Source organism: Pseudomonas sp. FW300-N2F2, from assembly GCF_017351655.1.
In the GTDB taxonomy this organism is placed as follows: domain Bacteria; phylum Pseudomonadota; class Gammaproteobacteria; order Pseudomonadales; family Pseudomonadaceae; genus Aquipseudomonas; species Aquipseudomonas fluorescens_AA.
In genome coordinates this window covers 691,590-749,260 of sequence record NZ_JACNDQ010000003.1, presented here as the reverse complement: position 1 = coordinate 749,260, position 57,671 = coordinate 691,590, and the positions used below count along the sequence as shown (strand labels likewise).

At 60.3% G+C, this 57,671-nt stretch carries 37 protein-coding genes, 2 rRNA genes and 1 pseudogene (2 of these 40 cut by a window edge); 12 read left to right on the top strand and 28 right to left on the bottom strand.

The features are described 5' to 3' along the window. Positions 1-1,755, top strand: the 3' portion of a protein-coding gene (gene katG / locus J4E63_RS23990; RefSeq protein WP_207283550.1) for a catalase/peroxidase HPI. 510 nt of this gene lie to the left of the window's left edge; the window shows 1,755 of its 2,265 coding nt (coding positions 511-2,265); its start codon lies beyond the left edge, outside the window; it ends in the stop codon at positions 1,753-1,755. 97 nt (positions 1,756-1,852) lie between these two features. On the opposite strand, the gene J4E63_RS23985 is transcribed toward katG, so the two are convergent. Further along, positions 1,853-2,713, bottom strand: a complete 861-nt coding sequence (locus tag J4E63_RS23985; RefSeq protein ID WP_207283549.1) for a phosphatase PAP2 family protein — start codon at positions 2,711-2,713, stop codon at positions 1,853-1,855. A 24-nt stretch (positions 2,714-2,737) separates the two neighbouring features. Further along, positions 2,738-3,409 carry a histidine phosphatase family protein gene (locus tag J4E63_RS23980; protein ID WP_404943343.1) on the bottom strand — a complete coding sequence of 224 codons (672 nt, stop codon included), beginning with the start codon at positions 3,407-3,409 and terminating at the stop codon, positions 2,738-2,740. Between the two features lie 212 nt (positions 3,410-3,621). Here J4E63_RS23980 and J4E63_RS31395 point away from each other — a divergent pair. Beyond that, a pseudogene (locus J4E63_RS31395) lies at positions 3,622-4,635 on the top strand (methyl-accepting chemotaxis protein); the annotation flags it as partial. 42 nt (positions 4,636-4,677) lie between these two features. Beyond that, a complete protein-coding gene (locus J4E63_RS31390; protein ID WP_371857826.1) occupies positions 4,678-5,541 on the top strand; it encodes a methyl-accepting chemotaxis protein in 864 nt (287 codons plus the stop codon). A gap of 54 nt (positions 5,542-5,595) precedes the next feature. Here J4E63_RS31390 and J4E63_RS23970 read toward each other — a convergent pair whose 3' ends face one another. Next, positions 5,596-6,015, bottom strand: coding sequence for a type II toxin-antitoxin system VapC family toxin (locus J4E63_RS23970; protein WP_060739268.1), 420 nt, complete (start codon positions 6,013-6,015; stop codon positions 5,596-5,598). Further along, a complete protein-coding gene (locus J4E63_RS23965; protein WP_060739269.1) occupies positions 6,012-6,257 on the bottom strand; it encodes a FitA-like ribbon-helix-helix domain-containing protein in 246 nt (81 codons plus the stop codon). The genes J4E63_RS23970 and J4E63_RS23965 overlap by 4 nt, the downstream gene beginning before the upstream one ends. Positions 6,258-6,487: 230 nt before the next feature. On the opposite strand from J4E63_RS23965, the gene J4E63_RS23960 reads away from it, so the two are divergent. From J4E63_RS23960 to J4E63_RS23945, 4 genes are read left to right on the top strand one after another with little or no spacing between them, the layout of a single operon-like run. Then, complete coding sequence (locus J4E63_RS23960; RefSeq protein WP_207283547.1) at positions 6,488-9,037, top strand: Tc toxin subunit A; 2,550 nt, start codon at positions 6,488-6,490, stop codon at positions 9,035-9,037. Between the two features lie 30 nt (positions 9,038-9,067). Beyond that, positions 9,068-13,633 (top strand): neuraminidase-like domain-containing protein, encoded by a 4,566-nt coding sequence (locus tag J4E63_RS23955; protein WP_207283546.1) that lies wholly within the window; start codon positions 9,068-9,070, stop codon positions 13,631-13,633. Beyond that, positions 13,630-18,114 (top strand): SpvB/TcaC N-terminal domain-containing protein, encoded by a 4,485-nt coding sequence (locus J4E63_RS23950; RefSeq protein ID WP_207283545.1) that lies wholly within the window; start codon positions 13,630-13,632, stop codon positions 18,112-18,114. Before J4E63_RS23955 ends, J4E63_RS23950 begins: the two co-directional genes overlap by 4 nt. Continuing rightward, entirely contained in the window at positions 18,111-20,942 is a 2,832-nt protein-coding gene (locus J4E63_RS23945; protein WP_207283544.1) for an RHS repeat domain-containing protein, read from the top strand. Before J4E63_RS23950 ends, J4E63_RS23945 begins: the two co-directional genes overlap by 4 nt. A gap of 143 nt (positions 20,943-21,085) precedes the next feature. On the opposite strand, the gene J4E63_RS23940 is transcribed toward J4E63_RS23945, so the two are convergent. The 4 genes from J4E63_RS23940 to J4E63_RS23925 all read right to left on the bottom strand — a co-directional run bounded on the left by J4E63_RS23940 (position 21,086) and on the right by J4E63_RS23925 (position 25,289). Beyond that, a complete protein-coding gene (locus tag J4E63_RS23940) occupies positions 21,086-21,454 on the bottom strand; it encodes a glyoxalase superfamily protein (protein WP_207283543.1) in 369 nt (122 codons plus the stop codon). 124 nt (positions 21,455-21,578) lie between these two features. Further along, on the bottom strand, positions 21,579-23,051 hold the full coding sequence (locus J4E63_RS23935; RefSeq protein WP_207283542.1) for an amidohydrolase family protein: 1,473 nt from the start codon (positions 23,049-23,051) through the stop codon (positions 21,579-21,581). Position 23,052: 1 nt separating this feature from the next. Further along, a complete protein-coding gene (locus tag J4E63_RS23930) occupies positions 23,053-23,913 on the bottom strand; it encodes a MurR/RpiR family transcriptional regulator (protein ID WP_072411014.1) in 861 nt (286 codons plus the stop codon). Positions 23,914-23,939: 26 nt separating this feature from the next. Continuing rightward, positions 23,940-25,289, bottom strand: a complete 1,350-nt coding sequence (locus J4E63_RS23925; protein WP_207283541.1) for a gluconate:H+ symporter — start codon at positions 25,287-25,289, stop codon at positions 23,940-23,942. 334 nt (positions 25,290-25,623) lie between these two features. Here J4E63_RS23925 and J4E63_RS23920 point away from each other — a divergent pair, with 334 nt between their 5' ends. After that, complete coding sequence (locus J4E63_RS23920) at positions 25,624-27,069, top strand: SulP family inorganic anion transporter (RefSeq protein ID WP_207283540.1); 1,446 nt, start codon at positions 25,624-25,626, stop codon at positions 27,067-27,069. Between the two features lie 142 nt (positions 27,070-27,211). Here the strand turns inward: J4E63_RS23920 and J4E63_RS23915 are convergent, their stop codons facing one another. The 3 genes from J4E63_RS23915 to J4E63_RS23905 all read right to left on the bottom strand — a co-directional run bounded on the left by J4E63_RS23915 (position 27,212) and on the right by J4E63_RS23905 (position 29,798). Continuing rightward, on the bottom strand, positions 27,212-28,105 hold the full coding sequence (locus tag J4E63_RS23915; RefSeq protein ID WP_207283539.1) for an NAD-dependent epimerase/dehydratase family protein: 894 nt from the start codon (positions 28,103-28,105) through the stop codon (positions 27,212-27,214). 102 nt (positions 28,106-28,207) lie between these two features. Continuing rightward, entirely contained in the window at positions 28,208-29,119 is a 912-nt protein-coding gene (locus J4E63_RS23910; RefSeq protein WP_060739280.1) for a LysR family transcriptional regulator, read from the bottom strand. 88 nt (positions 29,120-29,207) lie between these two features. Beyond that, positions 29,208-29,798: an NAD(P)H-dependent oxidoreductase gene (locus tag J4E63_RS23905; RefSeq protein WP_092328719.1), complete on the bottom strand. Its 591-nt coding sequence runs from the start codon at positions 29,796-29,798 to the stop codon at positions 29,208-29,210. 201 nt (positions 29,799-29,999) lie between these two features. Here J4E63_RS23905 and J4E63_RS23900 point away from each other — a divergent pair, with 201 nt between their 5' ends. Further along, positions 30,000-30,314 (top strand): putative quinol monooxygenase, encoded by a 315-nt coding sequence (locus J4E63_RS23900; RefSeq protein WP_060739282.1) that lies wholly within the window; start codon positions 30,000-30,002, stop codon positions 30,312-30,314. Here the strand turns inward: J4E63_RS23900 and J4E63_RS23895 are convergent. Further along, positions 30,304-31,068, bottom strand: a complete 765-nt coding sequence (locus J4E63_RS23895; protein WP_207283538.1) for a sulfite exporter TauE/SafE family protein — start codon at positions 31,066-31,068, stop codon at positions 30,304-30,306. The two genes, J4E63_RS23900 and J4E63_RS23895, sit on opposite strands and share 11 nt — an antisense overlap. 215 nt (positions 31,069-31,283) lie before the next feature. On the opposite strand from J4E63_RS23895, the gene J4E63_RS23890 reads away from it, so the two are divergent. Both J4E63_RS23890 and J4E63_RS23885 read left to right on the top strand, forming a co-directional pair. Continuing rightward, positions 31,284-32,165, top strand: a complete 882-nt coding sequence (locus J4E63_RS23890; protein WP_207283537.1) for a LysR substrate-binding domain-containing protein — start codon at positions 31,284-31,286, stop codon at positions 32,163-32,165. A 97-nt stretch (positions 32,166-32,262) separates the two neighbouring features. Next, positions 32,263-32,607, top strand: coding sequence for a cupin domain-containing protein (locus tag J4E63_RS23885; RefSeq protein WP_060739285.1), 345 nt, complete (start codon positions 32,263-32,265; stop codon positions 32,605-32,607). 66 nt (positions 32,608-32,673) lie between these two features. Here J4E63_RS23885 and gntB read toward each other — a convergent pair whose 3' ends face one another. The 8 genes from gntB to J4E63_RS23845 all read right to left on the bottom strand — a co-directional run bounded on the left by gntB (position 32,674) and on the right by J4E63_RS23845 (position 42,222). Next, on the bottom strand, positions 32,674-33,816 hold the full coding sequence (gene gntB, locus J4E63_RS23880) for a guanitoxin biosynthesis L-arginine gamma (S) hydroxylase (protein WP_310650717.1): 1,143 nt from the start codon (positions 33,814-33,816) through the stop codon (positions 32,674-32,676). A gap of 46 nt (positions 33,817-33,862) precedes the next feature. Further along, positions 33,863-34,978: an aminotransferase class V-fold PLP-dependent enzyme gene (locus tag J4E63_RS23875; protein ID WP_259334257.1), complete on the bottom strand. Its 1,116-nt coding sequence runs from the start codon at positions 34,976-34,978 to the stop codon at positions 33,863-33,865. A 3-nt stretch (positions 34,979-34,981) separates the two neighbouring features. Then, a complete protein-coding gene (locus J4E63_RS23870; RefSeq protein WP_371919215.1) occupies positions 34,982-36,163 on the bottom strand; it encodes an MFS transporter in 1,182 nt (393 codons plus the stop codon). A 23-nt stretch (positions 36,164-36,186) separates the two neighbouring features. After that, on the bottom strand, positions 36,187-37,491 hold the full coding sequence (locus tag J4E63_RS23865; protein ID WP_207283535.1) for a hypothetical protein: 1,305 nt from the start codon (positions 37,489-37,491) through the stop codon (positions 36,187-36,189). Continuing rightward, entirely contained in the window at positions 37,488-38,549 is a 1,062-nt protein-coding gene (locus tag J4E63_RS23860; protein WP_207283534.1) for a low specificity L-threonine aldolase, read from the bottom strand. Before J4E63_RS23860 ends, J4E63_RS23865 begins: the two co-directional genes overlap by 4 nt. 11 nt (positions 38,550-38,560) lie before the next feature. Continuing rightward, positions 38,561-39,523 (bottom strand): proline dehydrogenase family protein, encoded by a 963-nt coding sequence (locus tag J4E63_RS23855; protein WP_207283533.1) that lies wholly within the window; start codon positions 39,521-39,523, stop codon positions 38,561-38,563. Positions 39,524-39,797: 274 nt separating this feature from the next. Further along, positions 39,798-40,685 (bottom strand): 3-hydroxyisobutyrate dehydrogenase, encoded by an 888-nt coding sequence (gene mmsB / locus J4E63_RS23850; RefSeq protein ID WP_103308762.1) that lies wholly within the window; start codon positions 40,683-40,685, stop codon positions 39,798-39,800. A gap of 10 nt (positions 40,686-40,695) precedes the next feature. Continuing rightward, a complete protein-coding gene (locus J4E63_RS23845; RefSeq protein WP_207283532.1) occupies positions 40,696-42,222 on the bottom strand; it encodes a CoA-acylating methylmalonate-semialdehyde dehydrogenase in 1,527 nt (508 codons plus the stop codon). Between the two features lie 139 nt (positions 42,223-42,361). Between J4E63_RS23845 and J4E63_RS23840 the strand changes: the two genes are divergently transcribed. Further along, entirely contained in the window at positions 42,362-43,309 is a 948-nt protein-coding gene (locus tag J4E63_RS23840) for a LysR family transcriptional regulator (protein ID WP_060739294.1), read from the top strand. Here J4E63_RS23840 and J4E63_RS23835 read toward each other — a convergent pair. The 8 genes from J4E63_RS23835 to J4E63_RS23800 form a co-directional block, all read right to left on the bottom strand. Next, the gene (locus tag J4E63_RS23835) at positions 43,306-43,809 is read right to left on the bottom strand and encodes an OmpA family protein (RefSeq protein ID WP_207283531.1); all 504 of its coding nucleotides are present in this window, start codon (positions 43,807-43,809) and stop codon (positions 43,306-43,308) included. The two genes, J4E63_RS23840 and J4E63_RS23835, sit on opposite strands and share 4 nt — an antisense overlap. A 3-nt stretch (positions 43,810-43,812) precedes the next feature. Then, complete coding sequence (locus J4E63_RS23830) at positions 43,813-45,081, bottom strand: diguanylate cyclase domain-containing protein (protein WP_060739299.1); 1,269 nt, start codon at positions 45,079-45,081, stop codon at positions 43,813-43,815. Then, positions 45,078-45,653: a YfiR family protein gene (locus J4E63_RS23825; RefSeq protein WP_092476378.1), complete on the bottom strand. Its 576-nt coding sequence runs from the start codon at positions 45,651-45,653 to the stop codon at positions 45,078-45,080. Before J4E63_RS23825 ends, J4E63_RS23830 begins: the two co-directional genes overlap by 4 nt. Positions 45,654-45,791: 138 nt before the next feature. Beyond that, positions 45,792-47,888, bottom strand: a complete 2,097-nt coding sequence (gene recD / locus J4E63_RS23820; RefSeq protein WP_207283530.1) for an exodeoxyribonuclease V subunit alpha — start codon at positions 47,886-47,888, stop codon at positions 45,792-45,794. Next, on the bottom strand, positions 47,885-51,574 hold the full coding sequence (gene recB / locus J4E63_RS23815) for an exodeoxyribonuclease V subunit beta (RefSeq protein WP_207283529.1): 3,690 nt from the start codon (positions 51,572-51,574) through the stop codon (positions 47,885-47,887). Before recB ends, recD begins: the two co-directional genes overlap by 4 nt. Further along, positions 51,571-55,023 carry an exodeoxyribonuclease V subunit gamma gene (gene recC, locus J4E63_RS23810; RefSeq protein ID WP_207283528.1) on the bottom strand — a complete coding sequence of 1,151 codons (3,453 nt, stop codon included), beginning with the start codon at positions 55,021-55,023 and terminating at the stop codon, positions 51,571-51,573. Before recC ends, recB begins: the two co-directional genes overlap by 4 nt. Positions 55,024-55,178: 155 nt before the next feature. Further along, a 5S ribosomal RNA gene (gene rrf, locus J4E63_RS23805) occupies positions 55,179-55,294 on the bottom strand. 170 nt (positions 55,295-55,464) lie between these two features. Then, a 23S ribosomal RNA gene (locus J4E63_RS23800) occupies positions 55,465-57,671 on the bottom strand; it runs 685 nt beyond the window's last position.

Genomic DNA, 57,671 nt, shown 5'->3' with positions numbered 1-57,671 from the left:
CGCGCCGATGTCTGGGAGCCGGATGAAGACGTCTACTGGGGTTCCGAAAACAAATGGCTGGGGGGCGATGTCCGCTATGGCAAGCCCGACAAAGCCGCCATGCAGGATCCCGGCGAGGGCCAATTGGTGGCCGAACCTGGCAACGAAGAAAGCCGAACTGACGAAGGACGCAACCTGGAGAACCCGCTGGCCGCCGTGCAGATGGGGCTGATCTACGTCAACCCGGAAGGCCCCGAGGGCCAGCCGGACCCGGTCGCCGCCGGGCTGGATATTCGCGAAACCTTCGCCCGCATGGCGATGGACGACGAAGAAACCGTGGCACTGATTGCCGGCGGCCACGCCTTCGGCAAGACCCACGGCGCCGGGCCTGCGGACAATGTCGGTGCCGAGCCCGAAGCCGCTGGCCTGGAGCTGCAAGGCCTGGGCTGGAAGAGCACCTTCGGCACCGGCAAGGGGCCCGATACCATCACCAGTGGCCTGGAAGTCACCTGGACCACCACGCCCACCCGCTGGAGCAACAATTACCTGGAGAACCTGTTCGGCTTCGAATGGGAACTGACCAAGAGCCCGGCAGGCGCGCATCAATGGACACCGAAAAACGGCGCAGGCGCGGGCATTATCCCCGATGCCCATGACCCGGCCAAACGGCGGAATCCAACGATGCTGACCACCGACCTGGCCCTGCGCTTCGACCCGATCTACGAAAAAATCTCCCGGCGTTTCCTGGAAAACCCGGAGCAGTTGTCCGACGCCTTTGCCCGCGCCTGGTTCAAGCTGATCCACCGCGACATGGGCCCGCTCTCACGCTACCTCGGCCCGGAACTGCCCAACGAAGAACTGCTGTGGCAAGACCCTATCCCGGCGGTCGACCATCCGCTGGTCAACGACAGCGACATCGCCGCCCTCAAAGGCAAGCTGCTGGCCGCGGGCCTCACGGTTTCACAGCTGGTGTCTACGGCGTGGGCCGCGGCTTCCACCTTCCGTGGTTCCGACAAACGCGGCGGTGCCAACGGTGGCCGCCTGCGCCTGGCCCCGCAGAAGGATTGGCCAGCCAACCAGCCAGAACAACTGGCCCAAGTGCTGGCGACCCTGGAAAAGGTTCGGAGCGAGTTCAATACGGCCCAAGCCGACGGCAAGAAAATCTCCCTGGCGGACCTGATCGTGCTGGCGGGCAGCGCCGGTGTTGAACAGGCGGCGAAAAATGCCGGGCTCAGCGTGACGGTACCCTTCACGCCAGGACGCATGGACGCGAGCCAGGAACAGACGGACATCGAGTCGTTCGGTTTTCTCGAGCCCATTGCCGATGGTTTTCGCAACTACCTCAAGGGCCGGTACCGCGTGTCCGCCGAGGCGCTGCTGATCGACAAGGCACAACTGCTGACCCTCAGTGCCCCGCAAATGACGGCACTGATTGGCGGCCTGCGGGTACTGGATACCAACGTCGGCCACACTGCGCACGGTGTCTTTACCCAAAGGCCAGGGACGTTGAGCAACGACTTTTTCGTCAACCTGCTCGACATGGGCGTGGAATGGAAAGCCCTTTCCGACACCCAGGAAACCTTCGAAGCTCGCGACCGCAAGACCGGCCAGGTCAAATGGACCGGCACTCGCGTTGACCTGGTCTTCGGCTCCAACGCGCAGCTGCGGGCCCTGGCCGAAGTCTATGCCAGCCCGGATGCCCAGGAGCAGTTCGTCAAGGACTTCATCGCGGCGTGGGTCAAGGTGATGAACCTGGATCGGTTCGATCTGCGGTGAGAAGCGTCCAAGCCCATGAGGTCGTGCGAGGAAGCGGCCTCATGAACTTTTCTTCACCCCACACCTGCGTGTGATTGGGTAAAGTCCCCTCGCTCATTCAAGAAACTAAGGTTTTAGCCCGCACTCCCAGCGGGCTTTTTTTTGCCTGGTGTTCAGGCTGACGAAGTGCGTTGCCCAACGCAGGCTGCTCCAAGGCCGCCCGTCCATAAAACAGCAGCGCCATCAGCCAACAACTCAACCAGACGAAAATCCCCGCCCAGAACGTGTGGGACATGTAGTGCCAACCCTGCAGGACCCGGGTCGTGCCGTAGACAAACCCCAAGGCCAGCGCCCCATACATCAAGGCTTTCGAATGACGCCAGCGGTAGCGGCGGGCGACGAAATACAGCGCCAGCATGGTGAAGCCGCCGGACGCATGGCCGCCGGGCCAGCAACGACCGTCACCGGCGACGTTCAGCAGGTCGAAATTCTGGAACCATTCCCTGTGCTCGATCTTGCCGGCGTACTGGGTGGTTTCCACCGGGCAGTACACGCTGGTGTGGCCCTTGAGGTAATGGATCACCCCGGTGCTGAGGGAAAAGGCGAAGACCACGTAGAGAAAGTCGCGACGGTGCTTGTGGGCAAAACGTAGTGGTTTGCTCAGTCGGGTCTTATCCAGCAGGCGGAGCAGCCCAGGGTGTTTTTCCGGTTTGAAGATCGGCCAGAAAAACGCCAACAGCGCCCCCACTATGGCCGCCTCGCCGGTCCAGTTCGGGATGACCCTCGCCCACTTGTGGGTGATTTGCTCGAACAGCCGCACATGCTCTAGCGGAAAGACCTGGTGCAGCGGATCGTAGAAAAGATCGCTGATGGCGATGTCGATGCGGGTCAGGTCGAACAGCAGGAACACCGCGGCGGCACAGACCAAGGGAATTCCGAGGTTGAGTCCGTAGAAACGGGCGCGAGCAGACGTCAGCATGAGCGGTCCTAATCGTGGGGAAAGTTACTGAAACGCCACCGAGTGCCAGTCAGAGGCCTCGATAAACCCAAGCAAGCGTGGCGCTTGGGGCTGGGCGGCGGAAACGAACAACGAAGCGCCATAGCCGAACGCCGAAGTCGGGCGCTGGAGCGCGGTTTCCATGGCCTGCATGCATTCGCTATGGGTCACCAGAATCAGGTTGCGCCCTGCCACCTTGTGGGCCAGGGCATTACGCAGCAGGTCATGCCGGCAATTGATCAGCCAATCGTCACCGGTGCTCACCTTGTTAAACATGTACCCCGCCGTCTGGGTCGCACGCACCAGCGGGCTGTTGTAGAGGTCGACGTTGTCCAGGCCCAGTTGCTCGAACCGGGCACCGAGGCCCACCGCAACGGCACGGGCGCGGTCCGTGATGCCCTCGCGATCATTCAGGCACGCGGCCTTGGAGTGGTCGCAGCGCTCGACATGGCGCACCAGCACGATCATCTCGCCCTTGGCCCAGCCATCGGCCAAGGCCCGGGCACCGGCGATGTTGCCATGGGCCAGGTCCGGCACCGCTGCCGGGCTCAGCAGCCAGAAGGTCAACGGGATCACCAGCAGCGCCGAAGCCAGCACGACCAGCGTGTTTTGGTAACGGGCAAACCAGCGCGTATCGATCGAGCGCGTCAGGCCGAAAAGGCTCAGTCTCAGTTCCACATCAAGCCGCCCCGACGGCATCCACCTAGTCATTCGATGGCGCGACAGTAAAGAGGCCAACGTAGGCAGGCAGTGAAACCAATGTGAAAAAAAGCTTCAGATCCAGGCCCCCCCGCCGATAAAGCCCTGCTACATGCTCTTGCTGGCTCTTAACAACAACAATCTTCCAGCCAATCGATGATCAAGCAGCACAACGTTCCTGGAGGAATTTGATGAATAGCTGGTTTGGCAACATTAGCGTCAACATGAAATTGGGCCTGGGCTTCGGCCTGGTGCTGGTCCTGACCTGCCTGCTGGCCCTGACCAGTTGGACCAGCCTGGGCGGTCTTATCCAGCGCAGCAACTGGATGAGCGACATCACTCAGCTCAACGCCGGCCTGACCAAACTTCGCGTCACCCGCCTGCAATACATGCTGACCGATGGCGACGAAACCGCCGCACAAAATGTGCAGACCACCCTCAACGGTTTCGTGGCGCAACAGAACACCCTGCTCAGCAGCTTCAAGAGCCCGGAAAACGTCAAGCTGCTCAAGGAGCAGAGCGCGGTCATCAGTGCCTATCAGGTTTCCCTGAACAAAATGCGCAGCGCCTACCGCACCGGCAACAGCGCCCGCGACGCCATGGGCGCGAACGCCGAGGTCGCCTACAAGCTGATCGAGGCCATCGACGCCGACGTGCGGCACATGGCCCTCAGCGATGAACGTTTCGCCCAGTTCCAGGCCATCACCGAGGCCAAGCAGGCCTTCATGCTGGCCCGCTATGAAGTACGCGGCTATACCGCCAACAGCAACGCCGACACCGAACGCAAGGCCATCGCTCAGCTGGACGCCGCCATCGCTTCGCTCAAGCCCTTGAATGAACATTTCTCCAGCAGCCGCCAGGATGAACTGCGCCAGCTGGAAAACGCCCTGACCCAGTACCGCAGCGCCGTGCAGGCCTTCAAGCTGGCCACCGCCGATGTGGTCCAGGCCCGCAAGGAAATGACCGACCAGGGCACGACCATCGTGACCTTGAGCGAGCAGCTGTACCAGATCCAACTCGACCGCCGCGACGCTGAAAGCGCCCAGGCCCGCACCCTGCAACTGATCAGCACCTTGCTGGCGTTGCTGATGGGCGTCATTGCCGCCGTGATCATCACGCGCCAGATCACCGGCCCGCTGCGCGAAACCCTGGCCGTGGTCGAACGCATTGCCAGCGGCGACCTGTCGCAGAACGTCATCGTCACCCGCCGTGACGAACTGGGCGTGCTGCAACAAGGCATCGCACGCATGGGCGTGACCCTGCGTGACCTGATCAGCGGCATCCGCGATGGCGTGACCCAGATCGCCAGCGCCGCCGAAGAGTTGTCCGCCGTGACCGAGCAGACCAGCGCCGGGGTCAACAGCCAGAAAGTCGAGACCGACCAGGTCGCGACCGCCATGCACGAGATGACCGCCACGGTCCAGGAAGTCGCGCGCAACGCCGAAGAAGCCTCCCAGGCCGCCGCCGCCGCGGATGGCGAAGCCCGCGCCGGCGACAAGGTGGTCAGCGAAGCCATCGCCCAGATCGAACGCTTGGCCAGCGAAGTGGTGCGTTCCACCGACGCCATGACCGTGCTGCAACAGGAAAGCGACAAGATCGGCAGCGTCATGGACGTGATCAAGGCCGTGGCCGAGCAGACCAACCTGTTGGCGCTCAACGCCGCCATCGAAGCAGCCCGCGCCGGTGAAGCCGGGCGTGGTTTCGCCGTGGTGGCCGACGAAGTCCGTGGCCTGGCCCAGCGCACCCAGAAATCCACCGAGGAAATCGAAGGCCTGGTGGCCGGCCTGCAGAACGGTACCCAGCAAGTGGCCGCCGTGATGAACAACAGCCGCAGCCTCACCGACAGCAGCGTGGCCCTGACGCGCAAGGCTGGGGAATCCCTGGGAAACATCACCCGCACGGTGTCGAACATCCAGTCGATGAACCAGCAGATCGCCGCCGCTGCCGAGCAGCAAAGCGCCGTGGCCGAGGAGATCAGCCGCAGCATCATCAACGTGCGCGACGTGTCAGAACAGACCGCCGCCGCCAGCGAAGAAACCGCCGCTTCCAGCGTGGAACTGGCGCGGCTGGGCAATCAATTGCAGATGATGGTCAGCCACTTCAGGGTTTGATCATGGACAACGCCCGGTTCCGATGGAATACGGGCGTTATGTATGAAGCCCCCTTCAAGCGTTCCAGGGGTTGATGACGTCAACGCCTGGAAACTCGAAATCCCTGGTATTGCGGGTTGCAATCAGCGCCCCGTGAGTACGGCAAATAGCGGCAATCTGTGCATCAGCCATGCCTGCCGTCCTCCCCTTCGCCTCGCATGACGCAACGAGGGTCGCGTACTCAACCGCCGCATGGGCATCGAAAGGCAGGATCCGGCCAGCAAAATCCTCTTCGAACATTGCCATTGCATGGGCTTCAAGCCTTTGCTTGCGCTTGCCGGAAGGCAGCCGGGCGACACCATGAAGAATTTCCGCCACGGTAACAGCGCAAATGACCAGTTCCATTGCAGGCTGCAAATCAACCCAGGCCAGGACACTGGCGTTCGGCTCTGCACGCATGAACTCTGAAATCACGTTGGTATCGAGCACTATCATTCAGATAAATCCGCCGCATTGGCCTTTTCGTCACGCGCAGGCAGATCCAGTTCCACACCGCCCAGGGCACTGAATCTGTTTCGAATGCGACTCCCCAATCCACCTTCAGGACTCACTCTTGCCAAGGCACGCCCTAAAATCAGCCGGGCCTCTTCCTCCATGGAGTGGCCGTTATGGGCTGCCGCGATACGCAGTTGTTCCTTTATCTGATCGTCCAGGTTTCGAATAGTGAGGCTGGCCATAAAACACCTGCAATCAATGAAATCATTGATTGCAAGCTAGTTTAAAGCGCTCAACTTGTCTAGCGGCCACTCACCCGTCAGCCCCCAGGGACCACCGGGAATCAAAAACCGCCCCACGCATCGCCCTTTCGTACACATCTTCCCCTGACGTCCTACCGTTTTTTTCTGCGTGCTCCTGTACGGTTTTCTCCCGAAACGCACATTCCGTTCGAACAGGAGATAGACCCCACATGGACGTTAGCAACGACTCGCTGTTGCACCGGCTCGTCGCCTTCCCTGCCGGCAAGAAAACTTCAGAAACCAAATTCAGAACAGCCCTACAGCACATGGGTGTGACGTCGGTGTTCGACATCGTGCGCATGGACAAAGCGCAGTTCGCCCTCGAACTCGCCAAGCACAGCGACGCGGATGCCGGGCGGGTGTATGACAGCGCTGTGAGCTATGCCGGACAAATCAGCCGCCTGTACCAGGAACACCGCGTATCACCCAGGAAGGACACCCAGCCAAGTTTCCGGTACAGCCTGGATTCGGATACAACGCCAGCGTCCGCCGGCTATCAGGCACTCTTCGAAGAAAACTGGGATCACTTCTGCGACGAAGGCGACATCGCCGCCATCGACTCACCCGTGGCGTATCTGCGAGCCCTGTATCTGTTCGCCCGGCAATTGGAGCAGCTACCGGCCCCTGTACAAGCGGCCAGGATCACCCTGGAGGAACGGCGCCCGGACCTCGGCAAGCTGATGCTCGATCGACAGAGCGCCTTCGCCACACGCCCGATGCTCGACATCGTCAACGACACCCTGCGCAGCAACATCGCGGCGCACCTGGCCAGTACCGGCAGGAACGAGACCGTCCAGCAGGTGCTGGCCAGCGAGCACTATCCCTTCTCGCTGCCCTACGACCTGCACCATCACCAGTGTCTGCTCGGGCTGGGCGCAGGCAAACCCGTGCTCGGCGAACTGAACTATCGGGTCAGCCTGCAACTGCCATTTTCACGAGGCCCCTCGACGTACGGGCGCGTCACGACCTCTCATCTCGATGCCCAAAAGCTGTTGTCCGGACTCAGCCCGGAACAACAGAACCTGCTGCTCGCGCCAAGCGCTTCAAGCGCCAGGCCTGACGCGCTGAAGAAAAGCTATGGCACCCAGGACATCACACGCCTGGATCAGCTCGATTTTTTCCAGGAACGCACCGGGCTGACGACGGACCAGGTGGAACAATTCCTGGCGCAAGGCCGCTACAGCCCTCGCAGCTCGATCAACAGCCCGGACGCCACGCAGAGCGTTTATGGCGCCAGCTACATCAACGGGTCGGAAAGTACTCCCCCCCTGCGCATCGAAACCCAAGGGGCGTCGCGCGTCTTCCTGCACTATTCCGATGAACGTTTCGACCGTCTCCAGCGCATGATCCGCCTGCATCGCTGGACCGATATCCCCGTGGCCGAACTGGACACACTGATCATCAATGCCCTGCGATCCGAGGGAAGCGACACGCTCAGCGCCAACACGTTGCGCACCCTTGGCGTCTACCGGTACCTGAACCAACGTCATGGCATCGCGCCTGAAGAGTTTGCTTCTTTGCTGCACGACATGCCGGTTGAAGCCTGCGGGGAACGAGTCCCGTTGTTCGATCAGGTGTTCAATCGCACCCGCTTGCTTGAAAACCCCGTGTGGCAATACCCCAAGAAGCCACTGGCCGTCACCGACCTGCAAACCTTCAGCTACTTGAGTGCCGGCCTCGGATTGCCCATGACCCAGGACGCGTTGCTGCTGCTTGCGCAACGAAGCGAGCAATACCTGCTGGGACTGGAACACGACCTGCCTACGGTTTCATCCCTCTACCGCCAGGCCCGCATCGCCCGGATGCTGGGCCTATCGCCGCTGGCGTGCACCGAGCTGGCCCGGCTACTGGGAGGGGACGATTACGGCAAGGCGCTGGTGACCGGGCGACTGTCTCCCCCGGCATCCTCGGCACCCGACATTCTCGACGTGCTGATGGCCTTGGATTGGGCCGTCGACTGGCTCAGGCAAAACGGGCTCGATGTGCTGCAGTGGTGTCGTCTGTTCGCTGAACCAGAAGCGGGCTTGCCACTGAACCAGAACCAGGAACAACGCCTGGCGAGACTTCGAGAGGACACCGAGCACGTCCCTCAGCACCTGGTTGAAACCCTCCTGCATGACATGGCCGACCTTTCCAGCGAGCTCGTTCCCCACGTGATGCAAATGGCCGGTACCGATGCCGAGGCGCTTGTCGCGGCCATCAAGGCTGCCCCGGGCATCATGCCGCAGGCGCTGGCAAAGGTACTGCGCACCGCCGAGGCTTGCCAACACCTGCACCTGAGCAGCAGCACGCTGAACGCCTTGATGGCAAACCCGACATGGCTGGCCCCGAACACTTCCAGAGCCCTCACCCCGCAAACGCTGTATCTGCTCGAGCGTTTCAGCCATTGCGCCCGTCACCAGGCGCAGTCGGAAGAAAACCTGCTGCACTACCTGCATGTCGCCAACCAGGACGGCCAACAGGCGGAAAAAGAAGCCAACAGCCTGCTGGCCAGCCTCCTGAACTGGAACAGCGAAGAAGTGCAACGCCTCACGGCGCAATTGGAACCGCGACGCGCAACGTCAATGGAAGCGCTGGACTGGGTCATGCGCTGCCAGGCGTGCTGCGTCAGCACAGGGCTGTCGGCAGAGCTGCTGCTCAAGGCAACCGCACTGAACCCCCAAAGCCCTGCTTCGGATTGGAAAACCGTCGGCGAAGCGCTGATCGCGGCGAGCCATTGACCACCCCACTTCAATATTCAAGGATCGAATATGACCGTTGCCCTGAACAAGCAGCTCGATGAAAGCCTGCGCGATGCCCTGCTGGCGCTTTACCTGAACAAGGTTGCACCCGAGCAGGCCCCGACGAAAACCCGCCAGCTCAAGACAGCCCGTGACCTCTACGAATACTGGCTGCTCGACGTACTGGTCAGCCAGGATGTGCCCACCACGCCAGTGGCATGTGCCATTGCCAGCCTGCAGCAGTATATCAATCGCATCCTGATGAACCTGGAGCCGGGTTACGACTCGGCGAACATTCCCGCCGAGTACCTACAAACCTGGCGCAACGAGATGCATCGGTACCCGACCTGGGCCGCTCACCAGAAGTTGCTCTATTTCCCCGCCACCTATCTGGACCCGGCGCTGAGGACCACCAAGAGCGAGAACTTCAGGCAACTGGAAAACGCCCTCAGCCAGAACCAGATTCAATCCGATGCGGTTCAATCGGCGATCATGGCTTACCTGAGTCGATTCGAAGAAATTGCCAATCTGAATATCCTCAGCGGTTACATCGACGGCGAGGACTTTGCCAACAGTACCTGGTACTTCATTGCAAAATCCCGCTCGGAAAACACCTATTTCTGGCGCTCACTGAACATGGCGCAACGGCCATTCGATGGCACGCCTGCAAAACCGCTCGCCACCGCGCCGAAACTGGACCAACCAGATCCGCTCGCCTGGTCGGACTGGGAAAAAGCCGATGTACCCATTCCCGAGAGTGCTGCCGAACAGACGATCCGACCCGTCTGGTTCAACAATCGCCTGTTCGTGATCTGGGCAGAATGCATACATCAGGATCCGTCAGCTTCAAGCAGTGCCTTTCAGAATGCCAATATCGCGCCGCAAGGCACGAACCATCCGCTATTGCGTTTGAGCTATTGCTTCAAGAAACACGATGGCATCTGGAGTACGCCGCGGGTTGGTTTGCAAGGTTATTGTGAGGACAAAGTGCTTGGCAGCATGGACGTGGATGCGATCAAGGCGTTGCTCGGAACTGTTGCGGTACAACAGAGCAAAGGCCCGCGAGATTCACTCTATCTGGCCTTATATGCACGCCAGCCCAACACCGGCTCGACACCTGGGCCCGCCGGTACTTTTAGCTTTATTAAAAAAATTCTCATCGGTAAAAATCTCGTGGAAGAGCCTCACCGCTCGACCGCAAAAAAAACCGAAGAACAAAGCTCACTTCCCGTGGAGCAACATTCAACGGATTATTCGCAGGCTGACATCAATGATCAGCGTGTTCAGACAAAATTGCAGTTCTCAAACATCTCCAGCTCTTCAGCGTCGTTACCTGCAAACATTTCGAGCACCCTATCGAATGTCGACGAAAAGTTGAATGGAACACTCTTCAAACCGATCGATTCAATGTACAGGCTGTCACTCAGCGCCGAAGATTCGAACATCCCTGCCCCGCCCGGCAGCATCGGCTTTTCTTTCTCTGGTCGCCTCCAATTCAAGCTGGCACCTCCCGACGACAACTTACCGCCCACCGCCTATGTAAGACTCAACGATGACTCGTACCTCAATGAGTTCTATCAAAGTGATGACTCCGACAGTGAGTACCGGTTATCGATAAATCACTTGAGCGATGTCATCAGAGACACTGAAGGCTTGCCTGGCTTCACCCTCCCTTACCACAACAGCCTTAGCGGAAAATTCATTTCCGTCGCAGCGGTAAGGTATCTGCTCACGACAAAAGACAATCGCTCCACTGATGCCTCTATCAGCAGAATGCGGATACTGCTTCAGACCTCAGGACAGCCCTTTACCTTTTGGAGTGATTTCACTTACGAAGAAAAACTGGCATACAAAAGATATGTCGTTTTCCGCCAACCCGACACATTGGACGGTGGCTCGCTAACCTACGAAGACCTGAAATCCTTGGCGGCGTCCCCCCTGGCGAAGCAACTGCCAGCGCTCTATGAATATCCATTGCGTATCGAAGACCTCGGTGAAGCCGGGGAAACCTTGCTTTATGGGGTTGCGCTAGCTCGCCCCGATGAACCGGATAAAACTATTTCCTTCGCCCTTAAAGCTATCAAACTGACCCTGGCTCCTGCATTCCGCCAACCTCCAGACATCACCTCGGTAACGACACCCGGCCTGGGCACCACCCAGCTCATCGACTTCACTTATTCCGCTATCAAAAACAGCGACGCCAAAAGCCAACTGCGCCAACCGATCCGGTTGAACACGGTGTTCGCCGCCGAACTGATTCGTCGCACCGAAAACAGCCTGGATGAGCTGTTCGACTGGACGACACAGCAACTGCCAGAACCCCCGATACCCGGTGATTCAACCAACACGCTGGATTTCCACGGACCTTACGGCCGTTACTTCACCGAGCTGTTCCTCTACGTGCCATGGCTGGTGGCCCAGCGATTGAACACCGAGCATCGATATGAAGAAGCTGAACGCTGGTTGCGCTACTCCTTCGATCCAAGTCGCACGGGCGATGAACGCTGGAGAAGCGTGCCGTTGACCGATAACAGCATGCCGTCATACTCCAATCAGTCGCCCGACGATCCGCACCAAATCGCCCTCAGTCATCCCGTGCACTTTTGCAAGGCGCTGTACTTTCTGTACCTCGACATACTGATCAACCGAGGCGACGCCGCCTACCGCGAACTGACATCCGATAGCCTCAGCGAGGCAAAGCTCTGGTACGTGCGGGTGCTGGACCTGCTGGGGCCACGCCCCATCGTGCAACCGGTCGACCATTGGACGCCCGTCAGTCTGCAAGCATTGGGCGAAACACCCAGTGCCCACCTGCGCACCTTCGAAAATGCAGTGACCCGCTTGGCCGGTGCTCAGGTATCGCCCCCCCGCGAAGACAGCTCGCGGTCGTCCTTACCGGCTCTCGATAGCCCCTACTTTCATTTGCCATTCAGCCCGCAACTGCTCAAATGCTGGGACATCGCCGAAAGCCGCCTGTATAACCTGCGGCATAACCTCGACATCGCCGGAAAGCCGTTGCATCTGCCGGTCTTCGCGGCCCCGCTGGACCCTCGCGCCATCTCCATTGCCAATGCCCTGAGCCTCTCAGGCAGCCCGGTGACAAGCCTGCCGACCGTCGCCATTCCCCACTATCGCTTCACGACCCTGCACAACCAGGCCCAAGGTGCGGTGGAAAGCCTCAGCCAATTCGGCGCCCTGCTGCTGTCACTGATCGAGCGCAAGGAACAGGCTCAGTTGCAGGAACTGCAGCAACAGCAAGCCTGGGATCTGGCAAAGGTCTCCGTCGACCTGCAGCGCCAGGCCTTGAACATTGACCGTCAGAACCGCCAGGCGCTGTTAGCCGGCAAAGCGATCGTCCAAGGCCGCGGCAACCATTACAAAAAATTGTTGGAGGACAACCTGAGTGAGCCCGAGAAAAATGCCGGTTACTTATACCTGGCCACCGGCTCGTCAGAGTTCGCGGCTCTAACCTACCAAGTCGCGGCGGGTGGAATGATGATGGCGCCGAACGTCTTTGGCTTCGCCAATGGTGGCAGCCGTTGGGAGGGGCCGATGCTAGCGGCCTCCGCAGCGGCCCATAGTGCCGCAGTCATCAGCCGCACGGCAGCGGACCAACTCGACCGTCAGGCATCGTTCAATCGTCGTTGGGACGAGTGGTACCAGGCATACGAACAGTCACAACTTGAACTGGCGCAGATCGACGCGCAACTGGCGCACTTCGCCGAGCAGGAAACCGCCACCCGCCTGCAATTGCGCCTGGCCGAATTGACCCTGAACCAAGCCAGGGCCAACTACGACTTTCTCAGTAAGCGCTTTACCAAAACGCAACTGTACCAGTGGCTGAACAGCCAGTTCGCCGCGTTTTATCGCCAGGCCTACGACGCGACCCTGGGCCTGTGCCTGGCTGCCGAGGCCTGTTGGCAATATGAAATTGCTGACTTCAACACCCGCTTTGTCCAACCCGGAGCATGGCATACGACCTATCGAGGGCTCGGGGCGGGCGAGCTGTTGAAACTGAACCTGCTGAAGATGCACACCGAATATCTGCGCCGTCATGAGCGCGAGCTGGAGATCCGCAAAACGGTATCGCTGCGTCAACTGAAGCGCAAAACCAAAACCGGTTCCATCAATAAAGAATGGTCAGGGATCCAGGCCGATTTGAAGAACGGCAAGTACGAGTTCGAGCTGACCCACGAACTGTTCGAGAACGATTACAGAGACCAGCAGCATTATCTGCGGCGTATCAAAACCATCAGCGTCTCCCTGCCGGCCATTGTCGGCCCTTATGAAAACATCCGGGCCACGCTGACCCAGACCGCCAGCAAGGTGTTCATGTCTCCCGGCGATCAGGGAAGCGCCATGGAGAGCCGACGCGCCCACCAACAGATTGCCCTTTCAACGGGTGTCGACGACAACGGTTTGTTCACCCTGAATTTCAACGATGAGCGCTACCTGCCTTTCGAATACACCGGTGCAATCTCCCAATGGCAACTGACCTTCCCGAACCCCGAAGCACAAAAGGACCTGCTTGAATCACTGACCGACATCATCGTGCATGTGAGCTATACGGCCCGGGTCGGCGGAGGTTCTCAATGAATGAACAACACTCACTGCCAGTCACCGCGCCGTCACTGCCCAAGGGCGGCGGTGCCATTCAAAGCATAGGCAAAGGCTGGGGTCCCGTCGGCGCCCACGGTACCGCCACCTATGAACTTGCGTTGCCTGTTTCGCCGGGGAGGGGCTTTGCGCCGCCCTTGTCCCTGAGTTATGCCAGCTCGGCCGGCAATAGCGTGTTCGGCATAGGCTGGGGATTATCCCTGCCCAGCGTGACGCGACACACCAGCAAGGGCGTACCGGCCTATACCGAAGACGATGAAATCGTCGGGCCCGGCGGGGTGACATGGCTGCCCGAGCGAGATTTGCAAGGCGCCATCGCCTCGGCCCGCATCGATCGTTACAACGACCTGGAGCTGGGCACGACCTACAGCGTTACACGCTACTTTCCCAGAATCGAGAGCAGCTTCGATCGCATCGAGCATTGGTCGTCGCAAAGCGACAGACCGGGATTCTGGCTGGTGCACGGTGCTGATGGCAGCCTGCACCTGTTCGGAAAGAACCTCGCCTCGCGTCGGGCCGATCCCCAGGATATGAGCCGTGTCGGCGAATGGTTGCTGGAGGAAAGCCTGAACGCCCGTGGTGAACACATTCTTTATCGATACAAGGCCGACGCAACGGCCCAGCGCTATCTGAGCCAGGTGAGCTATGGCAACTTCGAAGCCGATGAACACCTCTACTCATGGAAAACCGAGCGGCTTGAACCGGTGCAATGGCACTTCGAGCTGGTGTTGGACTATGGCGAACGGACCACCGGCTACGGACACAAACCGCTGTATGAAGGCAAGCAATGGCAAACCCGCAGCGATGGCTTTTCCAACTTCGCCTACGGCTTTGAATTACGCACCGAACGCCTGTGTCGCCAGGTCCTGATGTTTCATCGTTTTCCCGATGAATTGGGAGCCGATCCCGTGCTGGTGCGGCGTCTGCTACTGGAGTATCGCCAGACCTCCCTGGGCTATCAGCTCCTGAGCGCCGCCCATGAGCAGGGGTTCGGCGAATCGGCCACCGTCGAGAGCCGCCCGCCCATCGAGTTCAGCTACAGCGAATTCCAGTTGCGCCCCGACACCCTCGCCTGGCAGCGCTTTGAGAACCTGCCGGGGCTCGACGACCACGGGTATCAACTGGTGGATTTGTACGGCGAAGGCCTGCCGGGCGTGCTCCATCGAACCGACAGCGGCTGGCATTACCGCGAGCCCGTGCGGGCCAAGGCCAAAAGCAAAGACGTGGCCTACGGACCGTGGCGAACGCTACCCAACATCCCCACTACCGACACTGCGGCACCGGTGCATCAGGCACTGAGTGACCTCACGGGTGACGGTCGTCTGGACTGGATCGTCGCCCAACCTCAACTGAGCGGCTTTTTCTCCCTCGATACCGATCGAAGCTGGTCGGACTTCGCAACGTTCAATGCATTTGCGCCAGAGTTCTTCAGTTCACAAGGACAGTTGGCCGACCTGATGGGCGACGGGCTCAGCGATCTGGCGTTGATTGGCCCGCGCAGCATTCGCCTTTATGCCAACCAGCGCGAACAGGGTTTTTCGTCCCCTTTGGAAGTCCCTCGCGAAGCGAATGAAGACTCCCTGCCCGTATCCGGAGGCTTACCCGGTGAGCTGGTGGCGTTCAGCGACGTCCTGGGCACCGGCCAGCAGCATCTGGTGCGCATACGCCACAACGAAGTGAAGTGCTGGCCAAACCTGGGTCGTGGGCGCTTCGGCAATGGCAGGCTGCTGGACTTCGCCGGGCTTGCCTACGAAGCCTTCGACGCCTCGCGTATTCGCCTGGCGGATCTGGATGGCTCCGGCGCCGCCGACCTGATCTATCTGCAGACGAACCAGGCATTGATTTTCATGAATCGCTGCGGCAATGGCTTCGACGCGCCGCAGGCCCTGCCCTGGCCACCGGGCGTGCGCTACGACCCCTTATGCCAGGTGCGCATCGCCGACCTGCAAGGACTCGGCTGTTCCAGCCTGATCCTGAGCGTACCGCACATGACGCCCCGCCATTGGCGCTACGACTTCGTCCGAGCGAAACCGTACCTGCTCACCGGCACCAATAACAATATGGGGGCCGCCGACACCCTCGACTATCGCAGCTCAGCGCAGGAATGGCTGGATGAAAAGATGGAGCGAGTCCAGGCCGGCAAACCCGTCACCTGTCGCCTGCCGTTGGCCCTGCACCTGATCTCGAGCCAGACCCAACTGGATGAGATAACCGGCAACCGATTGACCCAGACGTACGCCTATCGCCAGGGCTATTACGATGGCCATGAACGGGAATTTCGTGGCTTTGGCCTGTTGCTGCAAACCGACAATGAAACCAGTCCTGGCGATGCTGACTCCGAGGACTTCACGGCACCATGCCTGAAGAAGACCTGGTTTCACACCGGGCGCAAGGTGAACCTGCCACGTTTGGGCTACAGCCGCGCCGACAAAAAAGCCGTGGGCCTGGGCAAGGCACTGCTGTGCCAATACCAACCCGAATTGCAGAACGACTCGCTCATGACCCCGCCAGACGCGACCACCGAACTTGAAATGGCCCACGCCTTGAGTGGCCGTCTGTTGCGAAGCGAGATATTCGGTGTCGATGAGCGCTTGAAAACCAGAACCTTGTACTCGGTCCAGGAATATCGCTACGGCGTACGTTTGCTACAAGTTCCCGGCACCAATCGACGCTACGCCCGGATGTTGCCGCTGCTGCTGGAGTCGATCACCTATCAGTATGAAGGCGTTCCCCAAGACCCGCGATGCCGACACACCCTGAACCTGCAACATGACCAGTACGGTGCGCTGACCCACAGCGTGGATATCCATTACGCCCGACGAAAAACCCCCGATGATCCCCCACCGTTCAGTGACCCTGACCAACAGCAATGGTGGCGTGATGCTCATGACCCGGCGCAGCAGTTCTACTACCTGAACGAAACCCGCGCTGAATTCATCCACTTGCCTGTGCCCCAGGCATGGCGCCTGGGCCTGCCTTATCGCCAGCGCACCAACGCCTCGCAACGTCCCAAGGCCCCCGAGGCCGGAGGGCTGGCTACACAGGACCTGACATTCGAAACGCTTTCGGGACTGGTGATGCAAGCAACCTGGACCACTGCAAGCGTAATGACCAGCCTGTCGGTGCAACGCTACAAACACGCCGCGAGTGCCGCAACCCTGCCGGACGGTGTCGCCGGCTTCCGGGCCCTGGCCGACCATATGGAAACCGCCGAGCTGGACGAAACCGCACTTGAAGCCTTCCAACTGTTGCCACAAGAAAAGCGCCCGAAGGGCCGGATGCTCGAACGAAACCACTATCACTCCATGGTCGATTTTTTGCCCGCAAGCCACCTGCCCAAGCGCCTCTGGTCAGTCAAAAGCGGCTTCACGACTTATGCCCAGCGAGAGGGTTTCTACAGAATTCGGACCCTGCAACCAAGCGAAAGCCACGGCCTGATCGAGATCAGCCACGACGATCACCACTGTTTCCTCAAGCGTTTTCAACTGCCTGATGGCTGCGCCGTCGAAGCCACCTACGACTACCGCTCGCTCCAGCCCCAGCGTATCACCGACCCCAACGCCAATTTCCAGGAAGGCCTGTTCGATGCATTCGGCCAGGTCGTTGCCACCACGCTGTACGGCGACGAGGACGACAAGCGGGTCGGTTTCAGTCCCCTGGCACAGTTCGAACGGCCACTGTTCAGCGGTCCGGTGGACGCAATCGAACAGGCCAAGGAGGCTCTGCGAGGGGCCGCCACGGCCGTCTATCCTGCGCCTTTCAGTTGGATGGGTTGCGTATCCAGGGCGGCATTGGCAGACGCCGACTGGCTGGCGCGTTGCGTCACCAAGGGTGACCTGCTTCCTGACGGCCATATCCTAGCGTCGGCCCGCGCACGGCTGTCGAACCTTGAAACGCTCTCCACCGATGACCTGAAGCTGAAACTCGAACTCGACGCCTCGACACGTGAGCCCGTCCACATCGCCACGCTGGTCGCCGACCGATATCCCGATGACCCCCAGCAACAAATCCGCATCGCCGTCACCTGCTTCGATGGCTTCGGTCGAACGCTACAAAGCAAGCAACGGGTCGAGTCGGGCCAAGCCTACGTCGTCGATGCCAAAGGCGATCTGACGCTGCTGGATGCAAAGCCCAAGGAGCAGATCGCCGAACTGCGCTGGCGAGTCAGCGAACGGGTGGAATACAACAGCAAGGGATTGGCGATCCGCATCTACCGGCCTTACTTTGCCGATCAGCATCGCTACATCAACGATGCGGCCTTGCGTCCGTTCGGCCATTGCGACCAGCAGTTCTACGATGCGCTGGGACGCCCCACCCGCACGCGCCTGGCCAAGCGAGACGGCCTCTCCTACATGCGCCGGCACACCCGCCATCCCTGGTACAGCGTGGACGAAGACGAGAACGATACATTGCACGAAGTCATGTCCGAGCAACCCGCCACTGCCGGAGGTGCGGCATGAGTGCACGCCTTTATCACAAGACCCCCACGATCAAGGCCTTCGATAGCCGAGGCCTGCCTGTGCGACAGGTCGCGTACTACCGGCACGACGCCGAGCAAATCCCTCAATCGCGCATCGTCCGGCAAGACTACGACACCGCCGGACGGCTGGTTGCGCAGCGCGACCCCCGGCTATCTGACAACGCATCGAATGCCAACCAGCGGACGATTTACAGCTTGTCCGGCAAGACGCTGCTGGTGAACAGCGCCGACGCCGGGTGGCGCCTGAACCTGCTGGGCGATGCCGGGCAAATCCTGCACTGTTGGGATGAACGAGGAACCTGGTGGCGAACCACCTATGACAATCAACTGCGCATGACCGCCATCCACGAGCAAGTGGCGGGCAAAAATCCGCGCAGAGTCGAATGCCTGCGCTACGGCGATCATTCGCCGGCGTCGGCGGCGCATAACCGGTGCGGCGCACTGATCCGTCACGATGACAACGCAGGCACCCTGCTCACCCCCGCTTATGCGCTCTGTGGTAAACCGCTGCGCCAGACAAGGCATCTGTTGGCCGACCTCAGACAACCGGACTGGCCAAAAGAAGAGCAAGAGCGCGATCGATTGCTTGAGCAGGGGAACGGCTACACGACGAATTGGCGCTACGACGCACTTGCGGAACTCATCGAGCTGTCCGATGCCGCACAACACCAACAGCGCTACTCCCTGGATGTTGCCGGCCAGCTCAGTTCCATGAGCCTGAAGATAAGGGATGCGGCGAACGAAAAAACCATTCTCACGAATCTTGTCTACAACGCATTCGGCCAGGTCGAATCCCAAACGGCCGGCAACGGGGTCATCAGTCGCGCGGTGTTCGATCCGGCCAGCGGTCGACTGACCGCACTGCGCGCATCGGGGCCGACTGGCACCCTGCAGGATCTGCATTACACCTACGACCCGGTGGGCAACGTGACGCACATCGAGGACAAAGCCCAACCGGTGCGGTTCGGCAGCAACCAGCGGATCGAAGCCCTCAGCACGTTCACCTACGACAGCCTTTACCAACTGACCAGCGCGACCGGTCGTGAAGCGGCGGGCCTGAGCGCCCCCCCGGACTTTCAAGCCCCGGGCAAAGCGCCTATCGACGCCAGCCAGTTATTCGGTTTTACCGAGTACTACACATACGACGCCGGCGGTAACCTGACCGGATTGCGCCATGTCCGCGACCGCAACAATTACACCCGGACCCTGAACGTGGCAGCCACGAGCAATCGCCTTCAATCCTGGAACAAGGGTCACTCGACATCGGACGTGGCAGTGGACTTCGACGGCAATGGCAACCAGCAAGCGCTATCGCCGGGCCAGGCCCTGGCCTGGAACGCCCGCAACCAACTCGCGAGCGTGACGCTGGTCCAGCGCGATGACGCTGCTGACGACGTCGAGCGCTATCACTACGACAGTGGCGGTCAACGGGTGCGCAAAATCCAGACTACCCATACCGCAACGATGACACACACCCGGGAAGTCCGTTACCTGCCGGACCTTGAAATCCGCACCCGACATAACGAGCGCCTGGAAGTCATCACCCTGCAGGCGGGTCGTTGCAGCGTGCGGTATCTGCACTGGACGCAAGGGCGGCCGTCCGGTATCGCAACCAACCCCATGCGCTACAGTCTCGGCGACCACCTGGGCTCCAGCATAGTGGAACTCGACGACCAGGGCGGCCTGATCAGCCAGGAAAGCTATCTGCCCTATGGCGGCACCGCCTGGGCAGCATCCCGTTCCGCCGTGGAAGCCGATTACCGGACCATTCGTTACTCGGGCAAGGAACGCGACGCCAGCGGCCTGTATTACTACGGACAGCGCTACTACGCACCGTGGCTGCAACGTTGGATCAATCCCGATCCTGCGGGGGCGGTCGATGGGTTGAACCTGTATTGCATGGTGGGGAACAACCCACTGCGCTATGCCGATCGATCCGGCAACAACAAAGAAGAAACCACCATCAAGCAGGAGATAGCGGCCTACCCGGGTATCCTGTCCACGGTAAACAACCGGGTCGGTGTGTTGAATTACCAGATCTACAACAGTTTCAGTACGAAAGACGTCACCAAACGAGTCTTCCAGGCCTACGCCTACAACGCATCAAAGAACCTGATCTCGTTGGGAGCTGGCATTCTGGCGGCGCCCGCCGGGCTGATTGCCTCATGGACGGCCATGACTGGCACGACCCTGACGACCGACGCCATCGCCAACAAAATGGACTCAACGCGACATCTGCCCGCTTCGATCTATCCACAGGCCAGCCGACTGGATCCCAACGACATCGAGCATGAAGGCCGGACCGCCTTCTATGACTTGCATGCAAAATCCCGAAAAGCGCTAAAAGACCTGGACCCACGCCACTCCACGGGGCAAAAGAAAATATCGCTGATGGTGACTAACTTCATCCTGACCAAGGTGCTCAAGGTTCCAGGTGCATGGATCGCCAACTTCGAAGCGTCCACCCAGGCCACGAAGACTTCCAATGGAATACCTTCACAGAAAATCAAGCGTCTGGACGCTGCCCTGCTTGAACTCGATACCCATCTGGAACACGACTCTGCCGCCATCGACGCCGCGTTCGATACGCTTGGGGTAGAAGAGTTCTATGCCAAGGGGGTTAAAGGATTGTTCAATCGATCCCTCGATCGGTTGGCTAACCCGGCAGGGACGGCAGAGGCCCGCACGTTAAGCCGCGCAGCCATGCAACGGGACATATCTGTCACCCGGGCGACGATACAACGCGGGCGAGAACTGCTATTCCGACTCAACGAATACAACAAATCCCTGGGCCGACTCTCGCCATGATTCGACCGCTGGGCCGACCGAAGTGATCAGTCCGCCCACGGATTGATCACTTCAATGCCGGGAAACTCAGAGTCCCGGATATTGCGAGTCGCAAACGGGGCCCCATGAACTCGGCAGATAGACTCGCGGAACGGCCCAATGGCTCATACCTCGATCCCCTGGGTAAACACCAACCGATTCCCAAACGGATCGACCACCGTCATGTCCTGGCTCCCCCAGGGCATGGCCTGAATCTGGGGGTGGGCGTAGCGATACGCCTTGTCCTGCAATTGCTGTTGGAACGCTTCCAGCTCATCGGTCTCGATCCGCAGGGCCGAGCCCGGCGTGCAATCGCCATGGTGCTCGCTCAGGTGCAACACGCAGTCGCCACGGGAGACCTGCAAGTACAACGGGAAGTTGTCACCGAAGCGATGTTGCCAGTCGACGGTAAAGCCCAAGAAGTCGACATAAAACGCCAACGCCTTGGTTTCATCGAAGATCCGCAGGATCGGGGTGGTTTTACCGAAGCTCATGGGTTGCTCCCTGGCTGAAAAGACCCAGTTTAGATGGGTTGACCCCAATGCTTCGGCCTTGGGTCCGGCTTCTTTAGTGTCGCAGTGCCATTATTGTGACGCCAATTTACACAATATCAGCCGCTTACACGCCATTCGCCGGACCAAACCCCCGGCGCAAGTCGCCTTCCCGCGCCAGGAATCGCCCTTCCCGGCGCCCGTTTGCCTGCCCATCGCGGTAGCTCAAGACACCATTGACCCACACGCCATCAATCCCTTCGGCAGCCCGTTGCGGCTGGTTGAAATCGGCCACGTCGCGAATGGTGTGTGGGTTGAACAGCACCAGGTCCGCCCAATGGCCTTCACGGATTTCACCACGGCCTTTCAAGCCGAAGCGCGCCGCCGACAGACCGGTCATCTTGTGCACGGCTGTGTGCAACGCAAACAGCCCGACGTCACGACTGAAATGGCCCAGCACTCGTGGGAATGCGCCCCACAAGCGCGGATGAGGAAACGGGTCTTCGGGCAATCCGTCAGAGCCGACCATGGACAACGGATGGGCGAGGATTCGGCGGACGTCGCCTTCGTCCATGCCGTAGTACACCGCACCGGCCGGTTGCAGGCGCCGCGCCGCTTCCAACAGCGACACCTCCCATTCGCGGGCGATGTCGGTCAGATCGCGCCCGCCCATTGACGGGTGCGGTGTCGACCAGGTGATGGTGATGCGATGGGTATCGGTCACTTGCTTGAGATCCAGGGTCGAGGAGCTGGCCGCGTAGGGATAGCAGTCGCAACCGACCGGATGGGTTTTCGCCGCGTGCTCCAACGCCGCGAGCACCTGCGGGCTGCGTCCCCAATTACCGGCCCCGGCACACTTGAGGTGGGAAATGATCACCGGGCTCTGCGCATGACGCCCGATCTGGAACGCCTCGTCCATGGCCTCGAGCACCGGCTCGAATTCGCTGCGCAGGTGGGTGGTGTAGACCGCGCCGAATGCACTCAACTCTTCGGTCAATTGCATGACTTCGTCGGTGGACGCCGAAAATGCGTTGGCATAGGCCAGGCCGGTGGACAAACCCAGTGCACCGGCCTCCAGGCTTTCGCGCAATTGCCGACGCATGGCAGCGATTTCTCCCACCGAGGCAGTGCGCAACAAATCGTCCATGTGATTACTGCGCAACGCCGTGTGCCCGACCAACGCGGCCACGTTGACCGCCGGCTTCGCCGCCTCTACCGCCCCCCGATAATCCCCGAAGCATGGGTAGGCGAAGGCCTGGGCCGTGCCGAGCAGGTTCATCGGGTCCGGCGGATCGCCCCGCAGGCTCACCGGCGAAGCGCTGATGCCGCAGTTGCCGACGATCACCGTGGTCACGCCCTGGCTGAGCTTGGGCAGCATCTGCGGTTGGCGAATCACCACGGTGTCGTCGTGGGTGTGCACATCGATGAACCCCGGCGCCAGCACGCGGCCGGCGGCGTCGATGTCTTCCAGGGCCCGAGCATCACGCAGGTCGCCGATGCGTTCGATGCGCCCGGCGCGAATGCCGACGTCGGCGTGGTAACCGGGGCTGTCGCTGCCATCGATGACCAGCGCATTGCGGATAAGCGTGTCGTACAGCATGTCAGTCTCCCAGCGGCAAGTGATCGTCGCCGCCGCGGTAATCGTCCAGGGCGAGTTTGACCCGCCGCAGGCGCTCTTGATTGTCTTCGGGATGGGCCAGCGCCAGCTCGGTGGCGAGCACGTCGATGGCCAGCAGCATGCCGTAGCGCGCCGCCGTGGGTTTGTAGATGAACGAGGTTTCGGCGCCTTGTAGGGGCAGCACGCAGTCGGCCAGTTGGGCCAGCGGCGAGTCGGCGCGGGTGACGGCCAGGATCGCCGCGCCGTAGCTGCGGGCCAATTCAACGGCACTCAACAGCTCCGGCGTGATACCGGTCAGTGAACAGGCGATGACCAGATGCTGGTCACTCAGCGAAGTGGCGGTGATGCGCATCATCACCGGGTCGCGACAGGCGGCAATCGGGTAGCCGAAACGCACCAGCCGCACCTGCAACTCCTCGCCGCACAGCGCCGACCAGCCACCGAGACCGAACGCATGAATCATCCGTGCCTTGCCGATCATCCGCACGGCATCGCCGAACCGCGACTCTTCGAATGCTGACAGATGCTGGCGCAGAGTCGCTTCGATATCGCCGACGATCTGTCCATAAAACGCCGATTGCTCCGGCGCGCCGGCGGGGTCGAGGAAACGGCTGCCGACACCGCTGGCCTGGGCCAGTTGCAGGCGCAAGTCCCGCAGGTCGCGGCAACCGACAGTACGGGCGAAGCGCGACAGGGTAGCGCTGCTGACTTCCGCCCGTTGGGCCAGTTCATCGAGGCTGGCGGAGGCGGCGAAGCCGACGTCTTCGAGCATCAGCCGGGCGATTCTTCCTTCGCCGGCGCTGAAGGAATCCTGGCGGGAACGGATCTGGTAGAGGATGTCCATGGCGGCTCCTGTTGGGGGCGTTACGCTCAAAGCAAGCGCGAAAGCCCGAGGGTCAAGGCGAACGCGACCACGGAAATCAGTGTTTCGAGCACCGTCCAGGTCTTGAAGGTTTGCGTGACGGTCATATTGAAGTATTCCTTGATCAGCCAGAAACCGCCGTCGTTGACGTGGGAAAAGATAACCGACCCGGCGCCAGTCGCCAGCACCAGCAGCTCGGGATGGGGATAACCCAGGCCAACCGCCACGGGCGCGACGATGCCCGAGGCCGTGGTCATCGCCACCGTGGCCGATCCGGTGGCAACCCGCATCAATGCGGCGAACAACCAACCCATGACCAGCGGCGATAACTGGAACTCCTGGGCCAGGCCGACAATCTGTTGCGTGACCCCGGCGTCCACCAGGATCCGGTTCAAACCACCGCCGGCGCCCACCAGCAAGGTGATGCTGGCGGTCGGTGCCAGGCATTCGTTGGTGAACTTGAGGATCGATTCGCGGTTGAAGCCCTGGGCCAGGCCGAGGGTCCAGAAGCTGAGAACGGTCGCCAGCAACAAGGCGATCACCGAGTTGCCGATGAACAGCAGGAACTGGTTGAAACCGCTGCCCGGGGTGGAGATCAGGTTGGCCCAGCCGCCGATCAACATCAGGATCACCGGCAGCAGAATGGTCCCCAGGGTCACGCCGAAACCTGGCAGCCTGGCACGCGGCTCACGGTCGAGGAATTGTCGCTCCAGCGGGTTCTCAGCCGGTAGCTGGATGCGCGGCACGATGAATTTGGCGTACAGCGGGCCGGCAATGATCGCGGTGGGAATGCCGATCAGGATCGCGTACAGCAAGGTCTGGCCCACCGAGGCCTGGAACGCCTGCACCGCCAGCATCGCCGCCGGATGGGGCGGCACCAGCGCATGGACCACCGATAACCCGGCGACCATCGGCAGCCCCACCATCAGGATCGACACACCCACCCGCCGGGCGATGGTGAAGGCGATGGGCACCAGCAGCACAAAGCCGACTTCGAAGAACAACGGCAAGCCCACCAGGAAGGCAATGCACACCATCGCCCAGTGGGCGTTACGCTCGCCGAAGCGTGCGATCAGCGTCTGCGCCATCCGCTCCGCCCCACCGGACTCAGCCATCATCTTGCCAAGCATCGTGCCCAAGGCCACCACCAGCGCAATGTGCCCCAGCGTCTTGCCGACACCTGCCTCGTACGCCCCCACCACACCCGACGGCGGCATCCCGGCCAGCAACGCCAGGCCAATGGAGACCAGGGTAATCACGATGAACGGATTGAGCCGATAACGGGCGATCAGAACGATCAGCGCAATGATGGCGATGGCCGCGTAGACCAGTAGCCAATAACCGAAAGCAGGTGCCATGCGTTACTCCTCGAATGGGGTCACGTCGATGTGTTGTGAAACTCATAAATCATTTCGACGATGAATCTTCAAACCCACTGAAAGTAATTTTCGCCCACAGGCAAGAAATGTCGCTGACGGACATCGCGATGCAGCCGCTATGAAAATCCAGCGCCGGACTTTCATTGCCTTGTGGCGAGGGAGCTTGCTCCCGCTGGGCTGCGAAACGGCCCCAGATTCATCAACACAATCAATCAACGGCTGGCCGCCCCGCACTCAATTCCGTACCATCCGCACCTGTTTTTGCACCACTCCCCGGCAGCCGACGCTCCACCGGCGCCCAGTCAGGTAAATCATGAAATCAGCCCGTCTTCGCGCCGACACCCTCGCCGGCCTCACCACCTCTTTCGCCTTGCTCCCCGAGTGCATCGCCTTCGCCCTGGTGGCCCACCTCAACCCGCTGATGGGGTTGTACGGTGCCTTCATCCTCTGCACGCTGACCGCGTTATTCGGCGGTCGCCCCGGGATGGTGTCAGGGGCGGCGGGGTCGATGGCCGTGGTGATCGTCGCGCTGGTGGTGCAGCACGGCGTGCAGTACCTGTTGGCGACCGTGCTGCTGGGCGGGCTGATCATGATGGCGTTCGGGTTGTTGCGCCTGGGCAAGCTGGTGCGCATGGTGCCGCACCCGGTGATGCTCGGCTTCGTCAACGGCCTGGCGATCGTCATTGCCCTGGCCCAGCTGGAACACTTCAAGAATGGCGAGGCCTGGCTGAGCGGCCCGCCGCTGTACCTGATGGCCGGCCTGGTGGCGCTGACCATGGCCATCGTCTACCTGCTGCCGCGTCTGACTCGCAGTGTGCCGCCGGCGCTGGTGGCCATCCTCGGTGTTGGCCTGGCGGTCGACCTGCTCGGCCTGCCGACCCGAACGCTGGGCGACATGGCCCACATCGCCGGCGGCTTGCCGACCTTTGCCCTGCCGGACATTCCCTGGAACCTGGAGACCCTGCAAATCGTCGCACCCTATGCGGTCATCATGGCGATGGTCGGTTTGCTGGAAACCTTGCTGACCTTGAACCTGACCGATGACATCACCGAGAGCCGCGGCTATCCGGACCGTGAGTGCGTGGCGTTGGGCGCGGCCAACATGGCCTCCGGCTTGCTCGGCGGCATGGGCGGTTGCGCCATGATCGGCCAGACGATGATCAACCTCAGCTCGGGCGGACGCGGACGGTTGTCGGGCGTGGTGGCCGGGGTGATGGTGTTGCTGTTCGTGTTGTTCCTGTCGCCGCTGATCGAGCGCATCCCGCTGGCGGCACTGGTGGGCGTGATGTTCGTGGTGTCCCAGCAGACATTCGCCTGGGCCTCGTTGCGGGTGGTCAACAAAGTGCCGGCCAACGATGTGCTGGTCATCATCGCGGTGACGGTGATCACGGTGTTCACCGACCTGGCTGTCGCCGTGCTCTGCGGGATTGTCATCGCGGCGCTCAACTTCGCCTGGCAACAAGCCCGGGAGCTGTACGCCGACACCCACGAGGAAGCCGACGGCAGCAAGCTTTATCGCTTGCACGGCACGCTGTTCTTCGCCTCGTCGACGCCGTTCCTCAACCAGTTCGACCCGGCCAACGACCCGGCCCTGGTGACCCTCGATTGCCGTCACTTGCGCTTCGTCGACTACTCGGCCGTCGCCGCACTCAAGACCCTGCGCGAGCGCTACAGCAAAGCGGGCAAGCACCTGCGGGTGTTTCACCTGTCCGAGCGTTGCAAACAAATGCTCAAGCGTGCGGGCGTGCAGCACGACTGAAGCAACACCCAACAAAACCTGTGGGAGCGAGCTTGCTCGCGATAGCGGTGGGTCAGCCAACTTCAGTACTGACTGACCCGGCGCCATCGCGAGCAAGCTCGCTCCCACAAGGTGCTTACTCTGCTGGCACTACCGATGTCACTCACACCATCTCATCAAGAATCCACTCCACCACCGACGTCCGCTTCGGCGTCCAGCCCAGCAGTTCACGGGCGTTCGTGCCTCGCACACGGCTGTTGGAACCCAGGCCATAGTTGGCCATTTCGTAGCCCCATTCGGCCTCGGCTTCGGCCAGCGGCCAATCTTGCGGCTCGCCCAGCTTCAGCGCTCGGGCCATGGCTGTGGTCATGTCGATGAACGAGGCCTCGCCGCTTTCAACGAAATAGAACGTGCCGGGTACGTTACGGGTCAGGGCCAGTTTGTACAGCTCGACCACGTCTTCGATGTGCACGTTGGACCAGATGTTCTGCCCCGGTCCCACATGCCGCACCACCCCACTCTTACGCGCCTGCTTGAGCAGCCGTGGCAACTGCACACTGTCACGCTTGACCCCCAGGCTGTGGCCGTAGATCAAGGTGTTGCAGATCACCGCCGAGTTCACGCCTTGCTGGGCGGCGTCCAGGACAAGATTGTCGATGGCGACACGGGCCGCTTTGTCGACAGTGGGTGGCGGCAGATGGCCTTCCCGGTAGATGTCATCGCTGTGACGACCACCGCTAGCATCACCGACAATGCTCGAACCGCTGGTGTGCAGCAGCACTTTGTTCGAGCCTTCGAGCCCCTTGATCAGGGCTTCGACCGCACCCCGATGATCGCTGCTGGCGGCGTTGATCACGGCGTCGGCGGCACGGGCCTGTTCGGTGAGCAGCGCGCTGTCCTCGAGGGTGCCAATGACCGGCTCGATGCCCAGCGCAGTGAGTTCGCTCGCCTGTTCGGCACTGCGCACCAGACCGCGAACCTGATGCCCGGCGCGTACCAGGCCGGTGGCGATGGAACCGCCGATAAAACCGGAAGCGCCGGTGATGAATACGTTCATGGATAACTCCTTGGCAACCTGAGTGATGGGACGAGTATCGAGGACTGGTCCTTGCCGAAACAGTCCACATTGCCCAAATCACTCTTGCCTTGAAGTCACGAATCAGCCCTTGAAGTCCCGCGCGGCGTAGTCGGCGAGCTTGCCCTGGATGAAGTCCAGGAAGCACTGGATCCGCAGGGCCAATTGCGAGTTGCGGTAGTACACCGCATTGATCGGCTGGCGGTATCCGCTGTTGGCATCGGCCAGCAGCACCTTCAGCCGACCGGCCTGGATGTCTTCGCGGGTCATGAAGTCTGACAGGCAGGCGATGCCCTGCCCTTGCAACGCCAGGTGCCGCACGGTCTCGCCGCTGGACGCGCTGATGGCGGGCTGGATCGGCCAGCGATCACCGTGCGGGTGGCGCAGCGGCCATTGATTGAGCCCCTCGTTCTGGGCAAAACCCAGCAACGCATGCTCCGCCAGTTCGGCGACGCTGGTGGGTGTGCCGTGCCGCTTCAAATAGGCCGGGCTGGCGAGGATGTGCAACGGGCTGCAGCCCAGGGCGCGGGCGTGGAGCGTCGAATCGGTGAGGGTGCCGATGCGGATGGCGATGTCGGTGCTTTGCTCCAGCAGGTCGATGATCAGGTCGTTGCTGTTGAGTTCGAGCTGGATATCCGGGTAAAGCCTGCGGAACTCTTCAATGTGCGGGACGATGGCGTGCAGCATGAACGGCGAGGCCGCATTGATCCGCAAGCGTCCCGCGGGATTTTTCTGGCGGGACGACAGGCGCTCTTCCAGTTCATCCATCTGGTCGAGGATGCCTTTGGCTTGTTCGAAGAAATACTTGCCTTCCTCGGTCAGGTCCATGCGCCGCGTGGTGCGGTTGATCAGCGTGGTGTCGAGCTTGGCCTCCAGCCGCGACAGCGTACGGCTGACCGCCGATGGCGTCTGCCCGACCTGTTCGGCGGCGGCGGAGATCGATCCGCACTCGATCACGCAGACGAAAATCTGCAACTCGTCGGATCTGGCTTTCACGGGTGTCCTCTCATGACATGCAACTCAATGTGGCAGGGCTTGCCACAGATGCATCATTGCCTTCAGGTAGGTCCCGATAGTAGCCGGATTACCGCGAAAGGCCGAACACCTCGATCAAATGCCGCTCATACCGCGCCACATCTTCTTCGATGTTCGGGCGCTTCATCACGTCCACGCACAGGAAGGTCGGCAGGCCGGTCATGCCAAGGAACTGATTGGCCTTGTGGAACGGGAAGTACACCGCGTCCACGCCCTTGGCTTCGAAGAAGTCGGTCGGGTCGTCGAAGGCTTGCTGCGGGGCGTTCCAGGTCAGGGACAACATGTACTGCTTGCCTTGGATCAGGCCGCCGCTGCCATATTTCTGCGAGGCATCGGAACGGGTCCGACCGTCGCTGGCATAGAGGCTGCCGTGGCCTTCGGTGAAGACTTCATCGATGTATTTCTTCACGGTCCACGGTGCGCCCATCCACCAGCCTGGCATCTGGTAAATGATCACGTCGGCCCAGAGGAACTTGGCGACTTCCTCCTGGACGTCGTAGCCGCCGTCGATAAAGGTGGTTTTCACATCGAAACCGCCACGGTCCAACACGCTGAGCGCCGTATCGTGGAGGGTGGCGTTGTAGCGACCGTCGGAGTGGGCGAATTGTTTGCCGCCGTTGAGCAACAGGACTTTTTTCATGGGGAGCCTCATCGGGTTCCACGGCGTGGGCCGTTGGAGGGCCGCGGCATGGAAAGGTTGAAAACGATGGCGGCAGGGTACCGACGAGCTTCGCGCGGAATAAGCACCACAACGGCAAAACTGATTTGACCTATACGCAATAATTGAAGGCCGATTGTTGCCGTAAGCTCCGACACCTCTTTTATTTCAGGAGCCATCTCGATGAGCGAACTGCACGGTTTCATCCTGCATGCCAAGACCCGCCCGGAAAAAGCCGAAGCCTTCGAAGCGCTGTTTCGCGCCTACGTCGAGCCAAGCCGTGCCGAGCCTGGTTGCATCGAATACCACATGCTGCGGGACCAGCAGGATCCAACGCTGTTTATTTTCTATGAGATCTGGGCCTCCCAGGCGCACCTGGAGGTGCATTCGAACCTGCCGCACATGCGGCAATTCTTCGAGCAACGCATGGACTATCTGGAGCGCGACTTCGACATCCGCCGCGTCGACATGCTCAGCCCATCCTCGGCTAGCCGCTGATCAGCAAATGGCCGCCGAGCACGCCGAGGCCGATGAAAAATGCCCGTTTGAACAACACGGCGCTGATCCGCTGGCGCAACCATTGCCCCAGCCACATCCCCAGCAGCGCCGGTGCCAGCGCCAGTAACGAAGCGCTCAATTCGCCGCCGCCCAGTTCGCCGCGCCACAACAGGCCGGCGGCCAGGGCCAGAGTAGAAACGGTGAATGACAGGCCCAGGGCTTGCACCAATTCATCCTTGCTCAAGCCCAGCGCTTGCAGATAGGGCACCGCCGGAATGACGAACACACCGGTGGCGGAGGTGATGAGGCCGGTCAGCAGCCCACAAAGCGGAGCGATCCACGATTCAGCATCGGGACCGACCCGCAGCGTCGGCAGCAACAGCCCGCTCAACGCATACAGCAACAACGCCCCGCCCAAGGCCCGCACCACCCAAGTCCCGCCCGTCATACCGATCCACAGCGTACCGAGCCCGGTGCCCATGAAAATCGCCAGCAACAGCGGCCACAGGCGCCGGATCAGGGCTTGCAGATGCCCGCCAAACGCCAGTTGCCAGAGATTGGTCAGGGTCGCCGGGATAATAAGCAACGCCGCAGCCTGCGCCGGAGCCATAGCCAGCCCGAGCAAGCCCATGGAGATGGTCGGCAGCCCCAGGCCGATCACACCCTTGATGGTACCGGCCAGCAGGAAGGTGGCGATGACCAGCAGGGAAAGGGCCAGACCGAGATTTTGATAGAAAGCGATGAGTGTGTTCATGGGCGTATCGTGCACCCCGGGACTTGGCTTGAAAATCTGCCATATACTGAGGGTGCCTCTCTTGTGGCAAGAGGCTGTTCATTCGCTGATGCTGCCGACGCTATCGCGAGCAAGCTCGCTCCCACAGGGGATTGCATTTCAAACTGTGGGAGCGAGCTTGCTCGCGATGGCGACGTACCAAACACCAGCCAAACCCGGCACAGGATCACCCGCCCATGCACTTCGACCTCACCGACCTGCGCCTCTACCTGAACATCCTCGACACCGGCAACATCACCGCCGGTGCGGCCCGCAGCCATTTGTCCCTGGCCGCAGCCAGTGCGCGGGTCCGGGCCATGGAAGCTTCCCTGGGCATCGACCTGCTTGAGCGCGGACGGCGTGGCGTAGCCCCAACGCCGGCTGGCAGGGCCCTGGCCGAGCACGCCCGAGTCCTGTTGCAACAGGCCGAACGCCTGCAACAGGACCTGGCCGAATACGCCAAGGGCGTCAAAGGCCGGGTGCGATTGTTGTGCAACACCAGCGCCATGACCGAGTACCTGCCCGAACTGCTGGCCGGTTTTCTCAAGGCCCATCCCAACCTCGACATCGACCTGCAGGAATTACCCAGCTCACGGATCACCCATGCGCTGCGCCAGGGCGCGGCGGACCTGGGGATCGTTTCCGACGCGGTGGACACCCACGGCCTTCAGGCCTGGCCGTTTCGCGACGATCCACTGGTCTTGATCCTACCGACCGGGCACCCACTGGCTGACGGTCGAGCCGTGCGTTTCAGCGAGACCCTCAGCCACGACTATGTCGGCCTGAACGCCTCCAGTGCCCTGGCGATTCACCTGGAAGAACAGGCCCTGCACATCGGCTCGCGCATGCAAATCCGCATTCGCGCCGATGGTTTCGACGGCATGATTCGCATGGTGGGCCATGGTGCAGGCATTGCCATCGTGCCGAAGGCGGCCATCGACCGGCGCCCGCCCGAGCCTTCATATCACTGCGTCCCGCTGCAAGAGGCCTGGACCCACCGGGCGCTGCTGCTGTGCGCCCGCAACTTCGACGGTTTGCCGGCCTACGCCACGGCCCTGGCTCGACATCTGGCCGATTGATGCGCGCTTCTGGATAGCTCGATGTCGACCACAGGCATCTATCCGCCCAGGCCACGCGTTAGGGTGCCTGTTCTCTTCCGCCCCTTTCGGAGTTCACATGACCGCCCCCATCACCGTCCTGCGCGACACCCATCCGCTGCCCGTACTCGATGCCTGCAAATGGGAAAAACTCGAAGGCGACCCGCACACCGTCAACCTCAACGCCTACACCAGCGAAGACGGCAGCAAGATCATGGGCACCTGGATCTGCACACCCGGCAAATGGTATGTGGAATACGTGAAGTGGGAGTACTGCCATTTCCAGGAAGGCTACTGCATCATCACCCCAGAGGGCCTGGAGCCGATCCATCTGCGCGCCGGTGACATCTTCGTCATCGAGCCAGGCATGAAAGGCACGTGGGAAGTGGTCGAGACCGTACGCAAATATTTCGTCTTCGCCTGACGAACACGTTTGACCGATACGCTGTGCTCAAAGGCGCGCCTGGAGCACAGCGCAGCATGCCCCCCGCTATGCCGTCACGTCGACGGTGCTGATTTTACCGCTGCGATACGCCTCGAATATCTGATGCAGGCTCGATCGGGCCTCCCCTTTCGCAGTGAAAATACCGCCACAACCCCGATTGGCCGCTGCATAACTTTCATCCTCCATCAATATCTGGTGCGCCTGCTTCAGGTTCCAGAACGGCACGCCGGCAAACAGGTGGTGCGTCAGATGATAGTTATCGCCATGCATGCCAATAAACAATCGCTCGACCGGCGTGGGGAAACGATTGCGCGTCAACTGCACCTCATCCTTGTACACGCCGAACATGCCGAAGTGCTCGGAAATCTCGGAGAGCCAGCCAATCACCTGGAATACCGTGAAGTAAGGAACCAACCAGAACAGGACATAAGCCCACGGGCCGACAAAGTAATTGAAGAGCAACAACATGGCGCCATGAACCGCCAGAAGCTTCAAGCCCTGTAATGGATTGGCCAGGATGTCCCCCGCCCGGTTCTTGACCAGATAAAGGAAGTACTTGTAGGTGTTGACCAGTGTCACGCTCCTGAACAAATGACGGAACAGGAAGTCCAGACGGTCCTGAGCCTCGTACAAACCCGACTCGATGTAGAAACGATGATCGGGATCCTTCAGCTTGTCGCCCAGATGGTGGTGGTGCATCTGCACATGGGATCGACGATAGGCTTCATAGTCCTGGAAGATGGGGTAGGCCAACAAATACTCACCGACCCATTTGTTAAGCGCCTTGCTTTGAGCCAACGTCATATGCGCCGCTTCGTGCAAAAGCGAGGCAAGTGCCCGCTGCCGAGAGCCAATGAATAACAATGCCAGCGGATAAAGCGCGTTATAGCGATTGGCTAGAAATATCGCCGAGACAATGATCAGAAGATCCGCACCCAGGGCAACCAGCCAGTGCCAATTGTCTTTTTTGTACAAAGGCCGCAGACGCAGCCTGAGTGCAGCAGAAGGATTAAACCTGTTCACATCGTTCATCGGAATTCCCTTTCGTAACTCGAAGTGATGAATACAGGCGCGAAACGCCTGCGCAACCTTGATTACTTCCCCGGACAAAACAATTAATGCAGTACCACTGCCGCAGACGGTCACCTGCCAGGCACACGACGCACATTCCATTGCGACAAACTGCACGATATAGACTTTTTATTTACAGGCTATTGATTGCCTCATTGATCATTTACAACTCGGTCAGTACCGCGATGAACTCATCCACGTCTTGAGCGTTGTTCCTCCCATTGATGGAAACGCGCACAAAACGCTCATGCCCCTGCGCCAACATGAAGTACGGCGTATGCGATGCATATCCCGGCCAAGCGTTGATACCTCGGGCCCGCAGATAACTGACGAGTTCTGTCGCCGAACGACGCTCATGGGTGAACGCGATGATGCCCTGATGGTGAGTGCCCGGAGCAATCAAGTTGACACCGGGGGTCTCTGCCAGACGCCGGAACAGCACTCGATAGAGCTCGGACTCCGCCCCGTAGGCGCTCGACAGGCGCTCTTTGATCGCCTGGTTCAAACCCACTACGGCCGCGTTGTTACGCTCGGCATATTCAAAACAGCGGGCATCTCCCACCCCTCGCGTGACGACGCCGCTGACATCGACCGTGGCCCGGCCCAGGTCAGTGAAACGAGGCTGCGCGGTGGCCAGGAAACGCTCGGACAGGTAGGCAAACCCTGTTCCCCTTGGCCCACACAGGAACTTTCTGCCGGCAGCCGTCAACACATCGCAGCCGGCGGCGCCCACGTCCAGCGCCAGCATGCCCGCCGATTGACAGGCATCGACAAAGTACCAGGCCGAGTAGTCGCGCAGGATGTTCCCCACCGCCTCGATGTCATTCACGATGCCACAGCAAGAAGGGACATGGACGATCGAGACCAACTTGACCTCGGCGCTCATGTGCCGGGCCAGCCATTGCAGGTCGAGGTTGCCATCGGCCAGCAGCGGCATCACTTCAACCACTACCCCATGCAGGCGCTGCAATGTTGCAAGTGCGATCAGGTTGCCCGCGTATTCGTAGGGTGTGACCAGAACACGTGCGCCTTCAGACCAGGTCAATGCCTCCAGTGCGGTCACCCAAGCCTTGGTCGCCCCATCGAAAAGCGCCACGTTACGCGCATCGGTGCCCAGCAGCCGGGCAATGTTTTCATAGACCTCAACGTCCAGCACAGAGGCGTAATTCAATTCGGTTTCATAAGCCCCCGACTCAAACTCGTCCTGCAGATAACGTTGCATCAGCTTCAGCGTCTCGGCAGACATCAGCCCCGAACCCGCCGTATTGAAGTGAATCATCAATCACCTCTCACGCCTTGAACCCAGGAAATAAAACAGACTGGCCACGACCACGCACATGGATAACAGGTAGAACACCGCCCAAGGTGCAAAGAGCGACAGGGCAACACCGCATAGCACCGGCCCCAGCGCGGCCCCCAGGTTGGACAGGTTTTGCGCACCGTAGTACACGCCGCGCATATCCTCCGGGGCGATGTAATCGATGAACAGGTATTCCACCGGGATAATGATGATTTCACCCACGGTAAAAACGATCATGGCCAATACCCAGGCCAGCGGAGTCTGTGCGTAACAAAACCCCATCAGGCCAACCACGAAAAACAACATGCCCAGCATCAACATCCGGAACAAATTGTTCTGGTTGATCCTGGAGCCGACCAGGTATTGCAAACCAATCACCACACAAGCATTGGTGGTGACCAGATAGTTGATGATCTTGTAGGTGTTCTCCGGCGTGCTGGTCACGATCAGGTATTGCGACAAATAGGCCGTGAACTGACCGAACACGACAGCACTGAGAACGCCTCCGATCGTAAAACACACCAGCTTGTAGTTACGCACCAAATGGACCAGCACGCGGGCAAAATCATGATTTGGCCGCTCTACGCCTTCTCCACGAGGAAGCCGTGCCCCCATCCCGCTGTACAACACGACAAAAGCCACCCCGATCAAGGCCGAAACCGCAAACGGCAGGCCGGGACTGATTTTCGCGCACAGCACACCCAGGAAAGGGCCGATGGCATAACCGACGTTGGTCAGCGTGTACTTCATGGAAAACACGCTCGCCCGCTTGTCCACCGTCACCAGGAAACCTATGCCTGATTTCACCGCGATGTCGATCACCGCATAGGCGAGGTTGACCACCACGATAGCGATGATGAACGGCACCAGGCTGGCCACCTGATAAGCCACGGCAAACGCCAGGGCAAACAGCGTGGCGGCACCGAGCAGGATCCGGTAGTTGGAAAACCGGTCCACCAGAAAACCGCCGTAGACACCCAGGATGGAGCTGACGATCAACGCGCCGCCCACCACAAGACCGATATCGGTGACCCCCAGGCCAAAGGCCTGGGAGAAATAAACCACCAGATAAGGCAAGGCCAGCGCCCGGGCAACGGTCAGGATGAACGTCGCCGACAGCAGCAGAACCACGGGCCGGGTATACACCTTGAATCCACCCTGCACCGCCAGCTCTCCCGACACGTCTTTCATGACAACATTTCCCTGTACACGCCGGGTTCGTCCTCGCGCAGCAACTCGATGCTCTTCTGAATGGCTGCACGGTCACGGTCGAGAATGAACACGTGGCCCGGGCAGTTCTCCAGGGAAACGGTTTCCTTGAGCGCCCCTTCGTCCTGAATCTTGATGCTGTGTACGCCCGGGATCGCTTTCCACCGGGCGAGGTCTGGCGCGCGCTTGATTGGCCCGGCCTGTCGAGCGATCAGGAACACGCAGCTGGAATGGAAATAAAGCTTGTTTCTCGGGCGTTGCCGGTAATCGAGAAAGGCCTGGGGGTTGATCAACGAATCGATCCACAGGCTCAACTGGTTATGCCCCAAGGCCCGGGTATAGGCCGACAGGTCGATACCGCCCGGCATGCGTGCCGCGGTTTCAAGCAACACCGGTTCGTCGTCGACAATCATCAGTTCGCTGTGACCGACACCCTGCTGGATACCCAGTGCATCGAGCACGGAAAAAATGTATTGCGACAGGCGACGGTAGACGTCGGCATTGTCCACCGGGCACATCAGCTGGTTGTAGTCGTGCACGGGCGAATCGCCAATCCGAGTGCGGTACACCCGGATGATTTCGCTGACATAGTGCTGGCCGTCGACACTCACGGTATTGACGCAGTATTCGATGTCCACGTCCGTGGATTTGCTCGCCGACAACTCCGAGTTGAAATCCGAATTGTCCAGATACTGCTGGACCAGGATTTCCTCGTTGCTTTCAAGGAACAGGTTCTGGCTCGACTTGATGACCTCGAAGGCCTGTTCGACTTCGCTTTCCTGCGTACAGATATGAATATTGTCGGATCCGGCACTTTTGATCGGCTTCAACACCACCGGCAGGATGCGTTGTTCTTTTACCCACTCCAGAATCGCTGCCAGCGAATCCGACTTGAAATGCTTGATCGAGCGCACGCCCGCCCGCTGCAAGGCTTCATGCATTTCGAACTTGTCGCGCCAGCGAACAGCGTGCGCCGGATCATTGTGGCGAGGGACATCGAACAAGCCCGCCAGATGCGCAGCCAGCTCAACGCCAAACTCGCAGCCGGCCAGCACGAACTGCACCGAGTAATCGGACAATGCCTGCTGCAGCTCGGCGTCAGAGTGGTAGAGAACGTCCTGGATAAAGTCGGCCTGACGGAGCCAGGACTTGTAGAAGGCGTTGACATTGGCGGTGGAACGCACGTGTACGCATTCGAATCCACGGGAAATAAAGGCGGGCGCGATGAGGCTGCCGATCGAATAGGCATCCACGATCAGCACAATGTTTTTCTTATAGATCACTTGATCGTCTCCGGGGCACGGCTGAGTTCGCGGACGGTAGCCTTGATAATCCCGGCGGCTTTATGAATATCGTCGCGGCTGATGTTGAGATGCGGCATGAAGCGCATTTCCCTGGCGTTATAAGGCAAGCCCCCCACCCCTTTCTGACGCAGAAGAGCGGCGAACTGCACCGGCGCGATACCCAGCGCGGCAATGTCCAGGGTGACCATGTTCGTGCCCTTGTAGCGCGCAGGCGCCTCGTCGATGTCATTGAGCAACTGGTGCAGCAACGCCGCGTGCTCATGGTCGTCGGCCAACCGCTCGACGTGGTTTTGCATCGCATAAAGCCCGGCCGCCGCCATCATGCCGGCCTGGTGCAAATCACCACCGAACCATTTGCGATACTTTTTGGCACGCAGTATCAGTTCTTGCGAACCCACCATGATCGAACCGATCGGCGCCCCCAATCCCTTCGACAGGCACATGGACAGCAGATCAGCGTTGTCGGTGTATGAAGTCACATCGATGCCGGAGGCAATCGACGCATGGAGAATGCGTGCGCCATCGAGATAACGATAGGCACCGATATCCTTGGCGTAAGCAAAGACATCGTTCATTTGTTGCAGTGGAAAGATGTCCCCGCCTTTGCAGCCGAGGGTGTTTTCGATCACCACCACCCGCGGCAAGGCATAGTTCTGACTCCAGCGGCATTTGGAGGCGTGGAGTTTTTCCAGGTCAGCGACGTCGAACAGGCCGTTGTCGTGGTTGGACAGCGAAAAGTTGACCCCTGAAAAAGCCGACGTCGAGGCCGACTCATAGAAATTGATGTGGTACGAAGCGTCGAGGAATATCTCGTCGCCCGGGTTCGTCAGTGCCTTGATCGCCAACTGGTTGCTCAAGGTGCCGCCCGAGGTGAACAGCGCCGCTTCCTTCTGGAAGTAATTGGCGCAGTACTCCTCCAGTGCACGCACCGTCGGGTCTTCACCGAAGCAGTCATCACCCACTTCAGCCTGATAAATCGCCTTGCGCATGCCTTCCGTTGGCTTGGTTACCGTGTCGCTTCTCAGATCGATAAACATAAATTGCTCCGTTAGTAACCTGCGCCAAAGACGATGCGAGAGGGATCGTAGAAGTCAGCGAGGGACTCCAGGACGTTTTCAGGCGACTCCGCGAGTCGATGCAGAAAATGCAGGTACCAGCTGTCGCCATAAACCGCCGCGATACGACAGGCCAGCCCGGCCTCCTTGGCTTTACGCAACGTCTCGGGTTGCACACCGTGGAGCATTTCCAGTTCCTGGATCCGCGAGTGGTAACCCTGCTCGAAAATGCGCTTGATCAGGTTGGGGTCCTGCGTCGCGCAACTGACCGCGATGTTGGCCTCGAGAAGTTCGGCGAGTAACGTCAAATAGCGCTCATCCAGTTCTGTGCCACGGGGGAGGGCTATTTCACGCGTTTCGTTATATACACCTTTAACCAATCGAATCTTACGACCATATCCAATGATTGCGGGTAAATCATCAAGCGTTCTATGCAAGTGCGCCTGTACTGTTAGACCAATATTGGAATGATCGGGCGCCAGCTGGGAATACACTTCGAGGATCTTATCGACCGCCGAAGAATGCTCCATGCTAATCATCACGGAAATATTATGTTCTGCGGCAGCAGACAGGATAGTGGCGGCGTTGCGATAGGCCGTTTCCTGGGAAATGAGCATGCCCACGGCACTTAGATCAAACCCCAATTGCGGTGTTAATCCGGCCTTGGCGAACGTCTGGATAGACTTCAGGTATTCATCGACGAAGGCCTGCACCACGCGCGGATCATGGTTCTCCTCGCCGACATACTCAACGCCGAGTCGATAGCCTTTGTCGTGGAGTAATTGGAGTTTTCCAGCGAGCTCTTCTCGATCGGAAGAGACGATATAGCGGTGGGCTGCTTGCTCGAATAATTTGAAGAACAACGAGTCTTTGCTGAAGGCGTCCCGACATTCTTGATTGAGCGCCAACTTTTTAAGGGCAGCAGATATAAGTACGCACGTATCCTGCGAAGGCATGGGTATCGCTCCTTGATAATGATTGCTCGTCCTGAGCGCCGAGTATTGTGCAACGATTTTTTTCTGTCAAGGCTCCATAACTATAACAACTCGTTATCACCCGCAACGTTTCATATATATGAAACTAAGAACACTCAAGACAATGTCATAGTAAATATCGTTTATTACAGCTTCACGGCAAATATCGCCCAGTCAGCTTATTTCCCAGCCAGCGGGGCGGCCTTGAACATGAGACGCTGTGGCGAGGAAGCGCGCTCCCCCGCCCAGTGCACGCTTATTGCGGCTTGCGATAGCTGTTAACAATCGCCGAAAAATCCTTGCCGCCCTCGCCTCGCTGGCTCATCGCCTGGTACAACTGCTGCGCCACCGCCCCCAGCACCACCGGCTGATGGGCCTGCCGCGCGGCTTCGGTCGCCAGGCCAAGGTCCTTGAGCATCAGGTCGGCGCCAAAGCCACCCGTGTAGCCACGGGACGCCGGCGCCGTTTCGATCACGCCCGGCCACGGGTTGTAGGTGTCCGAACTCCAGCAACGCCCCGTCGAGCTGTTGATGATCCCGGCCAACACCTGGGTGTCGATCCCCAAGGCATCGCCCAGAGCCATGGCCTCGCTGACGCCCACCATGGAAATGCCCAGCAGCAGGTTGTTGCAGATCTTGGCGATCTGCCCGGTGCCGACTTCGCCACAGTGCACGATGTTACGGCCCATTTGCGCCAACACCGGTTGCAAGGTGGCGAACAACTCAGCCGTGGCGCCGACCATGAAGGTCAACGTACCCGCCGCCGCACCGCCGGTGCCGCCCGAGACGGGCGCATCGGCCATCGCCACCCCTTGTTTCGCAGCGGCGGCCGCCACGTCGCGAGCGGTTTGTGGATCGATGGTGCTGCAATCCACCGCCGGCGTGCCAGCGGCGATACCGGCCAGCACACCGTCCTCACCCAGCCAGACGCTACGCACATGGGCGGCGGCCGGCAGCATGGTGATCACCAGCCCGGCGCCCTGGGCCGCGTCGCGAGGCGAGGCGCTGACGGTACCGCCCAGTGCCGCCAGTTCAGCCAGCACCGTCTGGTTCAGGTCGAACAGGTTCAGCGAATGGCCGGCCTTGAGCAGGTTGCGCGCCATGGGGGCGCCCATGTTGCCCAGGCCGATAAATGCGATGTTCATGTCCGGCTCCTTAACGCAAATTGATGGTGGTGTTCACACCGTCATTGACGCTGTCATCATCGAACCAGCGCGCGGTCACGGTCTTGGTCTGAGTGTAGAACTGCACCACTTGTTTGCCGTACGGGCCGAGGTCGCCGAGTTTCGAACCACGGGAACCGGTGAAGCTGAAGAACGGCACCGGCACCGGGATCGGGATGTTGATGCCCACCTGGCCAACGTCGATTTCGCTCTGGAATTTGCGCGCCGCCGCGCCGCTCTGGGTGAACAGGCCGGTGCCGTTGCCGAATGGGTTGGCGTTGACCAGGGCAATCGCCTGATCCAGGGTGTCGACTTCCAGCACCACCAGCACTGGGCCGAAGATTTCCTCGGTGTAGATGCGCATCTCGGTGGTCACGCCGGAAAACAAGGTCGGGCCGACAAAATTGCCCTGCTCGAAGCCTGGCACGCTGATGCCACGGCCATCGAGTTCCAGCTTCGCGCCTTCCTTCACGCCGCTCTCGATCAACTCGAGAATCCGCGCCTTGGCCCGCTTGGAAATCACCGGACCAACGTCGGTGCCCGGCTCACTGCCGGCGTTGACCTTGAGCTTCTGCGCCAGGGCCTTGAGCTCCGGCAACCATTGTTTGGCCGCGCCCACCAGCACCACCACGGAGGTGGCCATGCAACGCTGGCCCGCCGCGCCGAAACCGGCGCCGACCAAGGCGTTGAGGGTCTGTTCACGATTGGCATCGGGCAACACCACCGCGTGGTTCTTGGCCCCCATCATCGACTGCACGCGCTTGCCATGGCGACCCGCCAGGTCATACACGTGGGTGCCGACCGCCGTCGAACCGACGAAGGAAACCGCCTTGATGTCCTTGTGGGTGCAGAGCGCATCCACCACGTCCTTGCCACCGTGCACCACGTTGAGCACACCCGCCGGTACGCCGGCCTCGATGGCCAGTTCCACCAGCAGCATGGTCGACAACGGATCCTGTTCCGACGGCTTGAGCACGAAGGTGTTGCCGCAAGCGATGGCCATCGGGAACATCCACAGCGGAATCATCGCCGGGAAGTTGAACGGCGTAATGCCCGCGCACACCCCGATCGGTTGGCGCAGCGTGTAGGTGTCCACGCCTCCGGCGACGTTCTCGGCAAACTCACCCATCTGCAGGGTGCCGATGGAACAGGCGTGCTCGACCACTTCCAGGCCGCGGAAAATATCGCCCTCGGCGTCAGCGATGGTCTTGCCCTGTTCGGCGCTGAGCACCGCGGCGATGCGCTTGGAATGTTCGCGGATCAACGCCTGGAGCTTGAGCATGATGCGCATCCGCGCACCGATGGGCGTCAGTTTCCAGGTCTGGAACGCACGCTGGGCAGCGGCGATGGCGGCATCGACTTCCGACGCCGTAGCGAATGGAACCTTCGCCAACACCTGTTGGGTCGCCGGGTTGACGATGTCATGCCATTCGTTGGACTGGGATTCAACCCACTCGCCATCGATCAGCAGTCTGACGGTTTGCAGGGCGGTGTCGCTGGGCGTAAGGGAAACGTTCATGCTGGCCTCCGGGATTGTTCTTATAGAGAGCGCTGGTTCAGCAAAGACCAAGGTGCATGAGCACGCATGGTGATGAGACGGTTTTTGGAGTATAGATGTGCAAACTTCTAATAAGAATGCACATAAAAGCCGGTCCATCATGCAAAAAAACATCACCTCCCTGGGGTCGCTGAATTGGGACGACCTCAAGTTTTTCCTCGAAGTGGCCCGCACCCGCAAGGCCAGCACGGCCGCCAAGCGCCTTGCCGTCGACTACACCACGGTGTCGCGACGCATCAGCTCGCTGGAAGCCTCGCTGGGCACGCTGCTGTTCGAGAAATCCCGGACCAACGGTTTTGTCCTGACGGCTGAAGGCCAGCGCCTGCTGGGGTACGCCGAATCGATCGAAAGCACCCTGCACATGGCCTGCGAACAGGTCTCAGGCTCTGGCGTGGCGCTGTCCGGCCATGTACGCATGGGCTGCACCGAAGGCTTCGGCAGCTTCTTCATCACCCCGCAACTGAGCCATTTCGTCGACGCCTACCCGGCCATTTCGGTGGACATCCTGCCGCTGCCGCACTTCATCAGCCTTTCCAAGCGCGAAGCCGACATCGTCATCGCCCTCGAACGCCCCGAACATGGCCCCTATGTGTGCTGCAAATTGTGCGACTACCGGCTGCAGCTCTATGCCACCCAGCCCTACCTGGACAATCACCCACCGATCCAGCGCCCGGCCGACCTGGGCAAGCATTCGTTCATCAGCTACGTGGATGACCTGGCGTTCAGTTCCGAATTGCTCTACCTGGCCAACGTCCTGCCCGGCGCAAACGCCCACCTGCGCAGCACCAGCGTGATCGCGCAATTCGTGGCCGCGCAGCAAGGGCGCTCACTGGCGATCCTGCCCTGCTTCCTCGCCGCCCAGGACCCACGGCTATTGCCGGTGCTGCCGGAGGAAATCACCGTCACCCGGCAGTTCTGGATGTACTGCCGGGAAGATTTGAGGAAGCTGAAGCGGATTACGTTGTTGTGGGATTACATCCGCGAGGTGACTGAACAGAATCAGCCATTGTTGATGGGTGATAGCCGGGAGATGGTGTTCGCCGACTAGTCGGCGATGACCACGATGGCGACGCGGCGGTTTTCGGTGCGGCCGCTGGGCGTGTCATTGGAGGCGACCGGGTTGCTGCTGCCCAGGCCGCGCAGCTGGACGTTTTCTTCGCGCATGCCAACGCTTGTCAGCACCTTGCTCACGCTGGCGGCCCGGCGCATCGACAGTTGTTCGTTGTAGGCCTGGGAGCCCGAGGCGTCGGTATGACCATCGACGCGTACCCGCTCGATGCCCGCCCCCTGCAACGCCTTGCCGATGCGCTTGACGATTTCGGTACTGGCCGGGTTGAGATTTTCCATATCGCTGCCGAACAACACCTTGCCCGACAAACCGAAGGCCCAGCCATCGTCGGTCAATTCGAAGCCTTGTTGCTTGAGTACGGCAATTTGCGCCGGGGTCAGGCCTTTCGGCGGTGCCGTCTGGCAACCGCTCAGCGCCAGGATGGCAAGCAAGAACAGCGCCGCGAACCAGCGCTGGGAAAATTGAGGGTATGAACGCACGAGTCAGCTCCTGGTTTGAAAATCAGCGACGGAGTGATCCGACCCCGCCGTATGTTGACCGCCTCGAGCGAGGCGTTTGGCTTGGTACATTGCCGCGTCGGCGGCATGGAGCAGGGTGCCCGGTGTGTCACCATGATCCGGGTAGACGGCAATGCCGATACTGAGGGAGGTCAACACGGAGGCGTTGCCGGGCAATTGAATCGGCATTTCCATGCTGGCGATGATTTTTTCAGCGATCCGCTCGGCATCCTCTGCCTTGTGCAGGGGCGCCAGCAGCACGGCGAATTCATCGCCCCCCAGGCGCGCGACCAAATCATCCTCGCGCAACTGGGCCCGAACCCGGGTCGCCACGGCCGTCAGCACCGCATCACCGGCGGCGTGACCGAAGTTGTCATTGATGCCCTTGAACCGGTCGCTGTCCAGGTACAGCACGGCCACTTGCTCGTTGAGCTTGCCGGCATTGCGCAAGGCGCGAATCAGTCGGCCTTCGAAAAACGCCCGGTTCGGCAAACCGGTCAGGCTGTCGTGGCTGGCCTGGTGCGCCAGGGTTTCGTTTTCGCTTTGCAGGTGGGTCTGCCAGGACTCCAGTTCATCGAGCAATGCGTTGAAGTCATTGGCCAGGTTATCCAGTTCAGCAATGGCGGCCGGTGGCACGCGTCGGTCCAGGGCTCGCTCGCTGCGTGCCGCGTGGGCCACCTCGGCCAGGCTGCGCAGCGGCCCGATGATCGCACGCAACTGGCGCCGCGCCAGATAAAGCGCCACCCAGGCACTGACCGCCGTGCACAGGATGATCCCCGCCAGGCCGCTGAGCAAAAAGCGCAACAGGCTACCGCCATGCCCCGCCAACACGATACGGCCGATGTTCTGTCCTTGATGAACGATCGGCAGGCTGATGGGCTTTTCCAGGAACGCCTTGGCAATGTGTACTTCCAGTTCCGACAACAGGCCGGTTTGCGGTCGCTGCCAGCGCGCCAACAGACGGCCATGTTCATTCAACACCTGGGCATCGGCGACTTCCTCGGTGGAGGCGATCAAGGCCAGTGCTTCGGTGGCCGCAGCCGAATCATCGAAGACCACGGCCGCTTCCACGGTGTAGTTGATCGAACGGGCGATCAAATGCAGGTTGTGATCGGCATAGACCCGCAATGCCAGCAGGCCGAGCAAGGTCAAGGAAGCACTGGCCATGGTGATGGCCACCAACGCGACGATCAAATGCCCACGACCGATGACCGAGCCCAGGGTGGGACGGACCCTTGGTTTGCGCTGTTTCATGGCGTCGCCGGCCTGCGACGGGAAAGCTGCAGCACACTTGGATGGATGCGCACACCACTGCGTGCCACAGAGTCGAGGTTGACCTCGAAAGACACCTGTTCATCGCCGACCCGCAGGCAGAACAAGCTACCCACGGTGCACTGGTCGCCGCCTTCGCTGATGCTCAGCACTGGCTTGCCGATCAAGGACGCAAACAAACGGGTGTGCTCATCGTTGGTCAGCCTGCCGACGTAGACCGCGTTACAGGCAGTGGCGATATCAGGATGATCGGCCAGCAGCCGCTGCACCGTCACCGGCCGCCCCGTGGCCTGGGTGGTGCCCTTGACCAGATCGTCGGTGTACTGGGTCGGCCCGACGATGCACAGTTGCAGTTGGGTGGGCTCCACGGGCCAACGGGCGTAGCTGAGAATGCCCAATACCACCTGGGTCACCGCTTCGGCCCGCTGCTCGGCCTGGGTCGTGGTGACTTGCTCCTGGGCCATCGCGACAGGCAGCAGCAGACACAAAAGGCCGGCCAGCAGAAAATGCCCCCGCCCCTTGCTGCGCACTGCCTCCCGTACAGGCACTTTCATGGAGAATCTCTTGATCCGGACGATAAGTGCCGGAACGATAGCACAGTGCCCAAAAGCCAGCGAGGCCGCGTGTTACGCAGACTTCGGAGCGAAACAGGCAAAATTGCCATGTGGCATGAACCATTAAAAGCTGATGATTCAGTCAGCCGGCTCCAACTCCAGCATCAACCCGCTCAAACGCTTGACCTTGCGCCGGACCGCCTCCTCGAAGATGCCCACTCGCGGTTCGATCAGGCTGAACCATTGCTTGCCCCGGGTAATGGCGGTGTACACCAGTTCCTTGGTCAAGACCGGGTTGAGCGCATCCGGAAGGATCAACGCGGTATGGGTGAATTCCGAACCCTGGGATTTGTGCACCGTCATGGCATACACGGTTTCCACGTCATTGAGTCGGCTGGGCAGGACGAAACGCACACCGCCCTGGCCGTCATTACGCGGGAACGCGACTCGCAGGACCTGTTTGCCGGCATCGGGCCCGTCACGCTCGGGCAGCTTGAGGGCAATGCCGATATCGCCATTCATCAACCCCAGCCCATAGTCGTTACGGGTCATCAGCACCGGGCGTCCTTCGTACCACTGGTGATCGCTATCGATAAGGCGAGCCTTGAGCAATGCCGCGGTGATCCGTTGGTTCAACCCTTCAACGCCCCACGGGCCTTTACGCACCGCGCAAAGCAATTGGAATTCGTCGAAGGCCGCCAGTACCTCTCGAGCCCACTCGGCCCAACAACCGTCTTCCAATGGGCGAGAAATGGCCGGCCGACGCTGCCGCAGCAGGCTCAGGTAATGCCGATACCCCTGGGGCCCTTCTGGCTTGCCGTCGAGCAACAGCTTTTCCAACTTGGTGTCGTGCTCACTCGCCAGTTTCAGGGAGGACAGATCGGAATATTGCCCTTGCTCCAGCAACTGACGGGCTTTTTCAGGCTGTTGCTGGTTGACCCAGCGAGCCAGTTGACCGATCCCACTGCCTTCGCCGAAGCGCCGGGAATGCCTGAGCATGACCACTTGCTGCGCCAGGGGATGAGTGCCGTCGAGGTCTTGCCGCAGATCACTGGCCGCCAGGTTCTCACCGCTGACCGACTCAAGCCAGGCTCGGGTCCGGGGGCTGTACCAACCGTCCTCGGCGTCTCGACACAAATCCCCCAGCATCGCACCGGCCTCTACAGAAGCCAACTGGTCCTTGTCCCCCAGCAACACCAACCGTGCATGGGCCGGCAGTGCATCCAGCAGATTGGCCATCATCTCCAGGTCGATCATCGACGCCTCATCGACCACCAACACATCCAGTGGCAAGCGATTGCCTGCATGGTGGCGAAAATGCCGGGTGCCGGGGCGGCTGCCCAACAGACGATGAACTGTCGTGACGTCGCACGGAATGCGTTCGCGCACAGCCTCATCCACGTCCAGGGTCCGGACCTGCTGGCTGATGGACTCGGTCAGGCGCGCCGCCGCCTTGCCAGTGGGCGCAGCCAGGCGAATCCGTAGCGGCTTCCCGGCCTCGACGGCCGGAGCCTGCAACAACGCCAGCAGGCGCACAACGGTGGTGGTCTTGCCGGTACCCGGACCGCCGGTCACGATGCTGAAGGCTCCGCGGGTTGCCAGTGCGCAGGCCAGCTTCTGCCAATCGATCGGGGCGTTGGCATTGGCCGGCCCGAACAGCCCGTCCAAACGCTCGCGCAGGTCACCAGGCGCCGCTTCATGATCAATCAGCCGTTGGCGCAACGCCTCGTCGATCCGTCGTTCATAGCCCCAGTAGCGGCGCAGATAAAGACGCTTGCCAGACAGCACCAACGGACGTTGCTGCGCCTCTTCGCTCTCATCCGCAGCCAGGGCCACCAGACGACTGGCCGCCAGGGCCTTGCACCAATGGACGCCGTCCAGTGTCTGCAATATTTGCGAAGGCAACAGCATCACGCCTGGCTGAAGGTCGCCCTCGGGGGGCAGCGACAGGGCGAAGTCCGGCTCCTTGAGGGTCTCGAACACATCCAGGCAAACATGCCCGTGGCCCAGTTGATGACTGGTCAGCGCAGCGGCGAGCAGGACCAAGGGATCATCGTCCGGCGCCAGTTCATGGAGGAACGCCACGAATGCCTTGTCCAGGGCGCGCAACCAGCCGCGCTCGACCCAGCGCGTCAGTAACAACAGCAGGTCCTGGGCACGGCTCAAGGGGGCCAGGTCAACCGGGCTCTCGTCGGCGGCGGCCTTGGGCAGCAGGTCGGCAAAGGAACGACTCATAGCAGATCTCCCTGTACCCACGCCGGCTCGGCCTTGGGTTCGGGCGCGCCCTGGAACAGCCGATCCAGTTGTTCGATCAAGGCCCGTGGCGGCTTGGTGAAATACACGCCCTGGCTGGTTGAGCGGGTGCCGCGAAGGAACAGGTAGAGCGCGCCGCCGACATGCCGGTCGTAGTCGTAATCGGGAAGCCGCGCCTTGAGCTGGCGATGCAGGGCCAACAGGTACAGCACGTATTGCAGGTCGTAGCGATGGTCCAGGATCGACTGTTCCATGGCCTGTACGGTGTAGGCCATGTCATCGACACCCAGCCAGTTGGATTTGTAATCGGCCACGTAATACCGACCGTCGTGCTCGAACGTCAAATCGATGAAGCCCTTGAACATGCCGTTGAGCAGCACCGGTTCCGCCGCGACACGGGCCACACCGCCGTGGGTGAACCGGCAAACCAGTTGATCAAGCTTTTGCACATCGACCTTGTGGCTGGCGAACCAGAACTCCATCTCGACCTGAAACCGGGTCAGTTGTTCGAGCACCACCGGCGCCTGGTCGTTGCCGACGGGCATGGGCATTTTGATCAAGTGCTGCAGCCAGTCGCTCAATGTGATGATCCAACCTTTCCAGCCTCGGCGATTGCAGCGTCGGGCAATGGCATCCTCGATATCCGTCGGCGCAGATGAAAAACCTTCCCCGGCGGCCCACTCCAAGAGGCCATGAAGGAAAGTGCCGGGACCGGGGCCACGGGGAAACCGGTGGATATCGCCACCGAGGGCGATGGTCTCCCTGGGAGCGTCCGGGTCCAGTCGCTCATCGTCGAACAACTTCTGGGCTTGCGGATTCTCTGGCGCGGTATCGCTGCCTTCGCTCAGGCTTTCGCCGATGCGCAGGGCGCTGTAAGACGCGATCCACCAATTTTCGCTGGCTTTTCGCAAGGGCACCAAGGGTCCGAGCAACACAGCGTCGTTGCGCGGCGGCCGGTAGCGCTCGTCGGTGGCTTCGGGCACTGGCTGGCAACTCACCGCGACACTGTCTTGTTGCAGGTCTTCCAGCCAACGCCTCAGCTCCACCGACTCGGCCAACGGCATGCCGCCGCCCAACAGATAACCCAGTGCGGACACATGCAGGATCGAGCTGTTGTTGTTGCCCCGCTTGAGGTCCGCCACACCCAGCCAGCAGGCATGTTGTGCACGGGTCAGTGCCACGTAGAGCAGCCGCAGGTCCTCGGCCAGACGCTCGTCATCGGCCTTGGCGATCAGTTCGGCGGTGGGCTTGAGGCTGATCTGCGCCTTGTTGGCCTCATCGTGGTAATGCAACGGCAATCGACTGCCATCCACCGGTTTCGTCGAACAGATGAAGGGCAAGAAAACCAACGGATATTCAAGCCCCTTGGACTTGTGGATCGTGACCACCTTGACCAACTGCTCATCGCTTTCCAGGCGCAGGATCTGCTCTTCCCCCGCCTGTCCGGACAAAGCCAGGTGCTCGGACAAATGCCGGATCAAGGCTTGTTCGCCATCCAGTTCACCGGCGGCCTGCTGCAACAGTTCGCAAAGGTGCAGCAAGTTGGTCAGCACCCGCTCGCCATCGCTACGTGCCATCAAGGCCTGGGGCAGTTCGAAATCATGCAGCAGGCGGCGCAACATCGGCAGCACGCCCTGGCTGCGCCAGACCGAACGATAACCACGAAACTGCATGACCCGGGCTTCCCAGGCCAGCTCATCCTGATTGAGACGTTCCAGCTCCGCCAGCGGCAGGTTCAACGTGATGCTGGCCAGCGCTGCCCGTAGCGGTCGCTCCACATCCGGCTCGGCGCAGGCCTTGAGCCAGGTCAGCAAGTCCCGCGCCTCTTGCGATGCGAAGACCGAATCCTTGTCGGACAGATAGACACTGCGCACGTCCCGCGCGGACAACTCGCCTCGCACGGCCTGCGCTTCTTTACCGTCGCGCACCAGGATGGCGATATCCGCCGGGCGCAACCCGCGCAGCGTTTCGCCATCAACCGTGAAACCGTCGCGTCCCGACTGGCCACCGTTGAGCAATGCCGTGATCTCACTGGCGCAGGCCGCCGCCATGGCTTGCCGGTACACCGCACCGGAAAGCGGCTGCTCCGACGGCAGGTGCCAGATATTCAGCGCCGCAACGGCCTGCCCTGCCACCTGCAAGGACTCCTTGCGCCCCTGGGACTCAACGGACAGGAACGGCACCGGGTTCTCACCCGAAGGTTCACGGAACAGAAAGGCGCCGCGCCCCTTCGGACGGGACTCGGCCTTCTGGAAAACATGGTTTACCGCACCCACCATGGCATGGCTGGAACGGAAGTTCGTGCCCAGGGTATGCAACCTGCCGGCCGTGGCCTGGCGAGCACGCAGGTAGGTGTAGATGTCGGCACCGCGAAAAGCGTAGATCGCCTGCTTCGGATCGCCGATCAGGAAAAGCCCGGTCTCAGTGTCGTTGTCTTCGATGCGGTAGATGCTTTCGAAGATCCGGTATTGAACCGGGTCGGTATCCTGGAACTCATCGATCAGCGCCACCGGAAACTGCTCACGGATCAGGCTCGCCAGACGTTCGCCCCCGTCGGCCTGCAGCGCCGCGTCGAGACGCAGCAGCATGTCGTCAAAGCCCATTTCGGCGCGGCGACGTTTCTCGGCTTCGAAACGCGCCCCGACCCATTGCGCGGCATGCTGCAACACGGCGGCATCTGGCGTGGGCAACGCATCCAGGCTGGCCTTGAGACCGGCCATGGCGTCCAGCCCGGGATGGCTGGGCACTTCACCTTTCCAGGCTTCGGCCATGCCCTCGGGGGTCAGGCGCGTGAACCCGGTGCCGATGTCCAACAGCTCAAGGCTTTCGTCATCGACCCAGGCGGTGATTTTCTGAAACCACGGTTCGAAGTAACGCGCCTGCATCTTGCGCCCATCGACGGACTTGCTGGCGACGCCTTGCTGGCAGATCTCCAGCAGCTCCACGACCCACTGTCGCCATGGCGCCTTGAGATCGAGCAAGGCGGCACTGCGCTCCTGCAGGGAGGCAGCGATGAGTTCGGCCGGCGCAAGCCCGTCACCGTCGCCACGCTCGCTGGAAAACAACCCCCTCACCCGTGGCAACAGCGCAGCCGGCCCTCCCCAATGGGTACGCACCCAATTCAGCGCCTCGCCTTGCATCGAATAGCAGAACAGCCGCCAGTAATCGCGCAAGACCTCGCCCAGCAATTCGCTGTGGTCGGTTTCCAGGGTCTGGGTAAACAGGCTGCCGCTGTCGAAGGCATGCTCACGCAACATGCGCTGGCACCAGCTATGGATGGTCGAGACGGCCGCTTCGTCCATCCACTGTGCGGCGATGTCCAGCCGGTTCGCGCAGCCGGGCCATTGCTCGGCACTGAATTCATCGCGCAATGCAGCGATCAGTGAATCCGGGGCTGGAATCTCGTCGCGAAAGAAGCGTGCGGCTTCGGCCAGTCGGGTGCGAATTCGTTCACGCAACTCCTTGGTGGCAGCGTCCGTAAAGGTCACCACCAGGATTTGCGGCGGAAGCAGTTCGCGGCCAAAACCGGACACCGAACCGCCATGCCCCAGCACCAGACGCAGGTACAGCGCCGAAATGGTGAAGGTCTTGCCGGTACCGGCACTGGCCTCGATCAGTTGGCTGCCTCGTAGCGGAAAAGCCAGGGCCAATGGTGTCTGCCGACTCATGAACGGGCCTCCTCGCCGGCCGATGAACGCCATGGGGCTTCGAGCAATGGCCGATAAAGCGCATCGCACCAGTCCGGGAATGTTTCGTCAGCCATCAAGGCCGCGAAATCCGGAAACTGTCGAGCCAAGGCCGGGTTCTCCCGCCGTTCGCCTTCAAACGTCTGTCCATCGCCCTCATAGGCTTTGCGCGCCGCGGCTTCGGCCTTGAGTGGATCACTCTGGCCGAGCCAGGCGAAAGCCGTCTTCACGGCGATCGGCAGCGGCTGACGCATACCGGTCTGCCATGCCTGCAGCATGTCGCCCAGCAACTTTCGTGCGACAGGCTCTTCGAAAGGTGCCAACAGCAAGCTGTCATCACTGGCCACCAGCGCTGTCGTCAACGACAAGCCGTTAGCGCAGGCCACGAGATGGTTGACCCAGGGCCGTATCAGGCGATGCCACTTGCGGGTCTTGGTGGAGCCGATGCTATTGGGTATAGCCGTGATGGCGAGGACCGCACCATCGGCGCGCTGGTGCAGGCCACTGAGCCATCCTTCGACACTCACGCCCTGCAAGTGCAGGCTGACGGGCACGGCACTGGTCAGCGGTGTGGGCCATAACGCCAGAAGCTGTTGGTAACGCTGGAGCAGATCCGGCAAGGGTTCGATCAATTCACGCTGCATGCACTCTCCGAACCCGGCCATCGGTAACAGGCCGCTGTTCTGGAGTCTCTGGGCGTGGGCGGCGAGGGCCAGATCCGGCTGGTCCAGGCGTATCAGGGCAGCCTCGAGCAGGCTGTCACTCAGGGTGTAGCGTTGCAGCGCATCGAGCACAAAAGGTTCGTCATCGGCCAGAGGCGCCTCGATGGCTTCGAAGAATACTTTCAGCCGCTGGCTGAAAAAATGGCGGACGGGATTGCGCAGGAAGTCCTGCAACTGACCGAGGCCCAAGGGTTCTTCCTGGACGTAAGGTGCCAGCACCTGGATTTTGTCAGTGTGATCGGAGGTGTCGTGGAGCATTCGCCATTCGCTGGCGTAACTGAACAGCTCGTCACCCTGATGGAAATAACGCGCACTGAACGGTTGCAGCGGATGCTCCTGGGTCAGGGCATCGAGAAGACTCTTGCTGTCATCGGCCAACCGCCAGCCACTGGCGAGATGATCGCGCAGTTGGCCGATCAACACCGATGCCGGTCGCTCACTGTTGTCGCGGATGCTGCGCCCCACCCAACTGACGTACAGTTTTTCCCGGGCCGAAAGCAGCGCTTCCAACAACAGGTAGCGGTCATCCTCACGGCGGGAACGATCACCCGGGCGATAATCGCCGCCCATCAGATCGAAGTCCAAGGGTGGCTGGGCTCGCGGGTAATCACCGTCATTCATTCCCAGCAGGCACACCAGCTTGAAGGGGATCGCGCGCATTGGCATCAAGGTACAGAAGTTGACGGCTCCGGCCAGGAAGCGTTGGGACAGTCGCCCCTGATCCAGCCCGGCCAGCCACGCTTCACGTACCACCGTCAGCGGCAATTCATCTTGCAGCCCCACCGACTCACAGGTTTCCAGCCAGGTCTCACGCAAGTCTTCGAGTTGGGCCAGCAAATAGTCGTCATGCTCGTTGCTCGCCTGGAAAAACAGCTGCATCAGGTCGTGCAGGCGCGAACCCCATTGCTGCGGCGATGCCGGCTGGGTGAGTTCCTGATGAGCGACTTCCAGGGCATCCAGCAACGCAACCAGCGGACCGATCAATGCCGCATCCAGGCCGCCGATCTCGTCATAGGGCTCGATGCCGTCATAGGCCTGCGAGCTGCCGACAGCGTACCCCAGCAACATGCGACGCAAGCCGAAACGCCAGCTGTTCTGCTCAAGCTCCGCAGGCAGCCCCAGCCCGGCACGGTGTTCGGCGCTCATCCCCCAGCGGATCCCCGCCCCTTCGATCCAGCGGTGCAATGTCGGCAGGTCGGCCTCATCGATGCCAAACCGTTCGCGCAACGCCGGGACATCCAGCAGATCGAGGATTTCGCTGACCGGGAAACGACTGTCCGGCAGCTTGAGCAAATGCTCGACGGCGATCAGCAATGGATCACGTCCACGCTGGCCCTGGTCAGTCAGCGTGAATGGAATGAAACGAGGGTCGCTCCGGTCGAGCTGGCCGAACACTGCGCGAATGTGCGGCGCATAACTGTCGATGTCCGGGACCATGACGATGATATCCCGTGGGCGCAAAGACGGATCCGCACTGAAGTGGGCCAGCAACTGGTCATGGAGAATCTCGACTTCACGCTGGGCGCCGTGAGCCACATGAAAGCGGATCGAGCCGTCTCGCTCCGTATCGACGACAGGCCAGTGCTCCCGGGTTTCGTTCAGGGGGCGTAGCTCCAGGATGTCATCCTGCAACTGACTGAGCAGGGTCGTGGGGGTCCCATCCGTAAACAGATCGATTCGCCCATCGCGAAATACCGCACGGTAGCTGTTGGGGTCGTCGTAGCTGTCGAGCAGGTTGATATAGTCGCGCCCCTGCTTGCCCCAGGCAGCCAATAACGGATGGGCATGCTGATGCAGGGTTTGCGGATCGAGGACGGCGGGCATACCGGTCTTGCGGGCCTGACGCTTGTACTGGTGGCGCAGCAGATCCTTGTCAGCGACGATGTCCGCCCAATGATGGCGACACGGGTTATGCACGCAGAGCAGAACCTGGCTGAACCGGGAAAGACCCGCAAGCGCCTCGAGGACCTGGGCAGGCAACGAAGAAATACCGAATACGATGACCCGCGCCGGCAAGCCTTTCGGAGCGACTTCCAGGTTGTTGATACGCTCGATGTAGCGTTGGTGGACGCCGGCACGGCTTTGCGCCATGCCTTGTTCACCCACATCCAGCAACAAGGCTCGCCACAGTTCCGCTTGCCAGCAATTCGCCGGCGAGAGCGGCTTGATTTCGCCTCGGACATTTCGTGTCTGGTGTCGACCTTCAGCCCAATCCTCGAGCCAGTCGGCCCGGTACACCTGGTACTGGTCGAACAGATCGGCAAGGCGCTCGGACAGTTGATAGCGCTTGCGCAGGTCGGTGTCGTGGGTAAGGAATCGTCGCAAAGGTTCGAAATGAGGCTGTTCGATCAACTGCGGCAGCAGGCGCATCAGGCGCCAGGTCAGCGGAGCCTTGTCCAATAGGGACTTGGCCGGAATCTCGTCACGCCCCAGGACTGTTCGATACAGCTGCCACATGAAACTGCCCGGCAGTTGCACATCGATGGCCGCCGCAATACCGCAGCCGCCGGAGTCATCATCTTCCGGGTCTTCAGCCAGTGCGAGCTTGAGCCATTGGGCAATGCCGTTGCTTTGTACCAGGGCGATTTCATTTTCAAGGGGAGCCAGCGGGTAGCGCCGCATCAAGCTGATCACCAGGCTGCGCAACTCATCAAGGCGATTCCCGTGAACCACCATGAAAGCTGGGCTAAGGGACGTTGCGTCCGGCATGAAAGGCATCCTTGAAAATGCAAAAGCTAGGGCAGAACCTTAGCACTGTCGGGGGGCTGTGACAGCCGGGAGCTGTCCGCGCGTGTCGTAAGAACTTTCCTGCGGACAAAACAAAACCCCTACCTGCATCAGCAGATAGGGGTTTCGGAATTTAATCTTGACGATGACCTACTCTCACATGGGGAAACCCCACACTACCATCGGCGATGTATCGTTTCACTTCTGAGTTCGGGATGGGATCAGGTGGTTCCAATGCTCTATGGTCGTCAAGAAATTCGGTAGCCAGCGCGTGCCTTGCGGTCACGTTCCAGCGAATGGGTATGCGATAGTTTGTGTGTTGCACTCGAGCGTCTCGAACTTTCGGTTCGTTTCGTCTTCACACACCGCAATCTGGTCTCGTTCGCCTTGCGGCTTGGAGTCTACAAATTGCTTGGGTGTTATATGGTCAAGCCTCACGGGCAATTAGTACAGGTTAGCTCAACGCCTCACAGCGCTTACACACCCTGCCTATCAACGTCGTAGTCTTCGACGGCCCTTCAGGGGACTCAAGGTCCCAGTGAGATCTCATCTTGAGGCAAGTTTCCCGCTTAGATGCTTTCAGCGGTTATCTTTTCCGAACATAGCTACCCGGCAATGCCACTGGCGTGACAACCGGAACACCAGAGGTTCGTCCACTCCGGTCCTCTCGTACTAGGAGCAGCCCCTCTCAAATCTCAAACGTCCACGGCAGATAGGGACCGAACTGTCTCACGACGTTCTAAACCCAGCTCGCGTACCACTTTAAATGGCGAACAGCCATACCCTTGGGACCGGCTTCAGCCCCAGGATGTGATGAGCCGACATCGAGGTGCCAAACACCGCCGTCGATATGAACTCTTGGGCGGTATCAGCCTGTTATCCCCGGAGTACCTTTTATCCGTTGAGCGATGGCCCTTCCATACAGAACCACCGGATCACTAAGACCTACTTTCGTACCTGCTCGACGTGTCTGTCTCGCAGTCAAGCGCGCTTTTGCCTTTATACTCTACGACCGATTTCCGACCGGTCTGAGCGCACCTTCGTACTCCTCCGTTACTCTTTAGGAGGAGACCGCCCCAGTCAAACTACCCACCATACACTGTCCTCGATCCGGATAACGGACCTGAGTTAGAACCTCAAAGTTGCCAGGGTGGTATTTCAAGGATGGCTCCACGCGAACTGGCGTCCACGCTTCAAAGCCTCCCACCTATCCTACACAAGCAAATTCAAAGTCCAGTGCAAAGCTATAGTAAAGGTTCACGGGGTCTTTCCGTCTAGCCGCGGATACACTGCATCTTCACAGCGATTTCAATTTCACTGAGTCTCGGGTGGAGACAGCGCCGCCATCGTTACGCCATTCGTGCAGGTCGGAACTTACCCGACAAGGAATTTCGCTACCTTAGGACCGTTATAGTTACGGCCGCCGTTTACCGGGGCTTCGATCAAGAGCTTCGCGTTAGCTAACCCCATCAATTAACCTTCCGGCACCGGGCAGGCGTCACACCCTATACGTCCACTTTCGTGTTTGCAGAGTGCTGTGTTTTTAATAAACAGTCGCAGCGGCCTGGTATCTTCGACCGGCGTGGGCTTACGCAGCAAGTGCTTCACCCTCACCGGCGCACCTTCTCCCGAAGTTACGGTGCCATTTTGCCTAGTTCCTTCACCCGAGTTCTCTCAAGCGCCTTGGTATTCTCTACCCAACCACCTGTGTCGGTTTGGGGTACGGTTCCTGGTTACCTGAAGCTTAGAAGCTTTTCTTGGAAGCATGGCATCAACCACTTCGTCACCCAAAGGGTAACTCGTCATCAGCTCTCGGCCTTAAGATCCCGGATTTACCTAAGATCTCAGCCTACCACCTTAAACTTGGACAACCAACGCCAAGCTGGCCTAGCCTTCTCCGTCCCTCCATCGCAATAACCAGAAGTACAGGAATATTAACCTGTTTTCCATCGACTACGCTTTTCAGCCTCGCCTTAGGGACCGACTAACCCTGCGTCGATTAACGTTGCGCAGGAAACCTTGGTCTTTCGGCGTGGGTGTTTTTCACACCCATTGTCGTTACTCATGTCAGCATTCGCACTTCTGATACCTCCAGCAAGCTTCTCAACTCACCTTCACAGGCTTACAGAACGCTCCTCTACCGCATCACTTGCGTGATACCCGTAGCTTCGGTGTATGGTTTGAGCCCCGTTACATCTTCCGCGCAGGCCGACTCGACTAGTGAGCTATTACGCTTTCTTTAAAGGGTGGCTGCTTCTAAGCCAACCTCCTAGCTGTCTAAGCCTTCCCACATCGTTTCCCACTTAACCATAACTTTGGGACCTTAGCTGACGGTCTGGGTTGTTTCCCTTTTCACGACGGACGTTAGCACCCGCCGTGTGTCTCCCATGCTCGGCACTTGTAGGTATTCGGAGTTTGCATCGGTTTGGTAAGTCGGGATGACCCCCTAGCCGAAACAGTGCTCTACCCCCTACAGTGATACATGAGGCGCTACCTAAATAGCTTTCGAGGAGAACCAGCTATCTCCGAGCTTGATTAGCCTTTCACTCCGATCCACAGGTCATCCGCTAACTTTTCAACGGTAGTCGGTTCGGTCCTCCAGTCAGTGTTACCTAACCTTCAACCTGCCC

Coding starts and splice junctions, on each gene's coding strand:
- recB (WP_207283529.1), bottom strand. CDS start 51,574: ATGAGTCGGCAGACACCATTGGCCCTGGCTTTTCCGCTACGAGGCAGC.
- J4E63_RS23845 (WP_207283532.1), bottom strand. CDS start 42,222: ATGAACGTTTCCCTTACGCCCAGCGACACCGCCCTGCAAACCGTCAGA.
- recC (WP_207283528.1), bottom strand. CDS start 55,023: ATGCCGGACGCAACGTCCCTTAGCCCAGCTTTCATGGTGGTTCACGGG.
- J4E63_RS23960 (WP_207283547.1), top strand. CDS start 6,488: ATGGACGTTAGCAACGACTCGCTGTTGCACCGGCTCGTCGCCTTCCCT.
- J4E63_RS23900 (WP_060739282.1), top strand. CDS start 30,000: ATGAGCGAACTGCACGGTTTCATCCTGCATGCCAAGACCCGCCCGGAA.
- J4E63_RS23985 (WP_207283549.1), bottom strand. CDS start 2,713: ATGCTGACGTCTGCTCGCGCCCGTTTCTACGGACTCAACCTCGGAATT.
- recD (WP_207283530.1), bottom strand. CDS start 47,888: ATGAGTCGTTCCTTTGCCGACCTGCTGCCCAAGGCCGCCGCCGACGAG.
- J4E63_RS23970 (WP_060739268.1), bottom strand. CDS start 6,015: ATGATAGTGCTCGATACCAACGTGATTTCAGAGTTCATGCGTGCAGAG.
- J4E63_RS23895 (WP_207283538.1), bottom strand. CDS start 31,068: ATGAACACACTCATCGCTTTCTATCAAAATCTCGGTCTGGCCCTTTCC.
- J4E63_RS23920 (WP_207283540.1), top strand. CDS start 25,624: ATGAAATCAGCCCGTCTTCGCGCCGACACCCTCGCCGGCCTCACCACC.
- J4E63_RS23940 (WP_207283543.1), bottom strand. CDS start 21,454: ATGAGCTTCGGTAAAACCACCCCGATCCTGCGGATCTTCGATGAAACC.
- J4E63_RS23855 (WP_207283533.1), bottom strand. CDS start 39,523: ATGCCTTCGCAGGATACGTGCGTACTTATATCTGCTGCCCTTAAAAAG.
- J4E63_RS23955 (WP_207283546.1), top strand. CDS start 9,068: ATGACCGTTGCCCTGAACAAGCAGCTCGATGAAAGCCTGCGCGATGCC.
- J4E63_RS23915 (WP_207283539.1), bottom strand. CDS start 28,105: ATGAACGTATTCATCACCGGCGCTTCCGGTTTTATCGGCGGTTCCATC.
- J4E63_RS23965 (WP_060739269.1), bottom strand. CDS start 6,257: ATGGCCAGCCTCACTATTCGAAACCTGGACGATCAGATAAAGGAACAA.
- J4E63_RS23935 (WP_207283542.1), bottom strand. CDS start 23,051: ATGCTGTACGACACGCTTATCCGCAATGCGCTGGTCATCGATGGCAGC.
- J4E63_RS23890 (WP_207283537.1), top strand. CDS start 31,284: ATGCACTTCGACCTCACCGACCTGCGCCTCTACCTGAACATCCTCGAC.
- J4E63_RS23875 (WP_259334257.1), bottom strand. CDS start 34,978: ATGATTCACTTCAATACGGCGGGTTCGGGGCTGATGTCTGCCGAGACG.
- J4E63_RS23860 (WP_207283534.1), bottom strand. CDS start 38,549: ATGTTTATCGATCTGAGAAGCGACACGGTAACCAAGCCAACGGAAGGC.
- J4E63_RS23885 (WP_060739285.1), top strand. CDS start 32,263: ATGACCGCCCCCATCACCGTCCTGCGCGACACCCATCCGCTGCCCGTA.
- J4E63_RS23950 (WP_207283545.1), top strand. CDS start 13,630: ATGAATGAACAACACTCACTGCCAGTCACCGCGCCGTCACTGCCCAAG.
- J4E63_RS23825 (WP_092476378.1), bottom strand. CDS start 45,653: ATGAAAGTGCCTGTACGGGAGGCAGTGCGCAGCAAGGGGCGGGGGCAT.
- J4E63_RS23905 (WP_092328719.1), bottom strand. CDS start 29,798: ATGAAAAAAGTCCTGTTGCTCAACGGCGGCAAACAATTCGCCCACTCC.
- J4E63_RS31390 (WP_371857826.1), top strand. CDS start 4,678: ATGGGCGTGACCCTGCGTGACCTGATCAGCGGCATCCGCGATGGCGTG.
- J4E63_RS23930 (WP_072411014.1), bottom strand. CDS start 23,913: ATGGACATCCTCTACCAGATCCGTTCCCGCCAGGATTCCTTCAGCGCC.
- J4E63_RS23945 (WP_207283544.1), top strand. CDS start 18,111: ATGAGTGCACGCCTTTATCACAAGACCCCCACGATCAAGGCCTTCGAT.
- J4E63_RS23925 (WP_207283541.1), bottom strand. CDS start 25,289: ATGGCACCTGCTTTCGGTTATTGGCTACTGGTCTACGCGGCCATCGCC.
- J4E63_RS23830 (WP_060739299.1), bottom strand. CDS start 45,081: ATGAAACAGCGCAAACCAAGGGTCCGTCCCACCCTGGGCTCGGTCATC.
- mmsB (WP_103308762.1), bottom strand. CDS start 40,685: ATGAACATCGCATTTATCGGCCTGGGCAACATGGGCGCCCCCATGGCG.
- J4E63_RS23840 (WP_060739294.1), top strand. CDS start 42,362: ATGCAAAAAAACATCACCTCCCTGGGGTCGCTGAATTGGGACGACCTC.